Source organism: Paracoccus bogoriensis (genome assembly GCF_019431455.1).
Classification (GTDB): Bacteria; Pseudomonadota; Alphaproteobacteria; order Rhodobacterales; family Rhodobacteraceae; genus Paracoccus; species Paracoccus bogoriensis.
Window position 1 is genome coordinate 1 of record NZ_JAHYSR010000020.1, and the last position, 55768, is coordinate 55768.

Genomic DNA, 55768 nt, shown 5'->3' on the forward strand with positions numbered 1-55768 from the left:
GAGGCGCGCCGGACGCTTGAGCAATCTGACTGCTCCGCGCCCGGCGCGCTTGCCCAACCCGAAACCGGCCACTATCAAGCCCAAGGACTCTCGATATGAACGAGGAACGACCGGGGGCAGGTCACAGGCCGTAAAGGTTCTCCAGCTGGGCCTGTATATCGCGCACCGACAGACCGGCGGCGTAGAGACCCATGATCTTGTCGTCGACCCCATCATCCGGGTCTGCCCCTTCTTCACCAGATCAGGCTCGAAGCTGCCTTCCCGGTCTCGCGGCACCGAAAGCGGCGCCTCGCCGTCCGGGCCCTTCACCCGCTTTGTCGCGCTCCCGTGCCGGCGGTTGGTCTGATCGGCTGGTGGCTCAGGCCCGGCCTCACAACCCAGATGCGCGGTCAGTTCGGCACCAAGCATCCGCTCCATCAGCCGGATCTTCAGCTCCTTCATGAGCCCGGCGTCACCGGGCAGATCCTCAGGCCGCTTGCAGCCCTTCAGCAACTCGTCCAGCAGTTCGTTCGAAATCGTCATCGTCCTTGCTCCTCTCCGGAAGCATGGACCCAATCAACCATACACAGAAGACAGGACACTCTCCCCGATCCTGTCGGCCCGCTCGGGCTGACCGGCGGCGTTGTGGCCGACCGCGGCGACTTCGCGCGGGCCGTCATGGCCGCCATCGACGCCTACGGCGCAACCGCCCACATCCCGGCCAGAGCAACGTCAAGGTGGCCCAAACCCGTGGACCGGACGATCTATCGCGAGCGCAACCGGATCGATAGATTATTAAGTGATATCAAGCATTTCATCGGAATCGCCGCGCGCCACTTCAAGGCGGTCGCAAACGCCCTTGCCGCCCTCCACCTTGCCTGTTTCAGGCTCTGGATCAAGGCAAATAAGTCCACGACCTAGACAAGAAAGCTTGCCACCTGCCGTGACTGCGCTTCGACCAGATCCAGTGCAGCCTCATCCAGGTCGGTGCGGGTGGTGCGGCTGAGAAAGCAGAACATCCCGAAGACGCTGCCATCAGGTCGATGCACCGGAACACTGAGATGGCTGCCGATCGGGATCATCCGTGTGATCGGCAATTCGACCGCGATGGGATGCTGGCTCGTATCGCCCATTAGTCGCGGCAGGCCACCGTCGAGGATGTGCTTGCAATAGACCTCTCGCAGGTCCATCGACTGACTGGGTTGAATCATCGCCTCAAGCCCGGGTGCACTGACGGCACGGAAAACGGCACGTTCCTCGACGAATTCGGACAGATAGCCCACTTCCATCCCCAGTGTTTCACGGACGGTTTCCAGTGTCGTCTGGATCGCTTGCACCCGCGCATCATCCACGGCAATTCGGGGAAGGGTGGCATTATGATTCGTCATGGGGATCCTCTTGCCCTGGTCGTGGCCAGAGTAACCCGGAACCTCTCGATGACGAGGGCTTTAATCGTGACAGGTTTACCTATCAGACCAGGATGCCAGAGGCTGGAACAGCCCCGCGACCTGACGTTCCTGCGGGCGAGCGCGATGTTCGACCAGATAAATGCCCTGCCAGCGACCCAGCATCATGCGCCCGCCTTGCACCGGGATTTGCAGGCTGACCGGCAGGATCGCGGCTTTCAGATGGGCGGGCATGTCGTCCGGCCCCTCGTAACGATGCGTGATCCAGTCCATCGCAGGCTGATCCGCCCGCGGGGCCAACCGGCCCAGCCAGGCCAGCAGATCATCCTGGACTTCGGGATCGGCATTTTCCTGAATCAGCAATGAGGCCGAGGTATGCCGGATCATCAAGGTCAACAAGCCGTCGTCCTGACCGCTCAACCATGCGGCGACCTGATCCGTCATGTCGTGGCAACGCGCGCCCTGAGTGCGAACCGTGAAAGTGGTAATCATTTCGCGGCCTCGGATGCCGGCAGGGCGGGCGGTTCGTCCAGCGGGTCATGGTCCATGGTAATCTGCTTGCTGGCTCGTGCCCCAAGGCCACGCAACATCTCGACCTGGCGGATCACATTGCCCGCGCCACGCGACAAACGATCCAGCGCCTGACCCTGCGCCTTGCTTGCCTGATCCAGCGCACGGCTGACGCCCTCCATTGCGTCGATGACCCCGGCCAGCTTGTCGTAAAGCGCCCCGGCGCGGCGCGCAATCTCGGCTGCGTTGCTTTCGCGCCGCTCGACTGCCCAGATGTGTTCGACCGTGCGCAGCGTCAGCATCAGCGTCGTGGGCGTGGTCAGACCGACCCGGCGCTCCATCGCAAAGGCGGCCAGCGTCGGATCGGCCCGCAACGCCTCGGAGAAGGCGCCTTCGATGGGCACGAACATCAGGACGTAATCCACGGCGCCGTCATCCAGACGCTGATAGCCGCGATCCGATAGCTGCAGGACATGGGCACGCATCGCGGCCACATGGCGGCGTAGCGCCGCCTGCGCCTCGGCCGGGTCGTCATGGGTGACGGCAATCTCGTAATCGTTCAGAGAGACCTTGCTGTCGATCACCATGACCTTGCCGCGCGGCATCCTGACCACCACGTCGGGCCGCCACAGCTTGCCCTCGCCATCGCGCCAGCTGGATTGCATGTCGTAATGCGTTCCGGCCAGCAGGCCCGAATCTTCCAGGATACGTTCCAGCACCATCTCGCCCCAAGCGCCCTGCCGCTGCTTGTCGCCCTTCAGCGCGCGCGTGAGCGCCACGGCTTCGCGGCTGATCTGCTCGCTGCGCTGGTGAAGCGACAGGATATGCTCGCGCAAGCGAGCTGCCTCTTCGTCCAGGATGCGATTGCGGCTGTTGAGTTCGCTCTGAAAGCGGTGAACCTGTTCGCGGAAGGGTGTCAGCAGCGCGTTCAGCTGATCGTTCTGGCTTTTCTGCAGATCGGCCTGCTGGCTGCGCAACGTCTCGGCCGACAACAGCTTGAACTGGGTGGTCATCTCCTCGCGCAACGCGCGCAGCGTGGCGACCTCGCGGGCGCTGGCCTCGCGGTCCTTTTCGGCGGCCAGGCGCGTTTCGGCCAGGCGCGTCTCAAGCGCGGCATGGTCGCGGCGGGCCTGATGCAGCGCATCCGTCAGACTGTCGCGCTCTTCGGTCAGTTCCGACAGCCGCGCGGACTGCGCATCCAGTCGTGCCTCGATCTGGCTCAGCCGCATTTCAGCCTCATGGGCGCGGATGGCCGTCCGAGCGGCCTGATCCTCGGCCTGGGCGCGCAGGCGCTCGGCCGCAGCCAGCCGATCTTCGGCCAGCGCCGCGCGCTGCCCTGCCAGCGTCGCGCGGCGCCAGACCACCAAGACCGTCACCATCAGGACAAAAGCCAGGATCTGCCAGAGCAAGGCTGTGTCAGCGGCAGGTCCAAGCATGTCCGGCATGAGATTCCCCTTGAAAATGGGGATAGTGTTCACATTTTGTGCCGCAAGGCAAGGGCGCTATCCCGGCAACATCCGCAAAAAACTGACAACGCTGCGCACGTAATCCTGCGGATTCACGGTCGAACTGTCCGAGCCCGCGAACCAGTCCATAAGCGACATCTGATCGCGGTCGGAATAGCGCATTGTCCAATTCCGAAACAGCCTGTGCTCCAACGGGCCCGAGGACAATATGTTCAACGCGCTATGACGGCGGTCCCGCCTCAGCAACGCCAGCACCTCCTGCACGGCCGGAGCCGGGCCTTCCAGCCACTGGAAGAACAGGCCCGCTTCGTGATGCAGACAACCCGTCAGGGACAGGTCGCGGTTGCGATCCCGCGCCGAGGCAAGGATGGCGCGCATGTCGTCATTGGTCAGCCACGGCGCAGCATTGCTGCGGTAAAGCAGAAAAGACAGTCCGGTTGTTGCGTCAGGGCTATTGGTCAAGGAAGGACCGCAGCTTTCTGCTTCGCGAAGGATGTTTGAGCTTGCGCAGGGCCTTGGCCTCGATCTGGCGGATGCGCTCGCGGGTGACGCTGAACTGCTGGCCGACTTCTTCCAGCGTGTGATCGGTGTTCATGCCGATGCCGAAGCGCATCCGCAGCACGCGTTCCTCGCGTGGCGTCAGGCTGGCCAGAACGCGGGTCGTCGTCTCCTTGAGGTTTTCCTGAATCGCGCTGTCCAGCGGCAGGATCGCGTTCTTGTCCTCGATGAAATCGCCAAGCTGGCTGTCCTCCTCGTCCCCGATCGGGGTTTCGAGGCTGATCGGCTCCTTGGCGATCTTCATCACCTTGCGGACCTTTTCCAGCGGCATCTGGAGTTTCTCGGCCAGTTCCTCGGGGGTGGGTTCGCGGCCGATCTCGTGCAGCATCTGGCGGCCGGTGCGCACGAGCTTGTTGATCGTCTCGATCATGTGGACCGGAATGCGGATGGTCCGCGCCTGATCCGCGATGGAGCGGGTGATGGCCTGGCGGATCCACCAGGTCGCATAGGTCGAGAACTTGTAGCCGCGGCGATACTCGAACTTGTCCACGGCCTTCATCAAGCCAATGTTTCCTTCCTGGATCAGGTCCAGGAATTGCAGCCCGCGGTTCGTGTATTTCTTGGCAATCGAGATGACCAGGCGCAGGTTCGCCTCGACCATCTCCTTCTTGGCCTGGCGGGCCTCTTTCTCGCCGCGCTGGACCTGGGCCACGATGCGGCGGAATTCCTCGATATCGACGCCGACATATTGCCCGACCTCGGCCATATCGCCACGCAGCTTCTCGACCTGATCGCGCGAGCGCTCGAACAGGGCTTGCCAGCCACGACCGGACCTTGCCGACATACGCTCGATCCAGGTCGGGTCCAGTTCGCTGCCGCGATAGGCGTCGATGAACTCACGGCGGTTGATGCGGGCGGCATCCGCCAGCTTTACCATTGCGGAATCGATGGTCACGATGCGACGGTTGATGCCGTAAAGCTGATCGACCAGCGCCTCGATCCGGCTGTTGTTCAGATGCAGCGAATTGACCAGCGCCACGATCTCGGAGCGCAGAAGCTGATAATCGGTCTCGGCCGTGGCAGAAAAGCTGTTATCCTCGTTCAAGGTCGCGGACATGCGCTGATCCTGCATGTCGGCCAGACGCTCGTAATTCAGCGCGATGGCTTCCAGCGTCTCCAGAACCTTGGGCTTGAGGCTGGCCTCCATCGCTGCCAGCGACAGGTTCTGGCCTTCGTCATCCTCGTCCTCGTCGTCGCTGCGCAGGGGATTGCCGTCGGCGTCGAATTCCTCGCGCTTCTTGGCGGCTGTGCCGGGATCGGCCCCCGGGGTCAGCTCCTCTTCGTCGGCATCTTCGCCGTCCCCGTCGAGCGATTGGCCGAATGTGGCTTCCAGGTCGATCACGTCGCGCAGCAGGATCTCTTCGTCCAGAAGCTCTTCGCGCCACATGGTGATGGCCTTGAAGGTCAGCGGACTTTCGCACAGGCCCGCGATCATCGTGTTCCGACCGGCTTCGATGCGCTTGGCAATGGCGATCTCGCCCTCGCGCGAGAGCAGCTCCACGCTGCCCATCTCGCGCAGATACATGCGCACCGGGTCGTCGGTGCGGTCCAGCTTTTCGGTCTCGGTCGAGGCAAGGGCAACCTCGCGCGAGCCGGAACCGGTCACGGCAACCGCGCCGCCTTCGGCTTCGTCGATGCCGTCCTCGTCCTCGATGACATTGATGCCCATTTCGGACAGCATCGACATCACGTCCTCGATCTGCTCGGAACTGACCTGATCGGGCGGCAGGACGGTGTTCAGCTGATCATAGGTGATGTAGCCCCGCTCGCGCGCCTCGGCGATCATGCGCTTGACCGCCGCCTGGCTCATGTCCAGCGTATGGGCGTTGTCGTCGCGTTCGCTCTTGTCGTGATCGTCGTCCTTGGCGGCCATCAACGGCTCCCTTTCCAGCGGTCTGGCAGCGATTCGCGAGCAAACCGAATCGGCGCTTGAGACCAAGTTATCTAGCCTGCTTCGAGGGCGAATCAAAGACCGGCCCCAATTGATGATTCGCAAAGTTGCGCGAGCGGCAGGCGGCCCTCAGCGTCGCGGCGGCTTGCGCCAGATCTGCCCCGACAGCCATTCGGACAATTGTGCGGCTAGGGCATCGCGATCCTCGTTCAGGTCGCTCGCGGCCGCGATCTCGGGACGCTCGGCGCGGTGACGGGCGCGCGCGATCTGACTGATGCGCCAGGTCAGACCTTCGTCTGCCTCGCCCTGGATCTCGAACTCGGCGCGTGCCAGTTCGGATTGCGCGGCGCGGTCAGCCTCGATCCGGTCGAGAAGATTGGCCAGAATGGCGGATGCGGCCTCATCCTGTTGCTGTTCGATGATGGTCGGGGTCAGCCCCAGATGGGAATCGCGCCTGAGTCTGTCAAGGCAGCGCGCGCCTTGCGGGGTGCTGCCTTGCGTCAGCAGATCGTGCAGCAAGGCGGCGCGGTCGGGATCGCGCGGCGTCAGGCGTTCCAGTCGCGCCTCGACCGCAGGTATGCAGGCCGGACGCAGCGCGCAGATAAGAAGCGCCGCGCCCTCCAGCAGGTCGGTCCCACGCTCGGGCACGGCCACCGGGACGAAGGGGCTCGTCGCCCGCGGGGCCATCGAGGCCCCTTGGCGCCGGGCCGGGCTGCGCCCTGCCGCGCCCCGTCCGAAACCGGATGACCCAGAGCCCGACGGACGCCCGCCACCGAAGAGAGCCCATCGCTTGTCGCGGATTTCCCGCTGGTAATGTCTGCGCGTCATCTCGTCAGGGATGCGGGCGATGGCCTCGGCCAGGCGACGATCCAGCGCGGCCTTGCGTTCGGGACTGTCGAAAACCTGACCCTCGGTCTCGCGCGACCAGAGCAGATCCACAAGCGGACGCGCCTGATCCAGAAGCGCGCCCATGGCGCCCGGACCCGCAGCCTTGATGAGGTCATCGGGATCCTGCCCCGCAGGCAGCATGACAAAGCGCAAGGCCTGCCCCGGCCCGGTCAGCGGTAACGCCAGGTCGATCAGGCGCTGCGCCGCACGCTGCCCCGCCGCATCGCCATCAAGCGCGATCACGGGCTCGGGCGAGACGCGCCACATCAGGCGAAGCTGTTCTTCGGTGATGGCGGTGCCCAGGGGCGCCACGGCGCCCTGGAAACCGGCGCGTGAAAGCGCGATCACATCCATGTAGCCCTCGGCCACGATCAGGCGCTGCCCCTTGGCGACCGCCGAACGTGCCGGGCCAAGGTTGTAGAGGTTGCGGCCCTTGTCGAACAGGGGCGTTTCCGGGCTGTTGAGGTATTTTGCCCGCGCATTCGGATCCATCGCGCGGCCGCCAAAGCCGATGCAGCGCCCCTGCCCGTCGCGGATCGGAAAGATGATCCGCCCCCGGAACCGGTCATAGACTGCCCCGCCGCCATCGGGGCGAGCCGAGATTCCGGCCTCGACGATCTGGTCCTCGGTGAAGCCCTTGTCGCGCAGCGCATCAGTCAGGGCCGTGCGCTGGTCGGGAGCAAAGCCGATCTCGAACCGCTCGATCGCGGCATTGTCCAGACCGCGCCGGGCCAGGTAGTCGCGCGCTTCGGCGGCAGCGGCGGTCTGAAGTTGCAACCGGAACCAGCGGCAGGCGGCCTCGGTCACGTCCAGAAGCGTCTTGCGGCGGTCGGTCCTTTCGCGGGCGCGGGGGTCGGGTTCGGGCATCGACAGCCCCGCCTCGGCCGCCAGCAGCTTGACCGCATCCATGAAGTCCAGCCCGTCATGCTCGCGCAGGAAGCTGACCACGTCGCCCTTGGCGTGGCAGCCGAAGCAATAATAGAACCCCTTCTGGTCGTCGCAATGAAAGCTGGCGGATTTTTCCTGATGGAACGGACAGGGCGCCCACCAATCGCCGCGCGCCTGATTCGACTTGCGCAGATCCCACGTGACCTTGCGGCCGATCACGCGGCTGATCGGGACGCGGTTGCGAATCTCGTCGAGGAAGCCGGGAGGCAGGGACATGGAGCGATTATCCGGCATGAGGCGCGGCGCGGCAAGCGGGCGATCAACCCCTATGCAGCCCCCACGGCCCCGCGCGCAAGACCCCAGTAGATCTGCGCGATCCGGTCGCGGTCCAGCCGGCCGCCCTCGCGATACCAGTTCGTGACCCCGGTCAGCATGGCGATCAGCGCCAGCGCGGTCAGCTTGACATCCTCGATCCGCATCACGCCGGCCGCCACGCCGTCGCGCAGGATGCGTTCCAGTAGCCCCTCGTATTGCCCGCGCAGGGCCGCGATGCGGGCGAAATTCTCGGGCGTGAGGTTGCGAAGCTCCATATAGGACAGAAAGACCGCGTCCGTGTGATCGAGGCTGAAGCCGATATGGAAACGCACGAAGCGTTCCAGCCGCGACAACGGATCGGCCGCCGGATCGTCGGACCATGCGTCCAGCAGATCCTGCATGTGACTTTCGAGAAGATCACGCAGCAGCGCCTGCTTGTCGGGCGTATAGGCGTAAAGCGCGCCGGCCTGCACGCCCACCGCCGCCGCGATCTGGCGCATCGACACGGCCGCATAGCCCTGCCGCGCAAACAGGCGGCGGGCCTCGTCGCGAAGCAGGGGGCCGGTGATTTCGGCGCGGGAACCTTGTGTGCGGGCCATGTGCCGTTCATAGCGCCCGCCCGCCGCCGCGAAAAGCCGCCATTGCCCCGACTTTGGCACAGGATTAGGGTTGGGCCATGATCCTGCGCGCCCTGCCACTGTGCCTTGCCGTCCTGACCGCCGCCTGCGCGGACCGTGGGGCCTATCCCCGGCTTCTTCCCACCGCCGATGTGCTGGCCGAACCCGCCCTGCCCGCCCATGCTGTCCCCGCCGCCACGCCAGAGGGCGCAACCCGGATCGAGGCCGCCGCCCTGTCGCGCGCCGAGGCCCTGCGTCGCCGCGCGGCCAACCTGGGCGGGCCGGTGATAGAACCCGACTTGCGCGACCGGCTGCGGGGCAGGTGATTGCGCGGGTCGCTCCCCACTGGTAAGAAAAACTGACCAGATATCGGAGAGCCTCATGCCCACGATTACCTGCATCGGCGACCTCAAGGCGCTGCACCGCGCCCGTGTCCCGAAAATGTTCTATGATTACGCGGAATCGGGTAGCTACACCGAACAGACCTTTCGCGAGAACTGCACCGATTTTGCGCGACTTCGCCTGCGCCAGAAAGTGGCCGTGGACATGTCGAACCGCACTCTGGCGGGGCAGATGGTCGGGCTGCCGGTCTCGATGCCGGTGGGGCTGGCGCCGGTCGGGTTGACCGGGATGCAACATGCCGACGGCGAGATCCTGGCCGCCCGCGCCGCCGAGGAATTCGGGGTGCCCTTCTGCCTCTCGACCATGTCGATCTGTTCCATCGAGGATGTGGCGGAACATACCACCAAACCCTTCATGTTTCAGCTTTATGTGATGAAGGATCAGGACTTTCTGGCCGCGATCATCGAACGCGCCAAGGCCGCACGATGCAGCGCGCTGGTCCTGACGCTGGACCTTCAGATTCTGGGACAACGCCACAAGGATCTGAAGAACGGCCTGTCCGCCCCGCCCCGGATGACACTGCCGGTCATGCTGGATCTTGCGACCCGCTGGCGGTGGGGCCTGAAGATGCTTCAGACGAAACGGCGCGGATTTGGCAATATCGTGGGCCATGCCAAGGGCGTGGGCGACACGCGCAGCCTGATGAGCTGGACGGCCGAGCAATTCGACGAGCGGCTGGACTGGGACAAGATTGCCGCGATCCGCGACATGTGGGGCGGCAAGCTGATCCTCAAGGGCATTCTGGACCCCGAGGATGCCCGCATCGCCGCCGATTTCGGGGCAGATGCCATCGTGGTCAGCAATCACGGCGGGCGGCAGCTGGACGGGGCGCTGTCCTCGATCCGGATGCTGCCCCATATCGTGCGCGCCGTGGGCGACCGGGTCGAGATTCACATGGACAGCGGCATCCGGTCCGGCCAGGACGTGCTCAAGGCGCTGGCCATGGGGGCCGATGCGGCCTGGATCGGGCGGGCCTGGCTGCACGGTCTGGGCGCGATGGGCCAGGCTGGCGTGACCCGCGCGCTTGAGATCATCCGCAAGGAACTGGACGTGACGATGGCGCTTTGCGGCGAACGCGACGTGGCAGCCCTGGGCCGTCACAACCTGCTTGTGCCGCAGGGCTTCGAGACCGAATACGGCGCCTGATCCGCAGCCCGCTTCGGGCGCGAAAGGGGCTTCACATCCGCGCCATCCTGCGATAAGGGCCACGACTTGTCGCCATGCACCCTGGAGGATGGCGATACCAACAACGGACAAGGAATACGATCATGGCCAAAGAGATCCCGGATCTGGTGGCCGAGCCGCGCGCGGGGACAGGCAAGGGAGCCGCCCGCCAAGCTCGCCGCCAAGGCAAGGTGCCCGGCATCGTCTATGGGGACAACAAGGACCCCGTGGCGATTCAGTTCGACTTCAACAAGCTGCTGACCAAGCTGCGCGCTGGCCGCTTCATGTCCACCCTGTGGAACCTGAAGGTCGATGGCCAGGACGACGTGCGCGTCGTTTGCCGCGGCGTCCAGCGCGATGTCGTCAAGGATCTGCCCATCCATATCGACTTCATGCGCCTGCGCCGCACCTCGAAGGTGAACCTTTTCATCCCGGTCGAGTTCATCAACCATGACAAGTGCCCCGGCCTGAAGCGCGGCGGCACCCTTGTCACAGTCCGCCCCGAGGTGGAACTGGTCGTGACCGCCGGTGACATCCCCGACCACATCACCGTCGATCTGGAAGGCCTGGAGGTCGGCGCCACGATCCATATCGGTGACGTGACGCTGCCTGAAGGCGCCAAGCCCACCATCGACCGTAACTTCGTCATCGCGAATATCGCAGCCCCGTCGGCGCTGCGTTCGGAAGACGATGCAGAGGAAGAGGCGGAATAATCTCCGCGCGCTTCGGTCGCATCAGACAGGGGGCGGTGCCATCGGCGCCGCCCCTTTCCATTCAGCGCCACCTTTGCTAGCCCGCTTGCATGGAGACACGCATGGAACCCGTCCACATCATCGGCGCCGGACTTGCCGGTTCCGAAGCGGCCTGGCAGATCGCCCGCGCGGGCGTCCCGGTCATCCTGCACGAGATGCGCCCCGCCAAGAGCACCTTCGCGCACCGCACCGGCGACTGCGCCGAAATGGTCTGCTCGAACAGCTTCCGCTCGGACGATGACGTGATGAACGCCGTCGGCCAGCTTCATTGGGAGATGCGGGCGGCGGACGGCCTCATCATGCAGATGGCCGCGCGCCACCGCCTGCCTGCAGGCGGCGCGCTGGCCGTGGACCGCGACGCCTTCTCGGCCGCCGTGACCCAGGCACTGAGGGCCGAGCCGCTGGTCACGATCCGCCCCGGCGAGATCACCGAATTGCCCGAAGGCGGCAACTGGATCGTGGCGACGGGGCCGCTGACCTCGGACCCGCTGGCCGACGCGATCCGCAGGCTCACCGGCCGCGAGGCACTGGCCTTTTTCGACGCGATCGCGCCAATCGTCCATGCCGACACGATCGACATGTCCGTGGCTTGGGAACAATCACGCTATGACAAGGGCGAAACCCCGGCCGAGCGGAAAGCCTATATCAACTGCCCGATGACCAAGCCCGAATACGAGGCCTTCATCGACGCCCTCCTGGCCGCCGAGAAAACCGAGTTCCACGAGGGCGAGACGGCAGGCTATTTCGACGGCTGCCTGCCGATCGAGGTCATGGCCGAGCGCGGCCGCGAGACGCTGCGCCACGGCCCGATGAAGCCGGTCGGCCTGACCAACGCGCACCGCCCCGAAGACAAACCCTATGCGGTGGTGCAGCTTCGCCGCGACAACGCCCTGGGAACGCTCTACAATATCGTGGGCTTCCAGACCAAGATGAAATACGGCGCCCAGACCCGGGTGTTCCGGATGATCCCCGGCCTTCAGAACGCCAGCTTTGCCCGTCTCGGCGGCATCCACAGGAACAGCTTCCTCAATTCGCCCAGTCTGCTCGATGACCGGATGCGTCTGCGTGTGGCGCCGCATTTGCGTTTTGCCGGCCAGATCACGGGGGTCGAGGGCTACGTCGAAAGCGCCGCGATGGGCCTTCTGGCCGGACGCATGGCCGCAGCCCAGGCCCTCGGACGCGACCTGCCGCCGCCGCCCGCCACCACGGCGATGGGCGCGCTGGTCAACCACATCACCGGCGGCGCCGAGGCCAAGACCTTCCAGCCGATGAATGTGAATTTCGGCCTCTTTCCGCCTTTGCCCGAGGCGCGCAGCGGACGGCGCGGCCGCAAGGACCGCTATCCGGCCTATACGCAGCGCGCCAAGGACGATTTCGGCGCATGGCTGGCGGCCCAGTAGTCCCCGGCGCAGTCACGCGCTTTGCCCCCTCGCCCACGGGGTTTCTGCATCTGGGCCACGCCTTTTCGGCCCTGACGGCTGCGGAACACGGCCGCTTTCACCTCAGGATCGAGGATATCGACCGCGACCGCTGCCGCCCGGAATTCGAGACGGCGATCTTCGAGGATCTCGCCTGGCTGGGCCTCGACTGGCCGCAACCGGTCATGCGCCAGTCGGACCGCCTGCCGGTCTATCAGCAAGCGCTGGACCGGCTGTCACCCCTGACCTATCCCTGCCGCTGCCGCCGCGGCGATATTCGCGCCGCCCTCTCGGCCCCGCAAGAGGGCGCGCCGCCCGCAGGCCCCGACGGGCTGATCTATCCGGGCACCTGCCGCCAGCGTCGCCACGATCAGGCCGGGCCCGACGATGTTATCCGGCTCGACACCGCCCGCGCCTTTGCCATGCTGGGCCTTGATCGGCTCGCCTTCCGCGATCAGGCGATCGAACCCGACCGGGACCAGACCTTGACCGCAGCAGAATTCGCAGCCATGATCGGAGACGTGATCCTTTCCCGGCGCGGCATGGGCACGTCCTATCACTTGGCGGTCGTTCTCGACGACGCGGCGCAAGGCATCACCCTGGTGACACGTGGCCGTGACCTGTTGCAGGCAACCTTCATCCATATCCTGCTGCAACGCCTTCTGGATCTGCCCACCCCCCGCTATCTGCATCACCGCCTGATCCGCGACGAGGCGGGCAAACGCCTTGCCAAACGCGACGATGCCCGCGCGCTGCGCCATTACCGCGAAGCGGGCGCCACACCCGATGACATCCGCCGCATGATCGGCCTCTGACCTTTGCCTTGGCCCAAATATCCCTGGGGGAGCCCGCAGGGCGGGGGGGGGCAGCGCCCCCCTTATACCATCGGTGTCATGATCTCGACCTCGTCGCCCTCGCGGATCGCCGTGTAGAAGCACGACCGCCGGTTCGTGTGACAGGCCGGCCCGGACTGCCGAACCAGAACCAGCAGACAGTCGCGATCGCAATCCACGCGCATTTCGACCAGCTCCTGCACATGGCCCGAGCTTTCGCCCTTGACCCAGAATCCTCGCCGCGATCGCGACCAATAGGTCACGCGCCCGGTCTCCAGCGTCCGGGCAACGGCCTCGGCATTCATCCAGGCCATCATCAGAACCTCGCCCGATGCAGCATCCTGCGCGATGGCGGGAACCAGACCCGCCGCATCATATTTGAGGCTGAGAGGATCGAACATCCTGTTTCCTTTCACGGGCTGGCCTCCTATCTAAAGCATGTATCCGGCTTGCGGAAGAACCGAAGGGAAGACCATGTCCGACAGCGACCTCATGCAGCTCTATTCGCGCCGGATCCTGGCCCTGACGACAGCCATTCCGCATCTGGGCCGCCTGTCCGACCCGCAGGCCATGGCAACACGCCGGGCGCCGCATTGCGGCTCGTCGGTCAGCGTGCAGCTGCGCCTTGCCGAAGGCCGGATCGCCGAATTCGCCCAGGAGGTGCGCGCCTGCGCGCTTGGGCAGGCCTCGGCCTCGGTTCTGGGTCAGGCGGTGATCGGCCGCGACCGCGCCGAAATCGCTGCGGCACGCGACGCCCTGCGAGCCATGCTCACGCAAGAGGCTCCGCCCCCGCGCGCCCCCTTCGACGCGCTCGAAGCCCTGATCCCGGCGCGCGCCTATCCCAACCGCCATGCCTCGATCCTGCTGGCATGGGAGGCGACGCTCGATGCGATGGACGCCGCGACCAGGGCTGCCTGACCACGAACAAACCAGGAAAAAACCGGCCCGAGCGACCGGGCCGGCCAAGTTGCGCGTGCTTTAGGGGCAGATAGACCGCACAGGCAAGCGGCCATGAGCAACGCGGGGCAGAAACGGCAGGCGAAATCTCAGGGTTGCAGGATGGCGGGCAACCACAGAATGACGGTGGTGATCACGGCCAGGGCGGTTACACCGATGATATCGGACAGAAATTCAGGGGTCATGGCGGCAACTCCTCTATGTTGCTTTTTTGTTCCCATATTCATCCGATTCGGTAAAGAACTTTTTAAGAACAATCTCGGATTTCGGGCTTGTCCGCCTTGATCCAGAGATTTGCACTGAACCGCGCCGGGTTTCCCGGAGGCTGATCGATCCTGGTTACGCGGCCGCAGGTTCAGCTTCCAGAGCGGCGTAGAAGTCGGCCTCGGCTTCGGCTGGCGGGCTGTTCCCGGTGGGCTCCAGCAGGCGGCGGCTGTTGAACCAGTCGCGACCCCTTTGAGCGTGGCGTAGTCCACAGCCTCGACGCCAGGCCATGGGCCGCGGCGATGGATGACCTCGGCCTTGAACAAACCGTTGCGCCCGGTGTCCCAAGAACCGATGGCGGGGCTGCTCGATCAGGATTGCCTGCCCCTTCACCTCGGTCACAAGCCGCGCGGCGAGGACCGCAGCGAGCGGCTGGCTTTTGGTCGGTCGGTCCGTCCCTGGTAAGGCCCGCTATTGCGCATCACCCCTGCGCGCCATCAGGTCACCCTCAAAAAACGCCCCCGACATGCCTGCCCCAAGGGGCGCATGGGCTTGGCGCAAGCCATGGCGCCCGCGCATCTGTTGAAGGACAGTTAGCCTACCAAGGCGCTTTTGGCGCAGATTGCCGTCTCCGGGCATTCCGAACCTATGCCACTCAACCGGCGGGCCGTGGTGATGGTGGTGCACGGGTTTCCGATCCACCGCCCGGTGCTGGCCGGCGGGATGGGTTGGAACGGTGCCATGATCGCCCCGGTTGTTGACCACAGGGCCAAGCGCCTGCTGGCCGGCAGCCCCGGCTTCATGTCGCCGAAACCACCGCCCTGATTCCGGTTCTGGGCAAGGGAAGACCGGGACGGGCAATCTCTGGGCCGTCTTGCGCGATGACCACGGTTGGAACGGCCCCGCGCCGTTCGACGCGGCGCTGAATCAGCGACCAGGGCGAAACGGCGAATACGCCGCCGACATCCCTGATGGCTCCGCCGGCACGATCCGGGCCGATGCCCATAGGGCCTAGCCAACCGAGATGAGGCGAAAGGCCTGATCCTGCTGCATCAACCACATCAGCATCCGCACGGCCTGCCCACGAGGGCTGCTCAGGTCCGGGTCGCGTTCCAGCAAGGCGCGGGCATCGCTTTGAGCGACGGCCATCAGCCCGGCTTGATGTTCCAGATCGCCGATCCGGAAGCGCGGCAGGCCCGATTGCGCCGTCCCGATCACGTCGCCCGCGCCGCGCATCTCCAGATCGACCTGGGCAATGCGGAACCCGTCTTCGGTGTCGCGCAGCGTGGTCAGGCGGCGCGCCCCGCTCTCGTTCAGCGGCGCGTGATACATCAGCAGGCAGGTCGAGGCCCCCTGCCCCCGGCCGACCCGGCCTCGTAGCTGATGCAGTTGCGCCAGGCCGAAACTTTCGGCGCGCTCGATCACCATGATCGTGGCCTCGGGCACGTCCACACCCACCTCGATGACCGTCGTGGCGACCAGAAGCTGCGCCCGACCCGAGGCAAAATCAGCCATCGCCGCATCGCGTTGATCGGCAGGCATCTGCCCGTGCACAAGCCGAACACGATCTCCGAACCGGGCGCGCAAGGCTGTGAACCGCGCCTCGGCAGCGGTCAGATCGCTTACTTCGCTTTCATCGACGAGGGGGCAGACCCAATAGGCGCGTGCGCCCTTTTCCATTGCCGCCGCCAGACGCGCAACGACCTCGTCCAGCCGGTGGTCGCCGATCATGACGGTGGTGATCGGCTGCCGCCCCGGAGGTTTTTCGTCCAGCACAGACAGGTCGAGATCGCCGTATTGCGACAGCGCCAGCGATCGCGGGATCGGTGTCGCGGTCATGATCAGCATATCGGGCGGTTGGTGGCCCTTGGCCGACAACTCAAGCCGCTGCGCCACGCCGAAGCGATGCTGTTCGTCGATGATCGCCAGCCGCAGATCGGCGAAGGCCACATCCTTCTGAAAGACCGCATGGGTGCCCACCAGAATGTCGATCCGCCCTTCGGCCAGATCGGTCAGGATCATGGTCCGGGCCTCGCCCTTGTCGCGGCCGGTCAGCGCGGTCAGCCGAACGCCTGCCAGCCGGGCCAGAGGCTCCAGTGCACGGGCATGTTGACGGGCCAGGATCTCGGTCGGAGCCATCAGCACGGCCTGCCCCCCGGCCTCGACCGCGATCAGCGCCGCCAGCAGCGCGACCAGCGTCTTGCCCGCGCCGACATCCCCCTGAAGCAGCCGGTTCATGCGTCGATCGCTGGCCATGTCGGCCGCGATCTCGTCAACGGCGCGCGACTGGGCAGCAGTCAGAGGCCAGGGCAGTCCCGCCAGAACCCGTGCGCGCAGTCGCCCGTCGCCCGGGCTGGGCCGGCCGCGCAGCCGCCTTTTCTCGCGCCGCACCAGCGCCAGCGTCATCTGATGGGCCAGAAACTCGTCATAGGCCAGCCGCGCACGACAAGGCGCATCGGGCGACAGGTCGCGGGCCGAGGCCGGGTGATGCGCCTGATCCAGCGCCGCGCCGATGCCGGGCCAGCCGCGCGCCGCGACAAGCTGCGGATCAATCCATTCCTCAAAGGCGGGCAGCCGGGTCAGCGCCGCCTCGACCGCGCGGGTCATCATCTTCTGGGTCAGCCCCGCGGACAGAGGATAGACGGGCTCGAAACCCGCCGGAGGACGCTGGCTCTCGGACAGGATATGGTCAGGATGGATCATCTGGGCGAGGCCATCGAACAGTTCGATCCTGCCGCTGACCAGCCGCCGCAGACCGACCGGCAATTGCGAGGCGATCCAGTCGCCCCGCGCGCGAAAGAAGACCAGAGTCACCTCGCCGCCTTCTTCATCGCGGCAATGCACCCGCCAAGGGCGATTACGCGCGATGGGCGCCTGGTGGCGCGCGACGGTCAGGGTCAGGGTCACGATCTCGGGCGGGCGGGCGTCGGCGATGCGCGCAATACGCCTGCGGGCGATCCCGCCGGTCGGGAGCGTCATCACCAGATCGCGCGGGCGGGTAATACCCATCTGCTCCAGCGCGGCGCGCGCCTTGGGGCCGATCCTCGGCAGCGTCTCGATCCCGGCAAAAAGCGGGAAGAGGGCGGGCGGGCGCCCCTTGGTTTCGGTCATCCGGCCCCCGCGATGCGAAGCCATTCGTCCTCGTCGATCACCGTGACCCCCAGTTCAGAGGCCTTGGCAGCCTTCGCGCCCGCTCCCGAGCCCGCGATCAGCAGATCCGTGCGCGCACTGACCGAGCCCGCGACCTTGGCACCCATCGCCTCGGCCCGGGCCTTGGCCTCGGCGCGGGTCATGCGTTCCAGTGTGCCGGTGAAGACCAGCGTCTTGCCGGTGATTTCGGTTTGCGTCTCGGGCGCGGAATCGGCATCCAGCGGGCTAATCTGCGCCAGCAGCCGGTCGATGCCTGCGCGTTCGGCTTTTTGCGCGAAGGCAGTCACCAGCGAAACCGCAAGCACCTCGCCGATCCCGTCGATGCCGACCAGATCGGCCCAGGCGGCGCGGGCTTCGGCGCCAGGATCGGGAGCCTCGGACCAGATCCGGTCGCGGACCTCCTTGACACGCGCGCGGCGGCCCTCGGCGGCTGCAGCGGCACGTTCGCGGGCAACCGCGTCTTCGGCGGCGACGTGACGTTCAGCAGCGGGCGCGGCGCGCTCCAACGCCTCGACCAGCGCGGACCAGCTGCCGTAATGACGTGCAAGCGTGGCAGAGGCCACTTCGCCGACATGCCGGATGCCAAGCGCAAAGATCAGGCGCGCCAACGGGATGCGCCGCCTTTTCTCGATTGCGGCGAAAAGTTTTTCGACCGAACGCTCGCCGAACCCTTCCCGGTTCTTCAGGCGTGTCAGCCCGGCCGCGTCCCGCTTGGCAAGGGTGAAGATATCCGCGGGCTCGCGAATCGGCAGGACGGGATCGGCAAAGAACATCTCGATCTGCTTCGCACCGAGGCCGTCGATGTCGAAAGCGGCGCGACTGACGAAATGCTTGAGCTTTTCGACGGCCTGAGCCGGGCAGGTCATTCCTCCGGTGCAGCGTCGCACGGAATCACCCGGCTCGCGGATGGCCTCGGCCCCGCATTCAGGGCAATGAGTCGGAAAGGCAAAGGGCCGGGCGTCATTCGCCCGCCGCGACAGATCGACATCGGCGATCTTGGGGATCACGTCTCCCGCGCGATAGACCTGCACCCAATCGCCCTCGCGAATGTCGCGGCCCTCGCGGATCGCGGCCCCCGTGCTGTCGCGACCGGCGATGTAATCCTCGTTGTGAAGCGTCGCATTCGAGACGACCACCCCGCCCACCGTAACGGGTGCCAGCCGCGCCACTGGAGACAGCGCGCCTGTCCGGCCCACCTGGATCTCGATCCGCTCAAGGCGCGTCCAGGCGGTCTCGGCCGGGAACTTGTGGGCCAGCGCCCAACGCGGCGTGGTCGCGCGAAAACCCAGCCGCGCCTGATAGGACAGGTCATCGACCTTGTAAACCGCGCCGTCGATGTCATAGCCAAGACTGGCGCGCTGTTTCTCGATCGCGGCCCAGGTCTCGATCAGGCATTCGACGTCGTGGCAAAGCCGCATCAACGGGTTGGTCTGAAAGCCCAGCTCGGCCAGCCGCCGCACTGCATCGAATTGCGTCAGGGCGAGTGGCTCGGACAGTGCGCCCCAGCCATAGGCGAAGTAACGTAAAGGCCGGCGCGCCGTCACCGCAGGGTCGATCTGACGCAGCGACCCCGCCGCCGCGTTGCGCGGATTGGCAAAGACCTTGCCCTCGCCCGAAAGGTTGAGGGCTGCAAAATCCTCGTGCGTCATATAGACTTCGCCCCGGACTTCGAGGATCTCGGGCGCGCCGATCAACCGATGCGGAATGTCCGGGATGGTCATGGCGTTGGCGGTGACGTTCTCGCCTACCACCCCATCGCCCCGCGTCGCCGCCTGGACCAGAACGCCGCTTTCGTAGCGCAGCGACAATGACAGGCCGTCGATCTTCGGCTCGGCCGTCAGGGCAAGGGGCTGGTCCGGACCGAGGTTCAGGAAATTGCGCACGCGCGCGATAAAGTCCTCGACATCCTCGCGCGCGAAGCCGTTGGCCAGTGACATCATGCGCTGCGCATGTGTGACCTTGCCGAATCCGTCGGCGGGAGGGGCGCCGACGCGGCGCGTAGGGCTGTCGGCGCGAGCCAGGTCCGGGTGCAAATGCTCAAGCTCCTGAAGCCGCCGCTTGAGCGCGTCATATTCCGCATCCGAGATAAAGGGCGCATCCTCGCCGTGATAGGCGCGATCCGCAGCAGAAACGCGCGCCACAAGATCAGCGATCTCGGCCATCGCCGCTTTCCGACCCGACTCTGCCTTGCCGTCATTCTGCGTCATGCCATCCCTCGCCGCGTCTGTCGCGGCCCGGCAGAGCCGCGCGATACGCCTTGGGTATCGCCGAAGCTGCGGACAAGTTCCAGCCCGGCCCGGCGTGGCCGGTCGCCGCGATCAGCCGTCAGGCGCCAAGTGCCAGCCGCTCCTCCTGGGCGGGGCCGGGATCACGCAGGACATAGCCGCGGCCCCATACGGTCTCGATGTAATTCTCGCCACCAAGAGCCTCGCTCAGCTTCTTGCGAAGCTTGCAGATGAAAACGTCGATGATCTTCAGCTCGGGCTCGTCCATGCCGCCGTAAAGATGGTTGAGGAACATCTCCTTGGTCAGGGTGGTGCCCTTGCGCAGGCTCAGAAGCTCGAGGATCTGGTATTCCTTGCCGGTCAGGTTCACCGGCCGCCCCGCCACCTCGACCGAGCGCGCGTCGAGATTCACGGTGATTTCGCCGGTGCGGATCAGAGCCTGGCTATGCCCCTTGGACCGGCGGATGATCGCCTGGATGCGGGCCTGCAACTCATCGCGATTGAAGGGCTTGGTCATGTAGTCGTCCGCACCGAAGCCGAACCCCCGCAGCTTGCTTTCGGTGTCGTCCGAGCCGGTCAGAATCAGGATCGGCGTGTCGATCCGCGCCAGTCGCAGGTGACGCAGAACCTCCATCCCATGCATGTCGGGAAGGTCCAGATCCAGCAGGATCAGATCGTAATCATAGAGCTTTGCAAGGTCGATACCCTCCTCGCCCATATCGGTGCGGAACACATTGTAGCTGGCAGCCGTCAGCATCAATTCGATCGCGCGTGCGGTGCTGGGATCGTCCTCCACCAGAAGAATACGCATGGCCGATACATCCTTCGATTCGCCGTGGTCCTTGCCCGACCATCGCGCCAACAGGTTAATATGGCGTTACCATGCAACCGGACAGCCGCATTAATCAACCCTCGGTTGTCTAAACCTCTGCAGAGAAGTGATCTTCAGCGCAGTGCGGCCATGTTTTTCAATGGCACTGGCCCAGGCGTCGAGTTCCTCGTCCGACAGGCCGTAGCGGCGCAGAGCCTCGTCCCGCGCGATCAGACCGTGGCGGATGGCCAGCACGACCACTTCCTTGCGGCTGGCGACCCAGCGGGTATCGCCGGGCGGCAGGTCGGCCATCGTCAGAATACGTCCATCCGGCAAGGTCACGGTTCTTGGCCCAGAGCTCTTTTTCACGAACATTCAACCTGTCCTTCGTTGCACGGACAGACCATCGCATCGCCCCATTGCCCGCCGGTTAACCGGCCCGACGTTTCAGCCGGCCGATCCCTTGAGATTGTCGGGCATTTGCTTATATTTCGATCCAATCCGCCGCCCCAAGGGCCAGCACGCCCGCCCCCGGAGATCGCCATGACCGCAACCGCTCTGACCGACGCCCCTTCGGGGGTTGCGGAAATCAACAGTCTCGGCTTTGCCAAACCGCCCGCTCAGACGCGCGTGGTCGTGGCGATGTCGGGCGGTGTGGACAGTTCGGTCGTCGCCGCCAAGCTGAAGGCCGAGGGCTATGACGTGATCGGCGTGACATTGCAGCTTTACGACCATGGGGCGGCGCTGGCCAAGAAAGGCGCCTGCTGCGCGGGTCAGGACATCCACGACGCCCGCCGCGTGGCCGAGCGGATGGGCTTTCCGCATTATGTGCTGGATTACGAGAACAAATTCCGCGAATCGGTGATCGACGAATTCGCCGACGCCTATCTGGCCGGTGCGACACCGGTGCCCTGCATCCGCTGCAACGAGCGGGTGAAGTTCCGCGACCTGCTGAACACGGCGCGCGATCTGGATGCCGATTGCATGGCGACCGGCCACTACATCCAGCGCAAGCAGGGCGCCAAGGCTGAATTGCACATGGCCGCCGACCCGGCCCGCGACCAGAGCTATTTCCTGTTCTCGACCACACAGGAACAACTTGATTTCCTGCGTTTTCCGCTCGGCCATCTGCCCAGCAAGGCCGAGACGCGCGCCCTGGCCGCCGAATACGGCCTGAACGTGGCCGACAAGCCCGACAGCCAGGACATCTGCTTCGTGCCGAACGGCGACTATGCTTGGGTGATCGAGAAGCTGCGTCCCGGCGCGGCCGATCCGGGCGAGATCGTGGACATGGAAGGCCGCGTCTTGGGCCAGCATCGCGGCGTGATCCATTACACGATCGGGCAGCGGCGAGGCCTGGGGATCGGGGGCTTGGGCGATCCGCTTTATGTGGTGCGTCTGGAACCCGACAACCGCCGCGTCGTCGTGGGGCCGAAATCGGCGCTGGCCACCACCATGGTCAACGTGACCGAGGTGAACTGGCTAGGCGACCAGCCCTTCGATGGAGAAATCGCCTGCTCGGTCCGCATCCGCTCGACCCGGCCGCCCCGGCCCGCCATCCTGCGCGCCCTGCCTGGCAATCGCGCCGAGGTCGAACTGCTGGATCCCGAGGAAGGGGTCAGCCCCGGCCAGGCCTGCGTGTTCTACGAGACCGGCGGAACCCGTGTTCTGGGCGGCGGCTGGATCAGCCTGCGTCGGCGGCCAGCTGCCTGATCCGTGCGATCATCGCACGAACGCCGTTAGACCGCTGCGCTGAAAGGTGTTCGTCCAGACCCAGTCGGGCCAATTGCGCCTGCGCGTCCACCTCTGCCACCTGCTCGACGGGCAGGCCCGAATACAATGCGTGCAGCACCGCAATCAGCCCGCGCACGATCAGCGCATCGCTGTCGCCCTGAAAGTCAAAGCGGCCATTCTCGATCCGGGGCATGATCCAGACCTGGCTGGCGCAGCCATCGACCTTGGTGGCGGGCACCTGAAAGGCCGGATCCATCGGGGGCATGGCGCGCCCCAGTTCGATCACGTGACGGTAGCGATCCTCCCAATCGTCGAGGAAATCGAAGGTGGCGGCAATGTCTTCAAAGGCGGGGGTAGCCATGGGGTTCTCCTGTCTCGGGAAACGGGGTAGCCTGCGCGTGCCCCAAGGTCAAAGAGGCTTTTCGGCGCGCCCCCTTTGGCCTAACACTCTGGCCAGTGCCGCCTCTGCACGGCGGGACCGCAGAAGGGATGCCGCGATGATCAGACTGACCCTGCCGCTGTTGATTGCCGCGCTGGCGCTGTCGGGCTGTGCGCGGCTTGGCGAAAGCAGGCTGAACCCGTTTCGCGGTGGCCCGACCACCCCGGCCACGCTGACGCCCGAGGGCGGCTATGCGCTGCGCGACGCGCGCCCGGCCGTTCCGATGCTGATCGGGGCGGAATGGCACCCCCTGCCCGAGGGGAGGCTGTTGGTCGTGCGCGGCTTGGCGCCGGTCAAGGGCTATCATTCGGCAGACCTGATCACCGAACGGGTGCAGCCCGGCGGCAGGCTGGCACCTGATGCCGACGGTGTGTTGCGGTTGCGCTTTGTCGCCGCGCCGCCGGCGGCGGGCGATCCGGCGGCGGCCCTGCGCGCGGATGCGGCGACCGACACGATCACGGTGGCCCGCCCGATCAGCTTTGCCCAGCTTCGCCGCATCGCGGCCATCGAGATCACCGGCGGCGACAGGGTCATCCGCCTGTCGCGCTGATCCGGTTGCCGCCCACCGGCGCGGGGGCTAAGGTGGCGGCTTCAAGACAGGTGCCCGATGACCCAGACACAAGAGGCCGCATACAAGGTTCTGGCGCGGAAATACCGGCCCGAGACCTTTGCCGACCTGGTGGGCCAGGATGCGATGGTCCGCACGCTGAAGAACGCCTTTGCCGCGGACCGGATCGCGCAGGCCTTCGTGATGACCGGCATCCGCGGCACCGGCAAGACGACGACCGCGCGCATCATCGCCAAGGGCATGAACTGTATCGGCCCCGACGGTCAGGGCGGCCCCACGACCGAGCCTTGCGGCGTCTGCGAACACTGCGTCGCCATCGCCGAGGGACGCCACGTCGATGTGCTGGAGATGGACGCGGCTTCGCGCACGGGCGTGGGCGATATTCGCGAGATCATCGAATCGGTGCATTACCGGGCGGCCAGCGCGCGCTACAAGATCTACATCATCGACGAGGTGCACATGCTGTCCACCAGCGCGTTCAACGCGCTGCTCAAGACGCTGGAAGAGCCGCCTCCGCATGTGAAGTTCATCTTTGCCACGACCGAGATCCGCAAGGTGCCCGTTACGGTTCTGTCGCGCTGCCAGCGTTTTGATCTGCGCCGGATCGAGCCCGAGGTGATGATGGCGTTGCTGCGCCGCATCGCGGATGCCGAGGGCGCCTCGATCACCGATGACGCGCTGGCGCTGATCACCCGTGCGGCCGAGGGTTCGGCCCGGGACGCGACCTCGCTTCTGGATCAGGCGATCAGCCATGGCGCGGGCGAGACGACCGCCGATCAGGTCCGCGCGATGCTGGGTCTGGCCGACAGGGGCCGGGTGATCGACCTGTTCGAGATGATCCTGCGCGGCGACGCCGCCGCCGCCCTGACCGAGTTGCAGGGCCAGTATGCCGATGGTGCCGACCCGGTGGCGGTGCTGCGCGATCTGGCGGATGTAACGCACTGGATCTCGGTCGCCAAGATCACGCCGGACGCGCTGGACGATCCGACCATCGCCCCCGACGAACGCCTGCGCGGTCGCGACCTGTGCACGCGGCTACCGATGCGCATCCTGTCGCGGATGTGGCAGATGCTGCTCAAGGCGCTGGACGAGGTCTCGGCCGCGCCGAACGCGATGATGGCCGCCGAGATGGCCGTGATCCGCCTGACCCATGTGGCCGACCTGCCCGACCCCGAAGCGCTGATCCGCCGCGTCCAGCAGGCCCAGAATGCCGGCGAATTCGCGCGCGGAGCCACCATGTCCGGGACCGGTTCGGGGGCGGGCGCGCAGGCGTCAGAAGCCCCTCACGCGATGCGCCGCGCCCGCCCGGCACCGGCGGTCCAGTCGCGCGGTTCCGCGGCGCAGGCGCTGGCCGTGGCGCCGGAACTGGCCGAGAGCTTTCCCGACTTCGCCTCGGTCGTCGATCTGATCGCGCGGATGCGGGACATGACGCTCTTGGTGATGGTCGAGCGCCATGTCTCGCTGGTGCGCTACAGCCCCGGCCGGATCGAGTTCCAGCCGCGCGGCGATGCGCCTGCGGAACTGGCGCAGCGTCTGGCCGAACGCCTGCGCGGCTGGACGGGCGGGCAGCGTTGGGCGGTCACCGTCACGAACGAGGACGGCGCCCCCACCATCGCCGAAATGCGCGAGGCCGAAGAGCGCGCAGCCCAGGAACGCGCCTTGGCCCTGCCCATCGTGCAACAGGTGCTGGCGGCCTTTCCGGGCGCGACCCTGACCCGCGTCACACGCGCCGCGCCCGCGCCCGAGATCACGGACCAGGCCGAGGGGACAGGCAATCCCCATGACGAAACCCGGGGTCCGGTGGCCGAGGTTGAGGAATGGGACCCCTTTGAAGATGAGGATTAGACAATGATCAAGGGATTGGGCGGTCTTGGCGACATGGCCAAGATGATGAAGGCCGCCAAGGACATGCAGGACAGGATGGAGCAGATCCAGCAGGATATGGCGCGCATCACCGTGACCGGCGAAGCCGGCGCGGGGCTGGTGCGCGCGACCTGCACCGTGAAAGGCGAGCTGACCGCGCTGGAAATCGACCCCTCGATCTTCGTGCCATCGGAAAAAGAGGTCGTCGAGGATCTGATCCTTGCCGCCATCAAGGAGGCGCAGCGCCTTGCCGAGGAACGGATGAAATCCGAGATGGCGAAGATGACCGAAGGGCTGGGCCTGCCGCCCGGCATCAAGCTGCCCTTCTGAGCCATGCGCCACCCGCAGGCCGAAGGCAGCGACGACATTCAGGCGCTGATCGCTCTGATGGCGCGTCTGCCGGGGCTTGGGCCGCGATCGGCCCGGCGGATCGTGCTGCATCTGATCCGCAGGCGGGGCGACCAGATGGCGCAGATTGCCGCGCTGATGGAGAAGGTCGCGCAGAATTCCCGCGAATGTCTCTGCTGCGGCAACATCACCGACCGCGATCTGTGCGCAATCTGCACCGATCCCAACCGCGCCACGGGCGAGATCTGCGTGGTCGAGGATGTTGCCGATCTCTGGGCATTGGAACGGGGGGGGGCCTTTCGCGGCCGATATCACGTCCTTGGCGGCACGCTCTCGGCCCTGGACGAGATCGGACCCGAGGATCTGGGCATCCCCCGGCTTCTGGATCGCATCGCCGGCGAAGCTGTGTCCGAGGTGATCCTGGCGCTGAACGCCACCGTCGATGGGCAGACCACCGCCCATTACATCGCCGATGCACTGGAGGGGCAGTCCGTCACCGTCACAGGCCTGGCCCAGGGCGTGCCCATTGGCGGAGAGCTAGATTATCTGGACGACGGAACGATCAGCGCGGCGCTGAGGGCGCGGCGGCGTCTGTGACCGCCTTGGCCTCGTGCCTGCCCGAGGCCGCGCAGACCCGCCCTTGCCCGGTCGTGATGGGCGGGATCGCAGGCGCAGACCGTCGGGCTGCGCGCGGTCTCGGGCAGGCGCTTGTCTCGTGCCAGCGCGCCGCTGGCAAAGTTGCTGCCGGTGATGGCCGCGTATCCGCACGCCACGGACAAGGTGCAGGACGTATCCTCAGCCTGGTCGGATCGCCCCGGATCCGCAGCCCCTGGAACTGCCGCTGCGCAAGGCGATCCTGCCTCGGGCGGTCCGAATATGCCCAAGCCGAAGACGCGCATGGGATCGGACCCCGGGCCGGAACTGCGAATGAGTCGCCCGCTCAAAGGCAGCAGAGATTGCCGCGCCGCCATGCCCCTGACGGCCGCAGCAGCGAAGCTCCGCAGCCGTTGGCCGACAAGGGGATTCGCTGTGCCCTGATGGTGCTGATGGTAAACCGTCTCGACCGCACTGCCGGTCGTTTGCCGGGCTGTTCGGACCCTGACGAAAAAGCCCGCCCCTTGGTCAGGGGCGGGCCTTGTGCAAGATGTCGAGGCCGCTATCAGGCGGCGGCTTTCGCCTTTTCGACGATCGTGGCAAAGGCTTCGGGTTCGTTCACGGCCAGATCGGCCAGAACCTTGCGGTCAACCTCGATCCCGGCTTTCGCCAGCAGGTTGATGAACCGCGAATAGGTCATCTCGGCATCGGCCAGGCGGACGGCGGCATTGATCCGCTGGATCCACAAGGCGCGGAAGTTGCGCTTGCGGGTCTTGCGGTCGCGGGTGGCATACTGGTTCGCCTTGTCCACGGCCTGGGTCGCGGTGCGGAAGTTGCGCGACCGCGCGCCGTAATAGCCCTTGGCCTTGTCCAGGACTTTCTTGTGGCGGGCGTGGGTGACCTTGCCGGATTTAACTCGTGCCATTGTTCGGTCCTCGGATCAGCGGTTGTAGGGCATGTATTTCTTGACGATCCTGGCATCGGCGTCCGACAGGACGGTGGTGCCGCGCGCGTCACGAATGAACTTCGGGGTGCGCTTGATCATGCCGTGGCGCTTGCCGGCCTGGGCCGACTTTACCTTGCCCGAGGCCGTGAACGAGAACCGCTTCTTGGCAGCGGATTTGGTTTTCATCTTCGGCATTTTCATCTCCTTCATCAGAGTGAACGCGCGACTCGGCAATGCCAAACTGGCCGGCCGCACGGGAACGGAAGCGTGCCTGATAAGCGCGCTTGCGTGATTTGGCAAGAGGGGTCAGGGCAGGACGCGCTGCGTCAGCCGGTCCAACGCAGAGGCCAGCCCTTCGGGGCTGAACGGCTGGGGCTGCATGGCGAAGGCCCAGAAAATCAGCAATATGCCCGCGACGAAGGCCAGAGCCGCCGCACGCGGCGGCTGAGTCCGCAGAAGCTGGACCACCGCCAGAACGACCGATAGCAGGCACAGGATCAAACCGGCCGCCAGAAGAATGTCCGTCATCGCAGTCCCCCGTTGATGCGAGGCCCGATTACTCGGGATCGCTGGCGTAGATCAAGCGTTCGTCGCAGGGCGCGATGCGCAGGATGTTGGTCGAACCGGCGACGTTGAAGGGCACGCCCGCCATGACCACGACCTTGCGGCTTTCATCGGCGAAACCGAACTTGCGTGCGGCGCGGGTGGCGTTCACCACGGCCTCCTTGAAGCGCGACAGACGCGCCGTCGCCACGGCATGAGTGCCCCAGGTCAGGCAGAGACGGCGCAGCACGCGCTCTTCGGGCGACAGTGCCAGGATCGGCACGCGCGGACGCTCACGTCCCACCAGGCTGACGGTCTGGCCCGACTGGGTAAAGACGCAGATCGCCGCCACATCGGTGGTCTCGGCGATCTCGCGCGCTGCCGTCACGATCGCATCAGGAACCGAGGACAGCGAGGCCTTGCGCGACGCCTCGATGATCGAGCGATAGTTCGGGTCCGCCTCGACCGAGCGGGCGACGCTGTCCATCGTGGTCACGGCCTCGACCGGATAGCTGCCCGCGGCGCTTTCGGCCGACAGCATGACGGCATCGGCGCCCTCGTAGATGGCATTGGCCACATCGCTGACCTCGGCGCGTGTCGGCATCGGGCTTTCGATCATCGATTCCAGCATCTGGGTCGCCACGATCACCGGCTTGGCGGCGCTGCGGCACAGGCGGACCAGACGCTTCTGGATCGGAGGCACCGAATGGACCGGCAGTTCCACGCCCAGATCTCCCCGCGCTACCATGATCCCATCCGAGACCTTGAGGATTTCGTCAAAGGCGCGAACGGCGGCGGGTTTTTCGATCTTGGACAGGACCGCGGCACGGCCGCGCGCCAGTGCCTTGGCCTCTTCGACATCTTCGGGGCGCTGCACGAAGGACAGGGCAAGCCAATCGACACCCAGTTCGCAGGCGAATTCCAGGTCGGCGCGGTCCTTGTCGGACAGCGCGGCCAGCGGCAGAACCACGTCAGGAACGTTCACGCCCTTGCGGTCGCTGATCTGCCCGCCCACGGTCACGATGCAATCGGCATGGTCGGGGCCGCAGGACACGACCTTGAGGCGGATCTTGCCGTCATTGACCAGAAGTTCCGCGCCCTCGACCAGAGCCGCGAAGATTTCGGGATGCGGCAATTGCACGCGGCTGGCGGTGCCAGGCTCGGGGCTGAGGTCGAAGCGGAACGGCGCGCCCTCGGGCAGGTCGTGCGGGCCGGCCGCGAACTGACCCACGCGCAGCTTGGGGCCCTGCAGATCGGCCAGGACGGCGATGGGGCGGCCGGTTTCGGCCTCGATGGCGCGGATCGCCTCATAGCGGGCGCGGTGATCCTCGTGGCTGCCATGGCTCATGTTCAGGCGGAACACGTCGGCCCCTGCTTCGAACAGCGCCCGGATCATCTGGCTGCTGGACGAGGCCGGCCCAAGCGTGGCCACGATCTTCACGTTGCGATGTCGTCTCATTCTTCCCGCCCTCTGACGTTTAGCGCTATCTATGCCGCAATTGCTGCGTGGCGGCAACTGGCGTCCGGCGCGCTTTCGTCGTAAGCAGGCGCGCAGCATGAATGATGATGCGACCATGACGGAACCCGCCTACTGGATCGAGGGTCGGAGGCGCCCCTCGCGCTGGCTGATCACCTGTGATCATGCCACGAACCGCGTGCCCGAATGGGTTGGGGGCGGCGATCTGGGCATTTCGCCGGCCGACATGGCCCGCCACATCGCCTATGACGTGGGCGCGGCGGGCCTGGCCTCGGCCCTGGCCGAGCGGATGGGCGCGCCGGCGATCTTTTCCGATTTCTCGCGGCTGGTGATCGACCCGAACAGGGGCGAGGACGATCCCACCTTGCTGATGCGGCTTTATGACGGCACCGTGATCCCCGCAAACCGCGACGCGGATGCGGCAGAGCGCGAAAGGCGGCTGGAGCGGCTGCACCGGCCCTATCACCGGGCGCTGGCGGCACTGGCCGACGGCCATCCCGCGCGCTGCATCTGCGCGATCCACAGCTTCACGCCGCAGCTTCGCGGCCGCCCGCCCCGGCCCTGGCAGGTGGGCATCCTCTACTCCCACCGCGACGCGCGACTCGGTCCGCCGATGGTCGCGGCTTGTCGCGAAGAAGGCTGGATCACCGGCGAGAACCAGCCCTATGACGGGCACCTGGAGGGGGATTCCATCGACCGGCACGCTTTGGCCCATGGGCGCCCGAACATGCTGATCGAGCTTCGCAACGACCTGATCGCCACACCGGAGGGCCAGGCGCAGTGGGCCGCGCGTCTGGCCCCGGTCATCGCGCGGGTGCTGGCGCAGACAGGGCTATAGCGAATGGGGGTGGCAAGGGGGGCGCTGCCCCCGATCGCCTGCGGCAATCCCCCCCTAGGATATTAGGACCAAGGCAAAGGCGGACGCTGCCGGAAGGGTTTTCCGGCAGCGCCCTTTTCGTCAGATCGCGGCCTTGCGGCTTTCTTCCAGGTAGATCTCGCGCAGGCGGGTTACGACAGGACCAACCTTGCCCGAGCCCACGGCGGCGCCGTCGATGCGGACGACGGGCATCACGAAGGCCGAGGCCGAGGTGATGAAGGCTTCGTCCGCAGCCTGAGCCTCGGCGATGGTGAAGGGACGTTCCTCGACCTGCATCTGCGCCTCGGCAGCGAAGCGCAGGACGGCGGCGCGAGTGATGCCGTGCAGGATGTCATGGCTGAGCTGGCGCGTGACGATCGTGTTGCCCTTGACGATATAGGCATTGTTCGAGGTGCCTTCGGTCACATGCCCGTCCTGCACCATCCAGGCATCATCGGCGCCGCGGGCCTTGGCCTCCATCTTGGCCATCGAGGGGTAGAGAAGCTGCACCGTCTTGATGTCGCGCCGGCCCCAGCGCAGATCCTCGACGCTGACCACGCTCCAGCCGGTTTTCGCAGCGGGGGCATCTGCCAGGCCCGGTTTCGACTGGGTGAACATCACCACCGTCGGGGCCGTGCCCTCGGGCGGATAGGCAAAGTCGCGGTCGCCGGGATTGCCGCGTGTCACCTGCAAATAGACAAGACCGTCGGTGATGCCGTTGCGCGCCACCAGGTCGCGATGGGCGGCAAGGTATTCGTCGTCGGACAGGGGGTTGGCGATGGCCAGTTCCGACAGCGAACGCTTGAGGCGGATCATGTGGCCCTCGAAGTCGATCAGCTTGCCGCCGAGCACACTGACCACCTCATAGACGCCGTCGGCCATCAGGAAACCGCGGTCGAAGACCGAGACGCGCGCCTCGGATTCGGGCAGGTAATCGCCGTTCACATAGACTGTCCGCGTCATCGAGATCCTCCTTGCGCGTGGCTTGCGCGCCGGTCCTGCGCCCAAAGCGGTCGCAGGTCAAGAACCTGGCATCACGCGCGGCGCAGCTTGCGGAAGGCGGCCGAGGCGCCCCAACCCGCCAGCACCGCCACGGCCAGCGACATCAGCCCATAGAGCAGCGGCTGGTCGAAGGCCAGGCGGTAGAGCCAGCGTTCCAGCCCGATCTTGCGGACCATGATCGGGGCGCGGTGAACGTCGATCACCTGACCCTCTCGCACCAGAAAGATGCGGGTCTTGTATTCGCCTTCGACCAGGGTGGCGGGCAGGGCAATATCGGCGCGGAACAGCGTCTCTTCGGCCAGGTGGACGCCGCTCTCGTCCAGAAGGAATCGGCCCTCGGCCTCGCGCAGGCGCAAAAGCGCCTCGGTGAAGGGCACGGTATCGCGAACCTCCAGCGCCCCTTCAAAGGCGCGCATCGCCTGCGGCAGCGAGATGCGGTAGCGCGCATCCCAGGCCGGATCGAGGATCTGGTCCAGCGGGCCGGTCGAGGCGACGGCATAGTAGCTGGGGACCGCGCCCACATCGACGCGCTCGGTGTTGACCCAGATGCCCGCGCGGCGCGCCTTGCGCCAGATGGTCAGCGCCTGCGACGGCGCCTCGACCGTGACGATCACGTGCAGCGGCGTGTCGGGGATCGGCGTTTCGCGTCGGATCGCGCCGTAGATGAGGATTTCCGAACCGTCGAAGCTGGCCGTGATCGCGACCGAGTCGCTGGACAGGCCCACGACAACCTGTTCGGCGGGCTGTTCGGCCTCGGGGGGGGTGACATTCTCGGGGGCGGGCGCGCGCGGCAGACCCGGATCGGGATAGAGAGGGAACGCCTCGTCCTGCGCCAGCGCGGCCGGGGCCAGGGCAAGGGCCAGGATCAGGGCCAGCCGCCGCATCACCGCGCCCTCACCACGATCGTATAGAGATCCTCGGGCGGCAGGAACAGGTCCAGCGCCAGCTTGCCGCAGACCGCCAGCACCAGCAGCGCAAGCAGGATGCGCAGCTGCTCGGCCCTCAGCCTTGCGCCAAGCGAGGTGCCGATCTGCGCGCCCACGACCCCGCCGACGATCAGCAGCACTGCCAGCATCACATCGACCGTATTGTAGCTGACCGCATGCATCAGCGTGGTGAAGGCCGTGACGAAGGTGATCTGAAAGAGCGAGGTGCCGACAACGACCTTGGTCGGCATACCCAGCAGATAGATCATCGCCGGCACCATGATGAAGCCGCCGCCCACACCCATGATCGCGGCCAGAACCCCCACCGCCAGCCCGACCAGCAGGGGCGGGATGACGCTGATATAAAGCCCCGAGGCGCGGAACTTGACCTTGAGCGGCAGGCGATGCACCCACATGTGGTCATGCAGCTTGCGCCTCGGCGCGGCGGGATTGCGGGCGCGGCGCAGCGCGCGGATGCTTTCCTGCAGCATCATCGTGCCGATCAGGCCCAGAAAGACGACATAGCAGAGCTGCACGACCAGTTCGACCTGGCCCAACTGCTGCAGAAGGTTGAACACCAGCACCCCAAGCGCCGATCCGACAAGCCCCCCCGCCAGCAGCACGCCCCCCATGCGGAAATCGACGCTGCGGCGTTTCATATGAGCCAGCACGCCGGAAACCGACGAAGCCACGACCTGGTTCGCACCGGTCGCCACGGCAATGGCGGGCGGGATGCCGATGAAGAACAGAAGCGGCGTGATCAGGAAGCCGCCACCCACGCCGAACAGGCCGCTCATCAGCCCGACCAGCCCCCCCAGGCCGATCAGGATGAAGGCGTTGACCGAAACCTCGGCGATGGGAAGGAAGATCTGCATGGTGCCGCGCCGGTTGCCCGGATCAAGGATGCAACAGCCCCCGGCACAGGTCAAACCGCTTTCGGCCGCCTCGCTACGGGTTGAAGCAGGCGCAAGCGGCGGCTAATCAGGACCGGTCACGATGGCGTGCGCGCGACCGCGCGGGCTGCGTTCAGCGGGGGATTTTCGGTATGCGCATCCTGATTACCAACGATGACGGCATCAACGCCCCCGGCCTTGAGGTGCTGCACCAGATCGCAACCGAACTGGCCGGCCCGCATGGTGAGGTCTGGACCGTCGCTCCTGCCTTTGAACAATCGGGCGTGGCCCATTGCATCAGCTACACCCACCCGACCATGATCGCCCGCCTCTCCGAGCGCCGTTATGCCGCCGAGGGCAGCCCCGCCGACTGCGTTCTGGCCGCCGTCGGCGACCTGATGGCCGACGCCCTGCCGGATCTGGTCCTGTCGGGTGTCAATCGCGGCAACAATGCGGGCGAGAACGCCATGTATTCCGGTACGATCGGCGGCGCGATGGAGGCTGCCCTGCAAGGCCTTCCTGCCATCGCCCTGTCGCAATATCTGGGACCGGAAACCGACGATCTGGCCGATCCGTTCGAGGCCGCGCGCCGGCACGGCGCCTCGTTGATCCGGCAGCTTCTGGATCACGGGGACTGGGATTCCGACGAGGATTTCCGCCTGTTCTACAACGTGAACTTTCCGCCCCTGCCCGCCTCGAAAGTGCGCGGCATCCGCGTGGCGCCCCAGGGCAAGCGGCGCGGCAGCCGGTTCGGCGCCGTGCCCTATACCGCGCCGAACGGCCGGCGCTTCATGTGGGTCGCGGGCGGCTCGCAACAGGCCGAGGCGCGGCCGGGCAGCGACGTGGCCGTGAACCTTGACGGTTACGTCTCGGTCACGCCGATGCGGGCGGACCTGACCTGCCATGCCTCGCTGTCGCGCCTGGCCGCGGCGCTGGACGGCAAGCCCCTGGCCTTCGGGGACTAGACCATGACCGAGGACGACGCCGAGGGCATCCCCGATCAAGACCCCGCCGAACGCAAGATGCGGTTCCTGTTCGCGCTGCGCTCGCGGGGCGTGACCGACCCACGTGTGCTTCAGGCGATGGAGCGGATCGACCGGGGCCTCTTCGTGCGCGGCCAGTTCGCCGACCGTGCCTATGAGGACACGCCCCTGCCCATTCCCTGTGGCCAGACGATCAGCCAACCCTCGGTCGTGGGACTGATGACGCAGGCTCTGGCGGCGGGCCCGCGCGATACGGTGCTGGAGGTCGGCACCGGCTCGGGCTATCAGGCGGCGATCCTGTCTGGGCTGTGCCGTCGTGTCTATACGGTGGACCGTCACCGTCGCCTGGTGCAAGAGGCCGAGGCGATCTTTCGCGACCTGGGCCTTTACAACATCACCGCGCAGGTGGCCGACGGATCGCGCGGGCTACCCGATCAGGCCCCCTTTGATCGCATCCTCGTGACGGCCGCAGCCGAAGATCCGCCAGGGCCGCTGTTGGCACAGTTGAAGATCGGCGGTATCATGGTGGTTCCGGTCGGGCAATCGGACGCGGTCCAGACCCTGATCCGCGTCAGGCGATCCGAAACCGGTTTCGACTACGACGAATTGCGGCAGGTTCGTTTCGTGCCGCTGGTCGAGGGGTTGGGCCAGACATGACCCCCGCCGACGGATGGGCAGGCAGGCTGAGGGCATAAGAACATGAGCAGGAATTTCAGGCTTGTCGCGGCGGGCTTCGTGCTGGGCCTGCTTGCCTCTTGCGGGCCGGATGGCAGGTTCGACCCGGATCTGCGCGGCTGGATGCCGGGCAACCTGGCCACCGACGAGGCAGCCGCCACAGCCCCCCCGCGCCCCGAACCCGACCAGCGCGGTGTGATCACATTCGCCAACGGGCAGGTGGTCGTGGCGCGCGCAGGCGAAACACCCGCCGCCATCGCGGCAAGGCTGGGGCTGGGTGCGGCGGAACTGGCGCGCCACAACGCGCTGATGCCCGACACCGTGCTGGAAGCCGGTGCCGTGCTGGTTCTGCCCTCGCCCGTGGCGGGTGCGCCGCAGGGCGGCGCGGCGGGTGCAAGCGGGACGACGGTGGTGACGGATCCCTTCGCCGACCAGCCCTCGCGCAGCACCGCGCCGACCGGCACGCCGCCTGGGGCCACCCCTGCCGCGCCCCACGCCGCCACCCCGGCCGCCGCACCGCGCGAACATGTTGTGGCAGCGGGCGAGACCGCCTGGTCGGTCGCGCGGCGATACAATGTAAGCGTGCAGGATCTGGCCTCGTGGAACGGGCTGCCTGCCGACATGGCGCTGCGCACAGGTCAGCGCCTGCTGATCCCGCAGCCGGGCCAGCAGCGCCCTGCGACCGCGGCCACGACGCGCCCCGGTCAGGGCAGCCAGACGCCGCCCCCGCCCTCGGCCTCGGCGCCCCTGCCCGACGAGGCGACCACCCCTGCCGCCACCCCCGCCGCCCCTGTGGCACCGGCGGCTGATCTGGGCGCGACCCGCACAGCGGCCACGGCCAGCCGCTTCCAGATGCCGGTTTCAGGTTCGATCGTGCGGCTTTACGAAAAGGGCCGCAATGACGGCATCGGCATCGCCGCGCCTGCGGGCGCCCCGGTCAGCGCGGCGGGCGCGGGAACGGTCGCGGCCATCACCCGCGACACGTCCGGCACGCCGATCGTCGTGGTCCGTCACGATGGCGACCTGATGACCGTCTATGCGGGCCTTGGCGATGTCACAGTCGCGCGCGGGGACAGCCTGGCGGCAGGTCAGGCGCTTGGCACGGCCGGCCAGAGCGGCGTCGTTCATTTCGAGGTGCGGCGCGGCTTCGAAAGCCTGGACCCGGAAAGTTTCCTGAACTGAGCCACCTGAAGCCAGGGCCGCATCGACGCACAATCCCTGTGCGGCCCGGCTTATCCCATCCCGGGGGCAGACAGGTTAGACAAGGGTGGCACAACAAGGGTCTGGCCATGTATCGCAACACCCCTCGCAGCTATGGCGCGGTCGCCCGCGCGTTCCACTGGGCCACGGCGCTGGTGGTCCTGGGCAATATCGGGCTGGGCCTCGTCGCGCACCGTCTGCCGATGGACCAGCTTGCGCTGAAGTTCGCGCTGTTCTCGCTGCACAAGACGCTTGGCGTGGCTGCTTTCGCGCTTGGGGCGGCGCGCATCCTCTGGGCGCTGAGCCAGCCGCGCCCCGTGCCCCTGCACCCCGAACGCCGGGTCGAGACCGCAATGGCCGAGACCGTGCACTGGGTGCTTTACGCTTCGCTGATGCTGGTCCCCCTGACCGGCTGGATCGAACATGCCGCGACCGAGGGCTATGCGCCGATCCTCTGGCCCTTTGGTCAGGGCCTGCCGATGGTGCCCAAGTCCCCCGAACTGGCGCTGACCATGGCCGCGCTGCACAAGATGCTGGCCTGGGTGCTGATGGCTGCGGTTGCACTGCATGTGGCGGGGGCGCTGAAACACGCGATAATCGACCGCGACCAGGTTCTGGCACGGATGCTGACCGGTCGCGCGGCGGGCGGGACAACGTCCGGTGGACGCCACGCCACGCCCGCGCTGGTCGCGCTGGCCTTGCTTGGCGCCGCAGCCGGTTGGGCGCTGAACGCGCCGCAGCCGCAGGCGCCGGTTGCCAGCCTCGCGGCGCAGGTTTCGGAATGGCAGGTGCTGGACGGAGAACTGGCCTTTTCCGTGCGCCAGATGGGTGCGCCGGTCCGAGGGGAGTTCGGCGACTGGACGGCCTCGATCAGCTTTGATCCCGACAGCGGCACGGGCGCGGTCAGCGTCTCGATCAACCTGCAGAGCGCGACGCTCGGCACCGTCACCGATCAGCTTCGCGGCCCCGATTTCCTGGACGCCGAAACCGCGCCGCTGGCCCTGTTTCAGGCCGAAATCCGCCCCGAAGATGAAGGCTACCTCGCCGAAGGCCACCTGAATCTGCGCGGCGAAACCCTGCCCGTCACCCTGCCCTTCGACCTGGACATCGCAGACGGCATCGCCCGGATGCAGGGCGCAACCGCGCTGGATCGCCGCGACTGGGGAATCGGCGCGGCCTATCCCGACGACGCGACGCTAGGCTTCGAGGTCGTGATCCAGGTCAGCCTGACCGCCAGCCGTGACCCCGGCGCGGTTGTGCGCTGAGGGACAGCCATTGTTCGCCCATCATGAATTGCGCACAGAACGCCGGCGGGCGATGGTGCATCATCAGATCAAGGAGACTGCCATGCTGAAGATCAATGCCATGACCGCCGGCTTCATCCTTGCAGCCACGGCTGCGATGGCCGAGCCGCAGACCTATCAACTGGACACCAGTCACAGCCAGATCATGTTCAGCTACGATCACCTGGGCTTCTCGACCACGATGGGCATGTTCAGCGACATTACCGGCACCATCGTCTTCGACCCCGAAGACCCCGCCGCCTCGTCGGTCGAGGCCAGCTTTCCGATCGCCTCGCTGATGACGGGCTATGCGGACCGCGACGCGCATTTCCTGTCGGCCGATTTCTTCGGCAGCGAGGCCGCCGCGCCAGAAGTCACCTTCAAATCGACCTCGATCGAGGTCACGGGCGAGGACACCGCGCTGATCTCGGGCGATCTGACGCTGAACGGCGTCACCCGCGAAGTCGTGCTGGACACCGTGCTGAACGGCCGGGGCGACCACCCGATGATGAACCGCCCCTGGATCGGCTTCGACGCGACCACGACCGTCCTGCGCAGCGACTTCAATCTGGGCATGTTCGCACCGGCCGTGTCGGACGAGGTCGAGATCCGTATCTCGGTCGAGGCGATGCAACCCGAATGACCGACACGCGCGACCGGCCGGGCGCGCCCTGACCTGACTGCACGAAAAACAGGGGCGGGTGAAGACCCGCCCCTGTCTCGTGATGACTGCAACAAAAGGTAATTGGTCAAAAACCTCTTGCCGGCGCAGCGATCACTTCGCGGCGGCAGCGGTAGCCGTGGTGGTGGCTTTCTTCACCGCGGCTTGCGTTTCGCGGGTGGCCTTTTCGGCGACCTTCTGAGCGTCGGCGGCCATGTCCTTGCCGGCGGTCAGCATCAGATCGACCGTGTCCATCTGGACCTTCTTGGCCAGTTCGGCATAGGCGGCCATGTGTTCGGCGGCCATCTCGGCCGAGGCCGAGGCGAAGTCGCTCATGGCCTTGGCGTATTCCGACGGCTCGTCGCGGACGGCGGCCAGTTCGCCGGCGCGGGCGATGGCGTCCTTGGCCCAGCGGGCCGAAATCTCGGTCGAGCGCTCGGCAGCGCTCAGGACCACCTTCGCCATTTTCTCGCCCAGCACAGCTTGCGACTTCATCGCCTCGTGCATCGAACTGGTGTCGATCGGGAAGTTCGCCATCATGTCCTGCATGGTCTTGGCGAAATCTGGGGTCTTGGCCATGTTTCTTGCTCCTGTGTTGCAGCGCCGGGGTCTCGGGCCTCGCGGCGCTGCTGGTCATGTCGGTGCGATCAATATGAATGCTGCATCGCAGCATTTCAAGTTCTTTTTCTGCGTCGCAGCAGAAATATGCTGCGGCGCATGTGAAGCGCGTCAGTTTGCGCGTTCGTGAACATAACGGCCCGGCGCGGGTTCGATCCCCTCGCCGGGGTCGCGGGCATCGACCATCTTTCCCGCGCGTTCGGACAGCCAGTCGCCCCAATGCGGCCACCAGCTGCCCTGATGGAAGATCGCATCCCTGCGCCAGGTCTCGTGATCGCCGCTGAAGTCACTCGGGCCGCGGTAATGGCCGTATTTCTTCTTGCTGGGCGGATTCACGATGCCCGCGATGTGACCCGACTCCGACAAGATGAACGTCCTGTCCGTCGAGCCCATCTGCGCCACGCCGCGCCAGCAATCCTTCCAGGGCGCGATATGGTCCGTCTCGCAGGCGATGGCGCAAAGCGGCACCGACACGTCGGACAGGTGCAACCGGTGGCCCATCAGATCGAAGCCTTCCCCCGCAAAGGCATTCTGCTGGCAGAGACCGCGCAGATATTGCATCGCCATCCTGCCCGGCAGGTTGGTGCTGTCGCCATTCCAGAACAGCAGGTCGAAGGCAGGCGGCGCCTCGCCCATCATATAGCTGCGGATCGCCGGGCCCCAGACAAGGTCATTGGCGCGCAGAAAGCTCATCGTGCGCGACATCAGACGTGCCCGCATCAGCCCGTGGCGCGCGATCTCTTCGGCGATGCCATCGACGAAATCCTGTTGCAGGAAGGTCGTGAACTCGCCCTGATCCGAAAAATCCGTCAGCGTCGTGAAGAACGTCGCCGAATTCACCCGGTCGTCGCCCCGCGCCCTGAGCAGCGCCAAGGTCAGCGACAGCGTGGTTCCGGCGATGCAATAGCCGACCACGTTCAGCTTTTTCTGGTCGGTGAGGTCGCGGACCTTGTCCATCGCCTCCAGATACGCGGCGACGTAATCCTCGATTCCGGTCTCGGCCATGCTGGCATCGGGGTTTTTCCAGCTGACGACGAACAGGGTATGGCCCTGATCGACCAGCCAGCGGATCAGGCTGTTCTCGGGCTTGAGATCGAGGATATAGAACTTGTTGATCCAGGGCGGAAAGATCAGCAGGGGCGTCGCGTGGACCTGGTCCGTCGTGGGCGCATACTGGATCAGCTCGAACAGGGGCGTGCGGTGAACGACGGCGCCAGGAGCGGTGCCGATGTTCTGGCCCACGCTGAAGGCGGTGCTGTCGGCCAGCGACACGATCACCTCGCCGCCATGGGTCTCGACATCGCGGACCAGATTTTCCAGCCCGCGCACAAGGCTTTCGCCCTCGGTTTCGATGGCCTTTTCCAGCGCGTCGGGATTGGTCGCCAGAAAGTTCGTGGGCGCCATCATGTCGATGATCTGCGCGGTCAGCCAGTCCAGCCTGCGCCGGGCGATCTGGTCGGGCAGTTCAAGCGCCGCAGCGGCCGAGCGCAACGCCTCGGCATTGGTCTGATACTGGCGCATCACCAGGTTGAAATAGGGATGCGTCTGCCATAGCGGGTTCGCGAAGCGGCGGTCCCTGGGGCCTTCCTCGCCAGAGGCGGTCAGCTTGCCCTTGACCAGCGCCTCTTGGGCACGGGCGTAATTCTTGAGCGTCTCGGCCCAGTAATTCACCTGATGTTCGATCATCCGCGAGGGCTGTTCGGCCATGGTCTTCAGCATCGCCCCCGCGGCGGTGAGATAAAGGTCGGGGCCCGGCCCCTCGACACCGGGATTGGGCGGCTGGCGGTTGGCCAGAGCCGCCATCAAACGGTGGCTGAGCAACTCGATCCGCTCGATGTTCTCGGCCAGCTTATGGGCAGTGGGCGCAGATCCGGCCTGCCTCAGCCCGCGCGGCATCTTGCGCGCGCTGTCCTGGGCCGTGGTGGCAGCGGGCACTTCCGGCGTCTCGGGGCGGTCCTGGGGCGCGGCTTGGCCGGCGGCGACGGGCTTTCTGGCTGCGGCCGTCCTGCTGCGCGTGCGGGGCGCAGCCTTTGCCGAAGGCGCGGCAGCCTTGGCCTCGGCTGCGGTCCCGACCTTGGCGGCCTTGGCCGTCGCGCTGCGTGGCTTGCGGGCTTTTGCCTTCCTGTCGGCAGGATCGGACGGATCTTTCCGCGAACGGGTCGATTTGCTTGCCATGAGCCGGTTCCCCCCCTAGAAATCGACCCATCATAGGCGCAGGGCGCGGACAGCGTAAACCCGGCATTTCCCGGACCCATACAGCCCCTGCGAAGGCATCTGAGGATGAGAGACATGCCGACAAAGGGTCTGAGGGGAATCGTTTCATACGACCTGATGGAAACGATTCGGAACACGAACGAGTGGCTGGGCGCCTCGGCCCGGGCACTAGCCTCCTATCCCGCCTTCGCGCTGATTCCGCATCCCGGCATCAAGCTGATGGGGGCCTGGGGCCGCGTGACGGAACGCAGTTTTGCCCGCATGGTCATCAAGCCGGGCTGGCAGATCCCCGCCATACCGGGCGAAGACGGGCAGGATCACAACGTCTATCCCGAGCCGGTCATCCGGCGTCCCTTCGGCGATCTGGTGCATTTCCGCGTGGCACGGCGGGAAGCGCGCCCCCGCAAGGTGCTGTTGATCGCGCCCATGTCGGGCCATTACGCGACGCTGTTGCGCTCGACCGTTACCTCTCTGCTGCCCGATTGCGAAGTCTATGTCACCGACTGGCATAATGCGCGCGACATCCCGGTTTCCCAGGGCAAGTTCGACATCGAGGATTACACCCGCTATCTGGTCGATTTCATCCGCCATCTGGGGCCAGAGACCAATGTCATCGCGGTCTGCCAGCCCGCGCCGCTGGCCTTGGCCGCAACCGCGATCCTGGCCGAAGAGGATCCCGCTGCGCAACCGCGCACGCTGACGCTGATCGGCGGGCCTGTCGATCCGGACGCCGCCGCGACCGAAGTGACCGATTTCGGCAACCGCGTCACCATGGGCGAGCTGGAACATCTGGTCATCCAGTCGGTCGGCTTCAAATACCGCGGCGCGGGCCGGATGGTCTATCCGGGCCTGGCGCAATTGTCATCGTTCATCGCGATGAACGCCGAAACGCATTTCAATGCCTTCGTCAACCAGATCTTCGCCGAGGCGCGGGGCGAGGCCTGCGAGGGCGACAAGCACAACAAGTTCTACGACGAATATCTGGCTGTCATGGACATGACCGCGGAATTCTACCTGTCAACCGTCGAGCGAATCTTCAAGGGTCTGGAAATCGCGCAGAACCGCTTCAGCGTGGATGGCAAGCCAGTGGATATCGGCAAGATCACCAATGTTGCGGTGATGACCGTCGAGGGGGCGAATGACGACATCTCGGCGCCGGGTCAATGCGTCGCCGCGCTGAAGCTGTGCACAGGGCTGCCGGACAGCAAGAAGGCGCAGCATCTTGAGGAAGGGGCCGGGCATTACGGCATCTTCGCGGGCAAGTCCTGGCGGCTGAACATCCGTCCGCTGGTGCTGGATTTCATCGACGAGCATTCGATCCTGCCCGATTCGGTCAAGCCGCGCCGCCGCCGCAAGGTCGCGGCCGAGCCCGGCAAGGACAGCAACGCCCATATGCCGGTCTGAACGACAGGGCCCCGGTCGCGCGGGGCCCTTCGCGTCTGGCCTGTCCGTCAGTCTATCTCGTCGATCTGCTCGATCTGCCTCTCGATGGCGCGCAGGCATTCCGGCGTGGAAAAGCGGTGATCCGCGCCCTTGACCAGCAGCAGCCGGATATCCCGGCCTTCGGCATGGTCCAGCAAGTCCAGCGCCCAGGTCATCGGCACATCCGCATCTGCCGTGCCCTGCAGCATCCGGACGGGCATGTCCAGACGTAGCGGCTGATTCAGGATCAGATGATCGCGGCCATCCTCGATCAGGCGGCGCGTGATGACATAGGGCGTATCGGCGTATTCGCTTGGCAGTTCGATCCGGCCGTCGCGCAGGACCGTCTGGCGCTGATCCTCGGAAAACTTCGCCCAGAACCCCCGTTCCGTGAAATCGGGCGCGGCGGCAATCGTCACAATCCCCGCCACGCGATGCGGCATCGCCCGCGCCAGAAGCAGCGCAATCCAGCCGCCCATGGACGAGCCGACAAGAATCTGCGGCCCCTCGGTCAGCGCCTCGATGACGTGGCGGGCATCCTCGGCCCAATCGCCGATCGCGCCTTGCTCGAACAGGCCGCTGCTGGCGCCATGACCCGAATAGTCGAAGCGCAGGAAGCCCCGCCCCCGCCGCGTGGCCCAATCCTGCAGATAGAGCGCCTTGGTGCCTGTCATGTCGGATTTGAACCCGCCCAGAAAGACGACGCCCGGGCCGCTGCCCGGCTGGCGGGCATAGGCGATGCGCCGCCCGGCCGGGGTGTCAAGATAAGTGCTCATCCGCAAACTCCTGCCTTGTCCGCGCCAACCCTGTTATCCGAACCGTCGGCAGAAATGAACCGCCACAGGAACCGACGGCGGCGACTTGACACCGCGACGGCCCACGTCCATGCCTGCCCGACCATACCCGCAACCGGGCGTTCCGTGGGCGCCAGACCGACGAGGAGGACGCGATGTCCCAGATTACCCTCACCTTTCCCGATGGCAATGCGCGCGCCTATCCCTCGGGCGTGACCGCAGCCGAGGTCGCGGCCAGCATCGCGCCCAGCCTTGCCAAGCGCGCGATCTCGGCCAGTCTTGACGGACGCCATATCGACCTGGCCTGGCCGATCACCGAAAGCGGTGCCATTGCCATCCACACGATGAAGGACGAGGCGCAGGCGCTGGAGCTGATCCGCCATGACTTCGCCCATGTCATGGCGCGCGCCGTGCAAGAGATCTGGCCCGATGTGAAGGTCACGATCGGCCCGGTCCGCGATCATGGCTGGTTCTACGATTTCGACCGTGCCGAACCGTTCGTCCCCGAGGATCTGGCCCGGATCGAGGCGAAAATGCGCGAGATCATCAATGCGCGCGAGCCGATCCGCACCGAAGTCTGGGATCGCGACCGCGCCCGCGCCCATTACGAGGCCGCGAACGAACCCTTCAAGCTGGAGCTTCTGGATCGCATCCCCGAGGGTCAGGACATCCGCATGTATTGGCATGGCGAGTGGCAGGATCTGTGCCGGGGTCCGCATTTGCAATCCATGGCGCAACTGCCCGCCGACGCCTTCAAGCTGACCCATATCGCGGGCGCCTACTGGCTGGGCGATGCCTCGCGCCCCATGCTTCAGCGCATCTACGGTGTGGCCTTCCGCACGCGCGACGAGCTGAAGGCCCACCTGACCATGCTGGAAGAGGCCGCAAAGCGCGACCACCGCAAGCTGGGCCGCGAGATGGACCTGTTCCACATGCAGGAAGAGGCACCGGGCCAGATCTTCTGGCATCCGAACGGCTGGAACATCTATGTCACGCTGCAGGATTACATGCGCCGCCGCCAGCGCGCCGACGGCTATGTCGAGGTGAACACGCCCCAGGTCGTCAGCCGCAAGCTGTGGGAAGAATCGGGCCACTGGGAGAATTACCAGGAGAACATGTTCATCGTCGAGGTGGACGAGGACCATGCTCGCACCAAGACCGTCAATGCGCTGAAGCCGATGAACTGCCCCTGCCATGTGCAGGTGTTCAATCACGGTCTGAAATCCTATCGCGACCTGCCGCTGCGCATGGCCGAGTTCGGATCGTGCAACCGCTACGAACCTTCGGGCGCGCTGCATGGCATCATGCGCGTGCGCGGCTTCACCCAGGACGACGCGCATATCTTCTGCACCGAGGATCAGATCGAGGCCGAGACGAAGAAGTTCATCGAGCTTCTTTCCTCGGTCTATGCCGATCTTGGCTTCGAGAAGTGGCGCATCAAACTGTCCACCCGCCCCGAAAAACGCATCGGATCCGAGGAAAGCTGGGACCGGGCCGAAGCCGCGCTTGGCAATGCCTGCAAGGCGGCGGGCCATGACTTCACGATCTTTCCCGGCGAAGGCGCGTTCTACGGACCCAAGCTGGAATTCGTGCTGACCGACGCGATCGGTCGCGACTGGCAATGCGGCACGCTTCAGGTGGACCCCAACCTGCCCGAACGGCTGGGTGCGGAATATGTCGGCGCCGACGGCCACAAGCACCGCCCCATCATGCTGCACCGCGCCGTGCTGGGCAGCTTCGAGCGATTTATCGGCATCCTGATCGAGAACAGCGCCGGCAAGCTGCCCTTTTGGCTGGCCCCCCGGCAGGTCGTCGTCGCCTCGATCGTCTCGGATGCCGATGATTTCGTGCACGAGGTCGTGGGCGAATTGCGCGCAGCGGGCATCCGCGTCGAGGCTGATACCCGTAACGAAAAGATCAACTACAAGGTCCGCGAACATTCAGTCGCCAAGGTGCCCGCCATAATGGCCATCGGCATGAAAGAGGTCGAGACGCGCAGCGTGTCGCTGCGTCGGCTGGACGCGCAGGGCAGCCGCAGCCTGCCTCTGGCCGACGCCGTCGAGATGCTGAAAGCCGAGGCGACCCCGCCCGATCTGCGATAAGCGAGGCTGCTGTCATACGACCGTCACCGACCAGCGGCATGATTCCGTTATTCCCGCTTGCCTTTCGCTGCGATTCGGGCATCCTGATGTCTGCGTGAGCAAGGACTTTCTACCGCCTCCCTTACGGGCAGCCGGATTTCCGAAAGCGGGCTGCACGGCCTGGCGCAATCCTGCGCCGGGATGACTTGAAGGAGAGACGGTTATGGCGACCGGAACGGTAAAGTGGTTCAACGCCACCAAAGGCTACGGCTTCATTGCGCCCGATGACGGCGGCAAGGACGTATTCGTCCATATCTCGGCGGTGGAGCGTGCGGGGCTTACCGGCCTGCAGGACAACCAGAAAATCGGCTACGAACTGCAATCGGGCCGTGATGGCAGGGCCTCGGCCGCCGAGCTCAAGCTGCTCTGACCGCACGCCCCGGCGTGTTGCGACGGCCCGTTCGCGCGGGCCGTTTTCCTTTTTTCCGCGACAGGTTTGCGATGGTCACGCTTGATATCTTTGCCGATCCCGTCTGCCCGTGGTGCCTGATCGGCAAGCTGCAGCTGGACCGGGCGCTGGAAAGCCGCCCCGGCCATCCCTTTGCAATCGCCTGGCATCCGTTCCGCCTGAATCCCGATCTGCCGCCCGAAGGCGCTGACCGCATCGCCCATTTGCAAGCCAGGCTGGGCGTCCGCGCGACCGAGGCGGGCGAGCAGATGGTGCGCGAGGCGGCAGCCCTGGGGCTGGCCCTGAACCCGGCACCACGCGAGCCGAACACGCTGGACGCCCATCGCCTGCTGCATTGGGCAGGGCTGGAAGGCGTGCAGAGCCTTGTGATGGCGGGCCTCTTGCGCACCCATTGGCAAGAGGCGGGCGACATCGCCGATCACGCCACCCTGTCCCGGATCGCGGCAGCGGCGGGAATGGATCGGGATGTGACCACCCGGCTTCTGGCCTCGGATGCCGACCGGGACGAGGTTCTGCTCCGCGAGGCCCATGCCCGGCAGCGCGGCGTCCGGTCGGTCCCGACCTTCATCGTCGCCAATACCCATGTCGTGCCGGGCGCGCAGCCCGCCGCCCTGTGGCAGCAGGTGATCGACGAGATCGGCGCCGCCTGACGGGCAAGACTTGCAGATCGTGCAAATCCTGCCTATCTGCAGGTCAGAACCGACAGGTATTCCCATGACCGACATCGCCCACCCGGCCGGGCACCCGACGCGCCGCCTGCCCTTGCCCGAATTCATTGCGATGCTGGCGTTTCTCTTTGCCACCATCGCCTTTTCCATCGACGCGATGCTGCCCGCCCTGCCCGAAATCGGGGCCGCATTGACGCCTGACAACATCAACCGCGCGCAGTTGATCCTGACCAGCTTCGTCGCGGGCATGGGGCTGGGCACGCTATTCGCGGGGCCTATCTCGGACGCGATCGGGCGCAAGCTGACGATCACGCTTGGCTTCGGCCTTTATGCCGCAGCCGCGCTGGCGGCCATCGCCGCGCAGTCGCTGGAGATGCTGTTGCTGGCGCGCTTCATCCAGGGCATTGGCGCAGCTGCGCCCCGGATCGTCGGGCTGGCGCTGGTCCGCGACCTCTATGAGGGGCGCGAAATGGCGCGGATCACCAGCTTCGTGATGATGATCTTCATCATCATTCCGGCTCTGGCGCCGTCGATCGGAGCAGGAATCATTGCGGTCAGCGCCTGGCAAGGGGTCTTTCTGGCCTTTGCCGCCTTTGCAATCATCGGCGCGCTGTGGCTGAATATCCGCCAGCCCGAAACCCTGCCCGCCGCCAGCAGACGCCCGCTGAAACTGTCCGTGCTGGCCGCCTCGGCGCGCGAGGTGCTGTCGGACCGGCAGGTGATGCTGGCGACCTTGGTCCTGACGCTTGGCTTCGGGCAGATGTTTGCGCTGCTGTCCTCGGCGCAGCAGCTTTTCGGCGAAACCTACGGGCGCGGCGAGGATTTCCCGCTCTGGTTTGCGGCGATGGCGCTGCTGTCGGGAACCGCCACGATCCTGAACGCGCGCTTCGTCATGCGTTTCGGGATGCGCCGCATCGCAGGCTGGGCCTATCAGATGCAGACCGTCGTTTCGGCCATCATGTTGGTCTTGCTGTTGACCGAGGCGCTGCCCGGACCGCTGCAATTTCCGGCCTTCTTCATCTGGGCGACCAGCGTCTTTTTCATGGCAGGCGTGACCTTCGGCAACCTGAACGCGCTGGCGCTGCAAAGGATGGGGCATATCGCGGGCATGGCGGCCTCGGTCGTGGCAGCGGTCTCGACGCTGGCGGCCGTGCTGATCGCCGCGCCGGTGGGGCTGCTTTATGACGGAACGGCGCTGCCGGTGGTCGTGGCGACGCTGACCTGCTCGGGTGCGGCAGTCCTGCTGATGCGGCGCCTTCGGGGATGAAAGAGCCGCCGCGAGGGCAAGCCGCGGCGGCCACGTTGCCGATGGCGCCTGCTCAGGCCGCGATACCCTCGGGGATCCTGGCCCCCGTCATGTAGGCCACTGCATCCGACATCGAATGTTCCCTGGGGTTGATGACGCAGAGCCGCTTGCCCAGCCGGTGGATATGGATCCGGTCGGCCACCTCGAAGACATGGGGCATGTTGTGGCTGATCAGCACGATGGGGATGCCGCGCGAGCGCACGTCCTGGATCAGGTCCAGCACGCGGCGGCTTTCCTTGACACCAAGCGCCGCCGTGGGTTCGTCCAGGATGATGACCCGACTGCCGAAGGCCGCCGCGCGCGCCACCGCAACCCCCTGGCGCTGGCCGCCGGACAGGGTCTCGACCGGCTGGCCGATGTTCTGGATTGTCATCAGGCCCAGTTCGGACAGCTTCTCGCGTGCGAAGGCGTGCATGGCAGGCGTATCCAACATGCCGAACCAGCGACCCAACACATCCTTGCGGCGCAGTTCGCGCCCCATGAACATGTTGTCCGCGATCGACAAGGCGGGCGACAGCGCCAGCGTCTGATAGACGGTCTCGATCCCGGCCTTGCGCGCGTCCAGCGGGCTGGCAAAGCTGACGGGCTGGCCTGCCAACCTGATCTCGCCCTCGTCGGGCTGGATGGCGCCCGAAAGCGCCTTGATCAGACTGGACTTGCCCGCGCCGTTATCGCCGATCACGGCCAGGATCTCGCCCGGGTAGAGGTCGAAATCGGCGCCGTCCATCGCCGTTACACGGCCATAGCGCTTGACCAGGTTGCGGGCAGACAGAATAGGCTCGGTCATGACGACACCTTTCGGATCCATTGGTCGATGGCGACAGCCAGGATGATCAGCCAGCCGGTCGCGAAAAGCTGCCACAGCACGTCCACCCCGGCCAGCCGCAGCCCCGAGTTGAAGACGCCCACGATCAGCGCCCCGATCAGCGGCCCGAGGATCGAGCCGCGCCCGCCAAAGAGCGAGATGCCGCCGATCACCACGGCGGTGATGGATTCGAGATTCGCCTCGAAGAACGAGGTCGGGCTGACAGAGCCGACGCGCCCGATCGAGGACCAGGCCGCCAGCGCGCAGATCACGCCCGCCACGACATAGACCGACATCAGCACGCGCCTGGTCTGGATGCCAGCCAGCGCCGCCGCCTCGGGGTCGTCGCCCACCGCATAGACCCGACGGCCCCAGGCGGTCTTGTAGAGCGCGTAATAGAGCACCGCAAAGACCAACAGCATCAGCACGACGCCGTAGGTCAGGACCGCGCCGCCGATCTCGAACCGTGTGCCGAAGAATTTCAGCAGCGGCGCCTCGGCATCTATGGTCTGGCTGCGGATCGTCTCGCGCCCCGACAGGTAATAATTCAACGCAAGGAAAATATTCCACGTGCCAAGCGTCGTGATGAAGGGCGGCAGCTTCAGGCGCGTGACCAGAAAGCCGTTCAGCGCGCCGGTCGCAGCCCCGCAGGCCAGGCCGATCAGGATGGCGATGGGCGCCGGGATGCCCATATTGACGGCCAGATGGCCCATCACGACCGAGATCAGCACCATCACGGCCCCGACCGACAGGTCGATCCCCGCGGTCAGGATCACCAATGATTGTGCCGCCGCCAGCGTTCCGACCACGGCGACCTGTTGCAGGATCAACGACAGGTTGAAGGCCGAAAGGAAGTTGGGCGAGACCAGCCCGAAAACGATCACCGACAGCACCAGCACGATGACCGGAACCATGGTGGGATATTGATGCAGGAAATGCTGTATCCGGTCCAACGCGCTGCGCGAACGGGTATCGAATTGGGCGACCGTTTCGCGAGTATTGCGTTCGACCACGGGATCGGGGGTGTCAGACATCGCGCACTCCGTGGAACAGGCGGCAAGCCCGACGGCCTTCGTGGCCGCCGGAGGTTTTCATATCGGGATCAGCCCCAGCAGCGGGCCAGGCCCTCTTCGATGTCTATGGACTCCACGCCCTCGACAGGGTCGCCGGTCACGAGATTCACGCCGGTATTGGTGAAATCAAGACCTTCGCTGGTCGTGGGCCTGGTGCCATCGGCGGCAAAGGCGGCAATCGCCTCGATGCCCATGGACGCCATCAACAGCGGGTATTGCTGGGCCGTCGCGCCGATCACGCCGTCGCGAATGTTCTGGACACCCGGGCAGCCGCCATCGACCGAAACGATGATGACGTCGTTTTCCTTGCCAAAGGATTTCAACGCCTCATAGGCGCCGGCGGCGGCGGGTTCGTTGATCGTATAGACGAGGTTGATGGTGGGATCGCGCTGCAACAGCGCCTCCATCGCCTGACGGCCGCCTTCCTCATTGCCCGAGGTCACTTCATTGCCGACGATGCGCGGATCGTTCTCGTCGCCGATCACGTCGGGGTTGTTCACGTCGATGCCGAAGCCTTCCAGAAAGCCCTGATTGCGCAGCACATCGACCGAAGGCGCACTGGCCGACAGGTCCAGCAGCGCGATGCGGGCATCAGCTGCGGCATCGCCCATCGTTGCAGCAGCCCAGGCGCCGATCAGGCGGCCAGCCTCGCGGTTGTCGGTGGCAAAGGTCGCATCGGCGGCGTCGATCGGATCAAGAGGCGTATCCAGTGCGATGACCAGGATCCCCGCCTCGCGGGCCTGCGCCAGCGGGTCCACGATGGCCTTGGTATCCGAAGCGGTGATCAGGATGCCCTTGACCCCCGCCGCGATGCAGCTTTCGACGGCCTGCTGCTGGGTTTCGTGATCGCCATCGACCTTGCCCGCAAAGGTCAGCAACTCGATCCCCAGTTCCTGAGCCTTGGCGGTCGCGCCCTCGCGCATCTTCACGAAGAAGGGGTTGATGTCCGTCTTGGTGATCAGGCAGGCGCGGGTCGTGTCCTGCGCGGCAGCGCCGCCCACCGACAGGGCAAGCGCGGACAGGGCCGCGAACGCGGCCAGAATCGTTTTCTTCGTCATTCCGATAACTCCTCCAGAACGGCGGGCCCTCATCCCGCCTTGCCCTCAAAAAGCATCACAACAAGCCGCTTGTCAATAAATCAATTATGTTTATTTAATTGGTGCAAGGGAGGACCGCATGATGCCAAACGACCTGAGCGCCGGCCCCGGTCTCAGCCGGAACGAGCGGCTGATCCTGTCACTGATCCGCCGCCACGGCCCCCTGTCCCGCGCGGCTCTGGCGCTGCGCACGGGCCTGTCGGCGCAGGCCGTTACCAATCTGACGCGCAAGCTGATGACCGCGGGGCTGCTGGATGCGGGGGAGGTCGTGCGGGGCAAGGTCGGCCAGCCTTCGACGCCCTTGTCACTGGCGCCGGAGGGGGCGCTCTTTCTGGGGCTGAAGATCGGACGCAGACTGGCCGAACTGGCGCTGGTGGATTTTACCGGCCAGATCCGGCTGCACCGGCAGGAAATGCACGCCTTTCCCGAACCGCGACGCATCCTCGGTTTTGCCCGCCATGGGGTCGCAACCTTCATGGACGCGCTGCCCGGCCCTTTGCGCGAGCGCGTCGCGGGGCTTGGAATCGCCACGCCCTATCGGCTGTGGGACTGGGGCGCCGAGATGGCCGCGTGGGAGGGGCTGGACCTGGCCGCCGAACTGGCGCCCAACATGCCCTGCCCCATCTTTCTGGAGAACGACGCGACGAGCGCCTGTGGGGCCGAGCTGATCTTTGGCACACAGGAATTGCCACGCGACTTCATCCATATCTATGTCGCGCATTTCGCAGGGGGCGGGATCGTGCTGGACGGCGTGCTGCGGCATGGCCCGACACGGAACGCGGGGGCGCTTGGTTCGATGCCGGTGCCGGGAGGCGAGCAGTTGCTGGACCGCGCTTCGGTCTCGACGCTGGAACGTCAGATCGGCCGCGCCCTGCCGCCCGATGATTCGGCCTGGGACGTGCCCGAGGAGGACGAAGCTGCCTGGGCGGCGCAGGCAGGCGAAGCCCTGGCCTTCGTCACGCTGTCGGCGGTGGCGCTGGTCGATCTGTCGCTGGTCGTAATCGACGGCGCGGTGCCCCCCGCGACCCGCGCCCGGCTGGCCGACGCGACCCGCGAAGCCCTCGCCCGGATGCCCGCCGCCGGGATCGACCGTCCAAGCGTCGTGCAGGGCGGCCTGGGCCGGACAGCCCGCATCCTGGGCGCGGCAGGGCTGCCCCTGGCGCATTTCTTTCAGCCCGGCGGGGCAGCGCTGAGACCGGGGATTGCCGCTTGACTTGGCGGCGCACAACCCTATAAGCGCGAACTTCATTGGTGTTGGTGGACCCCGCAAGGGGAAACCTGTCGGGCCGGGGATTTCAGGATCGCGGCCAAAGGACAACGCCCTTCGACAATACAAGAAGGAGATCAGCCGTGACCAAACGCACGTCTGCCAAGTACAAGATCGACCGCCGCATGGGCGAGAACATCTGGGGCCGCGCCAAGTCGCCGGTCAACCGCCGCGAATACGGCCCCGGCCAGCACGGCCAGCGTCGCAAGAGCAAGCTGTCGGATTTCGGCACCCAGCTGCGCGCCAAGCAGAAGCTCAAGGGCTACTATGGCGACCTGACCGAAAAGCAGTTCCGCCGCATCTATGCCGAGGCCGAGCGTCTGCGCGGCGATACCGGCGAGATGCTGGTCGGCCTGCTGGAGCGTCGCCTGGACGCGGTCGTCTATCGCGCCAAGTTCGTTCCGACGATCTTCGCTGCGCGCCAGTTCGTCAATCACGGCCATGTCGAAGTGAACGGCAAGCGCGTCAACATCCCCTCTTACCGCGTGAAGGAAGGCGATGTCATCTCGGTGCGTGAGCGTTCGCGCCAACTGGCCATCGTGCTGGAATCGGTCGCCCTGACCGAACGTGACGTGCCCGACTACCTGGACGTGGACCACAACAAGATGACCGCGACCTTCGTGCGCACCCCGGCTCTGAGCGACATTCCCTATCCCGTGCAGATGGAACCGAACCTGGTGGTCGAGTTCTACGCGAAGAACTGACCTTCGCCACACCGCGATGCTTCGGGGGCCGCATCTGACGATGCGGCCCTTTTGCGTCCCGCGACAGGCGGGGGGCTGCCGCCCCCCGCACCCCCCGCCGGCCAAGCCACCGGTAATGCCGATCCCGATGGGGGCTTTCCTAAAGCCCCGGCGCGGCATAAACGGAAGCCGGACAAAGGATAAGGCCATGACCCAGACACCAGTGCAGCCCGGCATCATGGACATCGCGCTTTATGTCAGCGGCGAAAGCGTGCTGGCGGGGCGCAGGGACGTGCTGAAACTGTCCTCGAACGAGAACCCCTTGGGATGCAGCCCTGCCGCAACGCAGGCCTTCCGGGCGGCCTCGGGCGATCTGCACCGCTATCCCTGCACCGACCACGCCAGCCTGCGCCGCGCCATCGGCGAGGTGCACGGGCTGGACCCCGATCGCATCATCTGCGGCGTGGGCTCGGACGAGGTTCTGCAATTCGTGGTGCAGGCCTATGCCGGACCGGGTGACGAGGTCATCACGACCGAACATGGCTTTTCCATGTATCCGATCCTCGCGCGGATGGTGGGCGCCACGCCTGTCACCGTGCCGGAAGTCGCGCGCCGCGTTGATGTGGATGCGATCCTTGCCGCTGTCACGGACCGCACGCGGGTCGTGTTTGTGGCGAACCCCGCCAATCCGACCGGCACGATGTTGACCCAGGCCGAATTGCTGCGTCTGGCCGAGGGGTTACCGCCCTCGGTCCTGTTCGTGCATGACGGCGCCTATACGGAATTTGCCGAAGGCTTCGATGGCGGCGCCTCGCTGGTGGACCGCTTCCCGAATGTGGTGATGACGCGCACCTTCTCGAAGATCCATGGGCTGGGCGGGCTGCGGATTGGCTGGGGTTATGCGGCGCGATCGGTGATCGACGTGCTGAACCGCGTCCGCCAGCCCTTCAACCTGTCCAATGCCCAGATGGCTGCCGCCGAGGCCGCGATCCGCGATCATGACTTTACCCGCCGCTGCGCGGAACTGAACGCTCGCCTGCGCGCCGAGATGCGCGAGGCGCTGACCGGCATGGGGATCGCCTGCGACGAGAGCTTCGCGAATTTCGTGCTGGCGCGCTTCGACAGCCCCGCCACTGCGGAAGCCGCCGACCGGGCGCTGCGCGAGGATGGCATTCTGGTCCGCCGCGTCGCGGGCTATGGCCTGCCTGAGGCGCTGCGCATCACGGTGGGCGACCAGGCGGGGGTCGCGCGCGTGCTGGACTGCCTGCGGCGCTTCATGGCAGGGCGGGTAGCGGCATGATCTACCGGAAGGTTGCGCTGATCGGGCTGGGCCTGATCGCAGGTTCGATGGCCCATGCGATGCGCGAAGCCGGTCTGGCAGGCCGCATCACCGGCTATGCCCGCAGCCGGGAAACCCGCGATGTCGCACGCGAGATCGGACTGTGCGAGGTCTGCGACAGCATGGCCGAAGCAGTGTCGGACGCCGACCTGATCGTGCTGGCGGTGCCGGTCGGCGCCATGGGGCCGGTCATGGCCGAGATTGCGTCGCATCTGGCGCCCGGCGCCACGGTCACGGATGTCGGTTCGGTCAAGCAATCGGTGATCGACGCCGTCGCGCCCCACATCCCCAAGGGTGTGCATTTCATCCCTGGCCATCCGCTGGCCGGGACCGAACATTCCGGACCGCGTGCGGGCTTTGCCAGTCTCTTTCGCAACCGCTGGTGGTTGCTGACTCCCCTGCCCGACACCGATCCGGCGGCGCTTGATCGCCTGGAACGCCTGATCGCGGGCTTGGGCGCAAAGACCGATATGATGGAGGCCGCCCATCACGATCTGGTTCTGGCCGTCACCAGCCACGCGCCGCACCTGATCGCCTACACGATGGTCGGCGTGGCGGATCACCTGCGCCGCGTCTCGGGCGAAGAGGTGATCCAGTATTCGGCAGCGGGCTTTCGTGACTTCACCCGCATCGCGGCCAGCGATCCGACGATGTGGCGCGACGTTTTTCTGCACAACAAGGAAGCAACCCTGGATATTCTCGGCCGCTTCACCGAGGAACTTTTCGTCCTGCAACGCGCCATCCGGATGGGCGACGGCCAGCATCTGCACGACTACTTCACCCGCACCCGCGCCATTCGCCGCGGCATCATCGAGGCCGGTCAGGACACCGAAGCCCCCGATTTCGGCCGGATCGCAGGCGCGGCGGCACCCCCTCCGGGCTGATCAGGGGTTGGGCCCTGCGGCTGAGCTTGTGACCGTGCCCGTAACGGCCCCCGTAACGGACCCCGTGACCGGCAGGACTGCGGCGGGCGCTGGCGGGGCTGTCAGGAGGGGCGCCGGACCGATCGGAACGGGGCCGATCGACATGCGGCCATCTGCCATCGTCAGCAGCAGGCGCAGCTCGCCCTCGGCGGGCGGGGGCATGGCGGGGCCGTGATCGAAAGGGGGCGCGATCTCGGCGCGGGCCAGTTGCGACAGACCGGCCTCGACCAGCAGGCGCGCGGTGTCGGGCAGAAGCCCCGCCGCCGCCAGCACATCAAGCACCGCCCCCGCATCCCGTGCGTAAACCGCCACCTGCCCCTCGGCCAGACCTGCGGCGTCGGGAGTGATCCGGCCGATAACGCGCAGCGCCTGGCCACCAAGCCATAGGTCCATCCCCGCACTCTGGCCGCCAACCAGGCGAGGCATTTGCGGGTCATCGGGCTGAAAGGGAGCGTCCAGCCACAAGGTCGCCTCGCCCTCGATCGAGATTGCGGTGCCCAGCGTCGCCAGAGCAGGCACCAGAGGCGAAAGGGCCTGCGGCGACAGATCGTCAAGCCGGACCATCACGCGATAGGCTGCACGCGCGGCGCGCGGCGAACCGAAGCCCAGCCGGTTCAGATCGAGTTGCAAATCCGCCGCACGCGCCAGCGGCTGGCCGTCCAGCGCCAGATTGCTGCCTTGCATCCGGGCGCGTTTCACGCTGCGGCCATGCAGGGGCGAAAAGCCGATCTCTGCGTCCAGATCCTGCCCGGTCAGGCCCAGGTCGCGCCCGTCAAGCGTCAGCGTCAGGCGGTCGGGCAGCACCAGCCGCAGCGTCAGCGGCGCCAGCGGATCGACCAGAAGCCGCACCTGATCGGCCCTGATGGCAGGACTGCCCGGGCCGATGCGCGGCGCCTCGATCATGACGCCAAGCGATGGCGGCGCGCGCAGGGGCGCGACCGAGGCTGCGGCAAGATCCGGCCTTTTTTCGATTTCGGCCTTCAGGCGGTTCGCGGCCAGGATCTCGCCCCCGAACCAGATGCCGCCCGCCAGAAGAGCCAGCAAGATCGTCAAGACGATGATGGCACGACGCATCGCAAATCGGTCCTTCCCTTGGCGGGCCCGCCGGATCGGCCGCAGGGCCTTTCGCCGACCCCTCGGGCCTCTTATAGAATGAGGCAATGGCGGCAATGCACAAGATAGATTGGATTTTCGGTTACGGATCGTTGATCTGGGATCCCGGATTTCGCCCGGTCGAGATCATCCGGGCCAGCCTTGACGGCTATCGGCGCAGCTTCTGCCTGCGCTCGATCCAGCATCGCGGCACCAGCGCCCGCCCCGGTCTGGTCCTTGGCCTGGACCACGATCCGGGCGCAAGCTGCACGGGCCTTGCCATGCGAATCGCTGCCGCCGATCACGATGAGGTTCTGGCCTATCTGCGCGCCCGCGAACTGGTCACCGACGCCTATTGCGAAGCCGTGCTGCCCCTGACTCTGGAGGATGGGCGGCGGGTCGAGGCCCTGACCTATGTAATGCGGCGCGACCATTGGCAATATGCCGGAAACCTGCCGCCCGAGGAACAGGCGCTGGCCATTGCTGCTGCGG

At 66.0% G+C, this 55768-nt stretch carries 55 protein-coding genes and 3 pseudogenes (1 of these 58 cut by a window edge); 29 read left to right on the plus strand and 29 right to left on the minus strand.

What is annotated here, in order from left to right:
* Positions 1 to 124: 124 nt before the first annotated feature.
* Positions 125 to 522 (minus strand): annotated as a pseudogene (locus KY389_RS15850) (transposase); the annotation flags it as partial.
* 102 nt (positions 523 to 624) lie between these two features.
* Between KY389_RS15850 and KY389_RS10620 the strand changes: the two are divergent.
* Positions 625 to 900, plus strand: coding sequence for a transposase (locus KY389_RS10620; RefSeq protein WP_219830913.1), 276 nt, complete (start codon positions 625 to 627; stop codon positions 898 to 900).
* Here KY389_RS10620 and KY389_RS10625 read toward each other — a convergent pair.
* The 7 genes from KY389_RS10625 to KY389_RS10655 form a co-directional block, all read right to left on the minus strand.
* On the minus strand, positions 897 to 1367 hold the full coding sequence (locus KY389_RS10625) for a GAF domain-containing protein (RefSeq protein WP_219830914.1): 471 nt from the start codon (positions 1365 to 1367) through the stop codon (positions 897 to 899). The genes KY389_RS10620 and KY389_RS10625 overlap by 4 nt on opposite strands.
* A 75-nt stretch (positions 1368 to 1442) precedes the next feature.
* A complete protein-coding gene (locus KY389_RS10630; RefSeq protein WP_219830915.1) occupies positions 1443 to 1877 on the minus strand; it encodes a secondary thiamine-phosphate synthase enzyme YjbQ in 435 nt (144 codons plus the stop codon).
* Positions 1874 to 3340, minus strand: coding sequence for a DNA recombination protein RmuC (locus tag KY389_RS10635; protein WP_219830916.1), 1467 nt, complete (start codon positions 3338 to 3340; stop codon positions 1874 to 1876). The genes KY389_RS10630 and KY389_RS10635 overlap by 4 nt, the downstream gene beginning before the upstream one ends.
* A 57-nt stretch (positions 3341 to 3397) precedes the next feature.
* Complete coding sequence (locus tag KY389_RS10640) at positions 3398 to 3823, minus strand: BLUF domain-containing protein (protein WP_219830917.1); 426 nt, start codon at positions 3821 to 3823, stop codon at positions 3398 to 3400.
* Positions 3813 to 5792: an RNA polymerase sigma factor RpoD gene (rpoD, locus tag KY389_RS10645; protein WP_219830918.1), complete on the minus strand. Its 1980-nt coding sequence runs from the start codon at positions 5790 to 5792 to the stop codon at positions 3813 to 3815. The genes KY389_RS10640 and rpoD overlap by 11 nt, the downstream gene beginning before the upstream one ends.
* A 147-nt stretch (positions 5793 to 5939) precedes the next feature.
* A complete protein-coding gene (gene dnaG, locus KY389_RS10650; RefSeq protein ID WP_219830919.1) occupies positions 5940 to 7862 on the minus strand; it encodes a DNA primase in 1923 nt (640 codons plus the stop codon).
* A gap of 50 nt (positions 7863 to 7912) precedes the next feature.
* Entirely contained in the window at positions 7913 to 8500 is a 588-nt protein-coding gene (locus KY389_RS10655; protein WP_219830921.1) for a TetR/AcrR family transcriptional regulator, read from the minus strand.
* Between the two features lie 77 nt (positions 8501 to 8577).
* Here KY389_RS10655 and KY389_RS10660 point away from each other — a divergent pair, with 77 nt between their 5' ends.
* The 5 genes from KY389_RS10660 (at position 8578) to gluQRS (ending at position 13069) form a co-directional block, all read left to right on the plus strand.
* The gene (locus tag KY389_RS10660) at positions 8578 to 8844 is read left to right on the plus strand and encodes a hypothetical protein (RefSeq protein ID WP_219830923.1); all 267 of its coding nucleotides are present in this window, start codon (positions 8578 to 8580) and stop codon (positions 8842 to 8844) included.
* A gap of 55 nt (positions 8845 to 8899) precedes the next feature.
* Positions 8900 to 10066, plus strand: a complete 1167-nt coding sequence (locus tag KY389_RS10665) for an alpha-hydroxy acid oxidase (protein ID WP_219830924.1) — start codon at positions 8900 to 8902, stop codon at positions 10064 to 10066.
* Positions 10067 to 10188: 122 nt separating this feature from the next.
* Positions 10189 to 10797 carry a 50S ribosomal protein L25/general stress protein Ctc gene (locus tag KY389_RS10670; RefSeq protein WP_219830926.1) on the plus strand — a complete coding sequence of 203 codons (609 nt, stop codon included), beginning with the start codon at positions 10189 to 10191 and terminating at the stop codon, positions 10795 to 10797.
* Between the two features lie 101 nt (positions 10798 to 10898).
* Positions 10899 to 12236, plus strand: coding sequence for a methylenetetrahydrofolate--tRNA-(uracil(54)-C(5))-methyltransferase (FADH(2)-oxidizing) TrmFO (gene trmFO / locus KY389_RS10675; RefSeq protein WP_219830927.1), 1338 nt, complete (start codon positions 10899 to 10901; stop codon positions 12234 to 12236).
* A complete protein-coding gene (gene gluQRS, locus KY389_RS10680; RefSeq protein WP_219830929.1) occupies positions 12218 to 13069 on the plus strand; it encodes a tRNA glutamyl-Q(34) synthetase GluQRS in 852 nt (283 codons plus the stop codon). Before trmFO ends, gluQRS begins: the two co-directional genes overlap by 19 nt.
* A gap of 62 nt (positions 13070 to 13131) precedes the next feature.
* Here the strand turns inward: gluQRS and hisI are convergent, their stop codons facing one another.
* Positions 13132 to 13488: a phosphoribosyl-AMP cyclohydrolase gene (gene hisI / locus KY389_RS10685; RefSeq protein ID WP_219830930.1), complete on the minus strand. Its 357-nt coding sequence runs from the start codon at positions 13486 to 13488 to the stop codon at positions 13132 to 13134.
* Positions 13489 to 13561: 73 nt separating this feature from the next.
* Between hisI and KY389_RS10690 the strand changes: the two genes are divergently transcribed.
* Entirely contained in the window at positions 13562 to 14005 is a 444-nt protein-coding gene (locus KY389_RS10690) for an iron-sulfur cluster assembly scaffold protein (RefSeq protein WP_219830931.1), read from the plus strand.
* A gap of 378 nt (positions 14006 to 14383) precedes the next feature.
* Here KY389_RS10690 and KY389_RS10695 read toward each other — a convergent pair.
* Positions 14384 to 14580, minus strand: a pseudogene (locus KY389_RS10695) (IS3 family transposase); the annotation flags it as partial.
* A gap of 154 nt (positions 14581 to 14734) precedes the next feature.
* Here KY389_RS10695 and KY389_RS15405 point away from each other — a divergent pair.
* Positions 14735 to 15260: pseudogene (locus tag KY389_RS15405) on the plus strand (IS66 family transposase); the annotation flags it as partial.
* Here the strand turns inward: KY389_RS15405 and recG are convergent.
* From recG to sciP, 4 genes are all read right to left on the minus strand, one after another.
* Positions 15260 to 17359, minus strand: a complete 2100-nt coding sequence (gene recG / locus KY389_RS10705; RefSeq protein ID WP_219830933.1) for an ATP-dependent DNA helicase RecG — start codon at positions 17357 to 17359, stop codon at positions 15260 to 15262. The pseudogene KY389_RS15405 and the gene recG sit on opposite strands and share 1 nt — an antisense overlap.
* A complete protein-coding gene (gene ligA / locus KY389_RS10710) occupies positions 17356 to 19605 on the minus strand; it encodes an NAD-dependent DNA ligase LigA (protein ID WP_219830934.1) in 2250 nt (749 codons plus the stop codon). The genes recG and ligA overlap by 4 nt, the downstream gene beginning before the upstream one ends.
* A gap of 118 nt (positions 19606 to 19723) precedes the next feature.
* Complete coding sequence (gene ctrA / locus KY389_RS10715; protein WP_219830935.1) at positions 19724 to 20434, minus strand: response regulator transcription factor CtrA; 711 nt, start codon at positions 20432 to 20434, stop codon at positions 19724 to 19726.
* 90 nt (positions 20435 to 20524) lie between these two features.
* Complete coding sequence (sciP, locus tag KY389_RS10720; RefSeq protein ID WP_219830936.1) at positions 20525 to 20809, minus strand: CtrA inhibitor SciP; 285 nt, start codon at positions 20807 to 20809, stop codon at positions 20525 to 20527.
* A 168-nt stretch (positions 20810 to 20977) separates the two neighbouring features.
* Here sciP and mnmA point away from each other — a divergent pair, with 168 nt between their 5' ends.
* Entirely contained in the window at positions 20978 to 22147 is a 1170-nt protein-coding gene (gene mnmA, locus KY389_RS10725) for a tRNA 2-thiouridine(34) synthase MnmA (protein ID WP_219830937.1), read from the plus strand.
* Here the strand turns inward: mnmA and KY389_RS10730 are convergent.
* Positions 22119 to 22529 carry a SufE family protein gene (locus KY389_RS10730; RefSeq protein WP_219830938.1) on the minus strand — a complete coding sequence of 137 codons (411 nt, stop codon included), beginning with the start codon at positions 22527 to 22529 and terminating at the stop codon, positions 22119 to 22121. The two genes, mnmA and KY389_RS10730, sit on opposite strands and share 29 nt — an antisense overlap.
* 136 nt (positions 22530 to 22665) lie before the next feature.
* On the opposite strand from KY389_RS10730, the gene KY389_RS10735 reads away from it, so the two are divergent.
* From KY389_RS10735 to recR, 4 genes are read left to right on the plus strand one after another with little or no spacing between them, the layout of a single operon-like run.
* The gene (locus KY389_RS10735) at positions 22666 to 23157 is read left to right on the plus strand and encodes a hypothetical protein (protein WP_219830939.1); all 492 of its coding nucleotides are present in this window, start codon (positions 22666 to 22668) and stop codon (positions 23155 to 23157) included.
* 57 nt (positions 23158 to 23214) lie between these two features.
* On the plus strand, positions 23215 to 25020 hold the full coding sequence (locus KY389_RS10740; RefSeq protein WP_219830940.1) for a DNA polymerase III subunit gamma/tau: 1806 nt from the start codon (positions 23215 to 23217) through the stop codon (positions 25018 to 25020).
* A 3-nt stretch (positions 25021 to 25023) separates the two neighbouring features.
* On the plus strand, positions 25024 to 25368 hold the full coding sequence (locus KY389_RS10745) for a YbaB/EbfC family nucleoid-associated protein (protein ID WP_219830941.1): 345 nt from the start codon (positions 25024 to 25026) through the stop codon (positions 25366 to 25368).
* Between the two features lie 3 nt (positions 25369 to 25371).
* The gene (gene recR / locus KY389_RS10750; protein WP_219830943.1) at positions 25372 to 25983 is read left to right on the plus strand and encodes a recombination mediator RecR; all 612 of its coding nucleotides are present in this window, start codon (positions 25372 to 25374) and stop codon (positions 25981 to 25983) included.
* A gap of 562 nt (positions 25984 to 26545) precedes the next feature.
* Here recR and rplT read toward each other — a convergent pair.
* From rplT to pyk, 4 genes are all read right to left on the minus strand, one after another.
* Positions 26546 to 26905 (minus strand): 50S ribosomal protein L20, encoded by a 360-nt coding sequence (gene rplT / locus KY389_RS10755; protein WP_219830945.1) that lies wholly within the window; start codon positions 26903 to 26905, stop codon positions 26546 to 26548.
* 15 nt (positions 26906 to 26920) lie between these two features.
* The gene (gene rpmI / locus KY389_RS10760; protein ID WP_219830947.1) at positions 26921 to 27121 is read right to left on the minus strand and encodes a 50S ribosomal protein L35; all 201 of its coding nucleotides are present in this window, start codon (positions 27119 to 27121) and stop codon (positions 26921 to 26923) included.
* A 111-nt stretch (positions 27122 to 27232) separates the two neighbouring features.
* A complete protein-coding gene (locus KY389_RS10765; RefSeq protein ID WP_219830949.1) occupies positions 27233 to 27454 on the minus strand; it encodes a hypothetical protein in 222 nt (73 codons plus the stop codon).
* Between the two features lie 28 nt (positions 27455 to 27482).
* Positions 27483 to 28928 (minus strand): pyruvate kinase, encoded by a 1446-nt coding sequence (gene pyk / locus KY389_RS10770; RefSeq protein WP_219830951.1) that lies wholly within the window; start codon positions 28926 to 28928, stop codon positions 27483 to 27485.
* Positions 28929 to 29043: 115 nt separating this feature from the next.
* Here pyk and KY389_RS10775 point away from each other — a divergent pair, with 115 nt between their 5' ends.
* Positions 29044 to 29784, plus strand: coding sequence for an N-formylglutamate amidohydrolase (locus tag KY389_RS10775; RefSeq protein WP_219830953.1), 741 nt, complete (start codon positions 29044 to 29046; stop codon positions 29782 to 29784).
* Positions 29785 to 29904: 120 nt separating this feature from the next.
* Here KY389_RS10775 and KY389_RS10780 read toward each other — a convergent pair whose 3' ends face one another.
* The 3 genes from KY389_RS10780 to KY389_RS10790 all read right to left on the minus strand — a co-directional run bounded on the left by KY389_RS10780 (position 29905) and on the right by KY389_RS10790 (position 32605).
* Positions 29905 to 30765, minus strand: a complete 861-nt coding sequence (locus KY389_RS10780) for a D-amino-acid transaminase (RefSeq protein ID WP_219830954.1) — start codon at positions 30763 to 30765, stop codon at positions 29905 to 29907.
* Positions 30766 to 30836: 71 nt separating this feature from the next.
* Positions 30837 to 31691: a TIGR02186 family protein gene (locus KY389_RS10785; protein WP_425517180.1), complete on the minus strand. Its 855-nt coding sequence runs from the start codon at positions 31689 to 31691 to the stop codon at positions 30837 to 30839.
* The gene (locus tag KY389_RS10790) at positions 31688 to 32605 is read right to left on the minus strand and encodes a sulfite exporter TauE/SafE family protein (RefSeq protein WP_219830958.1); all 918 of its coding nucleotides are present in this window, start codon (positions 32603 to 32605) and stop codon (positions 31688 to 31690) included. The genes KY389_RS10785 and KY389_RS10790 overlap by 4 nt, the downstream gene beginning before the upstream one ends.
* 170 nt (positions 32606 to 32775) lie before the next feature.
* Here KY389_RS10790 and surE point away from each other — a divergent pair, with 170 nt between their 5' ends.
* From surE to KY389_RS10815, 5 genes are all read left to right on the plus strand, one after another.
* Positions 32776 to 33588, plus strand: a complete 813-nt coding sequence (gene surE / locus KY389_RS10795; protein ID WP_219830960.1) for a 5'/3'-nucleotidase SurE — start codon at positions 32776 to 32778, stop codon at positions 33586 to 33588.
* Positions 33589 to 33591: 3 nt separating this feature from the next.
* Positions 33592 to 34263, plus strand: coding sequence for a protein-L-isoaspartate(D-aspartate) O-methyltransferase (locus KY389_RS10800; RefSeq protein WP_219830962.1), 672 nt, complete (start codon positions 33592 to 33594; stop codon positions 34261 to 34263).
* A gap of 42 nt (positions 34264 to 34305) precedes the next feature.
* Complete coding sequence (locus tag KY389_RS10805; RefSeq protein WP_219830964.1) at positions 34306 to 35463, plus strand: LysM peptidoglycan-binding domain-containing protein; 1158 nt, start codon at positions 34306 to 34308, stop codon at positions 35461 to 35463.
* Positions 35464 to 35570: 107 nt separating this feature from the next.
* On the plus strand, positions 35571 to 36746 hold the full coding sequence (locus KY389_RS10810; protein WP_219830966.1) for a cytochrome b/b6 domain-containing protein: 1176 nt from the start codon (positions 35571 to 35573) through the stop codon (positions 36744 to 36746).
* A gap of 82 nt (positions 36747 to 36828) precedes the next feature.
* Complete coding sequence (locus KY389_RS10815) at positions 36829 to 37407, plus strand: YceI family protein (protein ID WP_246588073.1); 579 nt, start codon at positions 36829 to 36831, stop codon at positions 37405 to 37407.
* A gap of 132 nt (positions 37408 to 37539) precedes the next feature.
* Here KY389_RS10815 and KY389_RS10820 read toward each other — a convergent pair whose 3' ends face one another.
* Positions 37540 to 38004 (minus strand): Phasin, encoded by a 465-nt coding sequence (locus KY389_RS10820; RefSeq protein ID WP_219830968.1) that lies wholly within the window; start codon positions 38002 to 38004, stop codon positions 37540 to 37542.
* 150 nt (positions 38005 to 38154) lie between these two features.
* The gene (phaC, locus tag KY389_RS10825) at positions 38155 to 39939 is read right to left on the minus strand and encodes a class I poly(R)-hydroxyalkanoic acid synthase (protein ID WP_246588075.1); all 1785 of its coding nucleotides are present in this window, start codon (positions 39937 to 39939) and stop codon (positions 38155 to 38157) included.
* A gap of 393 nt (positions 39940 to 40332) precedes the next feature.
* On the opposite strand from phaC, the gene phaZ reads away from it, so the two are divergent.
* Entirely contained in the window at positions 40333 to 41661 is a 1329-nt protein-coding gene (phaZ, locus tag KY389_RS10830) for a polyhydroxyalkanoate depolymerase (RefSeq protein ID WP_425517181.1), read from the plus strand.
* 47 nt (positions 41662 to 41708) lie between these two features.
* Here the strand turns inward: phaZ and KY389_RS10835 are convergent, their stop codons facing one another.
* Positions 41709 to 42455, minus strand: coding sequence for an alpha/beta hydrolase (locus tag KY389_RS10835; protein WP_219830972.1), 747 nt, complete (start codon positions 42453 to 42455; stop codon positions 41709 to 41711).
* A gap of 173 nt (positions 42456 to 42628) precedes the next feature.
* Here KY389_RS10835 and thrS point away from each other — a divergent pair, with 173 nt between their 5' ends.
* From thrS to KY389_RS10855, 4 genes are all read left to right on the plus strand, one after another.
* A complete protein-coding gene (gene thrS / locus KY389_RS10840) occupies positions 42629 to 44575 on the plus strand; it encodes a threonine--tRNA ligase (RefSeq protein ID WP_219830974.1) in 1947 nt (648 codons plus the stop codon).
* A gap of 202 nt (positions 44576 to 44777) precedes the next feature.
* Positions 44778 to 44984 carry a cold-shock protein gene (locus tag KY389_RS10845; protein WP_219830975.1) on the plus strand — a complete coding sequence of 69 codons (207 nt, stop codon included), beginning with the start codon at positions 44778 to 44780 and terminating at the stop codon, positions 44982 to 44984.
* 71 nt (positions 44985 to 45055) lie between these two features.
* On the plus strand, positions 45056 to 45673 hold the full coding sequence (locus tag KY389_RS10850) for a DsbA family oxidoreductase (protein WP_219830977.1): 618 nt from the start codon (positions 45056 to 45058) through the stop codon (positions 45671 to 45673).
* A 64-nt stretch (positions 45674 to 45737) separates the two neighbouring features.
* Positions 45738 to 46958 (plus strand): multidrug effflux MFS transporter, encoded by a 1221-nt coding sequence (locus tag KY389_RS10855; protein WP_219830979.1) that lies wholly within the window; start codon positions 45738 to 45740, stop codon positions 46956 to 46958.
* Positions 46959 to 47010: 52 nt separating this feature from the next.
* Here the strand turns inward: KY389_RS10855 and KY389_RS10860 are convergent, their stop codons facing one another.
* The 3 genes from KY389_RS10860 to KY389_RS10870 all read right to left on the minus strand — a co-directional run bounded on the left by KY389_RS10860 (position 47011) and on the right by KY389_RS10870 (position 49933).
* Positions 47011 to 47784: an ATP-binding cassette domain-containing protein gene (locus tag KY389_RS10860; protein WP_246588074.1), complete on the minus strand. Its 774-nt coding sequence runs from the start codon at positions 47782 to 47784 to the stop codon at positions 47011 to 47013.
* On the minus strand, positions 47781 to 48836 hold the full coding sequence (locus KY389_RS10865) for an ABC transporter permease (protein WP_219830982.1): 1056 nt from the start codon (positions 48834 to 48836) through the stop codon (positions 47781 to 47783). Before KY389_RS10865 ends, KY389_RS10860 begins: the two co-directional genes overlap by 4 nt.
* A 68-nt stretch (positions 48837 to 48904) precedes the next feature.
* Positions 48905 to 49933 (minus strand): sugar ABC transporter substrate-binding protein, encoded by a 1029-nt coding sequence (locus tag KY389_RS10870; RefSeq protein ID WP_219830983.1) that lies wholly within the window; start codon positions 49931 to 49933, stop codon positions 48905 to 48907.
* A 121-nt stretch (positions 49934 to 50054) separates the two neighbouring features.
* On the opposite strand from KY389_RS10870, the gene KY389_RS10875 reads away from it, so the two are divergent.
* The 4 genes from KY389_RS10875 to KY389_RS10890 all read left to right on the plus strand — a co-directional run bounded on the left by KY389_RS10875 (position 50055) and on the right by KY389_RS10890 (position 54145).
* Positions 50055 to 51185 carry an ROK family transcriptional regulator gene (locus KY389_RS10875; protein WP_219830984.1) on the plus strand — a complete coding sequence of 377 codons (1131 nt, stop codon included), beginning with the start codon at positions 50055 to 50057 and terminating at the stop codon, positions 51183 to 51185.
* A gap of 137 nt (positions 51186 to 51322) precedes the next feature.
* Entirely contained in the window at positions 51323 to 51943 is a 621-nt protein-coding gene (gene rpsD, locus KY389_RS10880) for a 30S ribosomal protein S4 (RefSeq protein ID WP_219830985.1), read from the plus strand.
* Positions 51944 to 52130: 187 nt separating this feature from the next.
* Positions 52131 to 53222 (plus strand): histidinol-phosphate transaminase, encoded by a 1092-nt coding sequence (gene hisC, locus KY389_RS10885; RefSeq protein ID WP_219830986.1) that lies wholly within the window; start codon positions 52131 to 52133, stop codon positions 53220 to 53222.
* Positions 53219 to 54145 carry a prephenate/arogenate dehydrogenase family protein gene (locus KY389_RS10890; protein ID WP_219830987.1) on the plus strand — a complete coding sequence of 309 codons (927 nt, stop codon included), beginning with the start codon at positions 53219 to 53221 and terminating at the stop codon, positions 54143 to 54145. Before hisC ends, KY389_RS10890 begins: the two co-directional genes overlap by 4 nt.
* On the opposite strand, the gene KY389_RS10895 is transcribed toward KY389_RS10890, so the two are convergent.
* Positions 54146 to 55258, minus strand: coding sequence for a DUF2125 domain-containing protein (locus tag KY389_RS10895; RefSeq protein ID WP_219830988.1), 1113 nt, complete (start codon positions 55256 to 55258; stop codon positions 54146 to 54148).
* 95 nt (positions 55259 to 55353) lie between these two features.
* Between KY389_RS10895 and KY389_RS10900 the strand changes: the two genes are divergently transcribed.
* Positions 55354 to 55768, plus strand: the 5' portion of a protein-coding gene (locus KY389_RS10900) for a gamma-glutamylcyclotransferase (RefSeq protein ID WP_219830989.1). The gene runs 140 nt beyond the window's last position; the window shows 415 of its 555 coding nt (coding positions 1–415); the start codon lies at positions 55354 to 55356; its stop codon lies off the right edge, out of view.

Bases quoted from the DNA above. Each gene is read 5' to 3' on its own strand.
- KY389_RS10625 (WP_219830914.1), bottom strand. From the start codon at position 1,367: ATGACGAATCATAATGCCACCCTTCCCCGAATTGCCGTGGATGATGCG.
- KY389_RS10630 (WP_219830915.1), bottom strand. From the start codon at position 1,877: ATGATTACCACTTTCACGGTTCGCACTCAGGGCGCGCGTTGCCACGAC.
- KY389_RS10635 (WP_219830916.1), bottom strand. From the start codon at position 3,340: ATGCCGGACATGCTTGGACCTGCCGCTGACACAGCCTTGCTCTGGCAG.
- rpoD (WP_219830918.1), bottom strand. From the start codon at position 5,792: ATGGCCGCCAAGGACGACGATCACGACAAGAGCGAACGCGACGACAAC.
- dnaG (WP_219830919.1), bottom strand. From the start codon at position 7,862: ATGTCCCTGCCTCCCGGCTTCCTCGACGAGATTCGCAACCGCGTCCCG.
- KY389_RS10655 (WP_219830921.1), bottom strand. From the start codon at position 8,500: ATGGCCCGCACACAAGGTTCCCGCGCCGAAATCACCGGCCCCCTGCTT.
- KY389_RS10660 (WP_219830923.1), top strand. From the start codon at position 8,578: ATGATCCTGCGCGCCCTGCCACTGTGCCTTGCCGTCCTGACCGCCGCC.
- KY389_RS10665 (WP_219830924.1), top strand. From the start codon at position 8,900: ATGCCCACGATTACCTGCATCGGCGACCTCAAGGCGCTGCACCGCGCC.
- KY389_RS10670 (WP_219830926.1), top strand. From the start codon at position 10,189: ATGGCCAAAGAGATCCCGGATCTGGTGGCCGAGCCGCGCGCGGGGACA.
- trmFO (WP_219830927.1), top strand. From the start codon at position 10,899: ATGGAACCCGTCCACATCATCGGCGCCGGACTTGCCGGTTCCGAAGCG.
- gluQRS (WP_219830929.1), top strand. From the start codon at position 12,218: ATGGCTGGCGGCCCAGTAGTCCCCGGCGCAGTCACGCGCTTTGCCCCC.
- hisI (WP_219830930.1), bottom strand. From the start codon at position 13,488: ATGTTCGATCCTCTCAGCCTCAAATATGATGCGGCGGGTCTGGTTCCC.
- KY389_RS10690 (WP_219830931.1), top strand. From the start codon at position 13,562: ATGTCCGACAGCGACCTCATGCAGCTCTATTCGCGCCGGATCCTGGCC.
- recG (WP_219830933.1), bottom strand. From the start codon at position 17,359: ATGACCGAAACCAAGGGGCGCCCGCCCGCCCTCTTCCCGCTTTTTGCC.
- ligA (WP_219830934.1), bottom strand. From the start codon at position 19,605: ATGACGCAGAATGACGGCAAGGCAGAGTCGGGTCGGAAAGCGGCGATG.
- ctrA (WP_219830935.1), bottom strand. From the start codon at position 20,434: ATGCGTATTCTTCTGGTGGAGGACGATCCCAGCACCGCACGCGCGATC.
- sciP (WP_219830936.1), bottom strand. From the start codon at position 20,809: ATGTTCGTGAAAAAGAGCTCTGGGCCAAGAACCGTGACCTTGCCGGAT.
- mnmA (WP_219830937.1), top strand. From the start codon at position 20,978: ATGACCGCAACCGCTCTGACCGACGCCCCTTCGGGGGTTGCGGAAATC.
- KY389_RS10730 (WP_219830938.1), bottom strand. From the start codon at position 22,529: ATGGCTACCCCCGCCTTTGAAGACATTGCCGCCACCTTCGATTTCCTC.
- KY389_RS10735 (WP_219830939.1), top strand. From the start codon at position 22,666: ATGATCAGACTGACCCTGCCGCTGTTGATTGCCGCGCTGGCGCTGTCG.
- KY389_RS10740 (WP_219830940.1), top strand. From the start codon at position 23,215: ATGACCCAGACACAAGAGGCCGCATACAAGGTTCTGGCGCGGAAATAC.
- KY389_RS10745 (WP_219830941.1), top strand. From the start codon at position 25,024: ATGATCAAGGGATTGGGCGGTCTTGGCGACATGGCCAAGATGATGAAG.
- recR (WP_219830943.1), top strand. From the start codon at position 25,372: ATGCGCCACCCGCAGGCCGAAGGCAGCGACGACATTCAGGCGCTGATC.
- rplT (WP_219830945.1), bottom strand. From the start codon at position 26,905: ATGGCACGAGTTAAATCCGGCAAGGTCACCCACGCCCGCCACAAGAAA.
- rpmI (WP_219830947.1), bottom strand. From the start codon at position 27,121: ATGCCGAAGATGAAAACCAAATCCGCTGCCAAGAAGCGGTTCTCGTTC.
- KY389_RS10765 (WP_219830949.1), bottom strand. From the start codon at position 27,454: ATGACGGACATTCTTCTGGCGGCCGGTTTGATCCTGTGCCTGCTATCG.
- pyk (WP_219830951.1), bottom strand. From the start codon at position 28,928: ATGAGACGACATCGCAACGTGAAGATCGTGGCCACGCTTGGGCCGGCC.
- KY389_RS10775 (WP_219830953.1), top strand. From the start codon at position 29,044: ATGACGGAACCCGCCTACTGGATCGAGGGTCGGAGGCGCCCCTCGCGC.
- KY389_RS10780 (WP_219830954.1), bottom strand. From the start codon at position 30,765: ATGACGCGGACAGTCTATGTGAACGGCGATTACCTGCCCGAATCCGAG.
- KY389_RS10790 (WP_219830958.1), bottom strand. From the start codon at position 32,605: ATGCAGATCTTCCTTCCCATCGCCGAGGTTTCGGTCAACGCCTTCATC.
- surE (WP_219830960.1), top strand. From the start codon at position 32,776: ATGCGCATCCTGATTACCAACGATGACGGCATCAACGCCCCCGGCCTT.
- KY389_RS10800 (WP_219830962.1), top strand. From the start codon at position 33,592: ATGACCGAGGACGACGCCGAGGGCATCCCCGATCAAGACCCCGCCGAA.
- KY389_RS10805 (WP_219830964.1), top strand. From the start codon at position 34,306: ATGAGCAGGAATTTCAGGCTTGTCGCGGCGGGCTTCGTGCTGGGCCTG.
- KY389_RS10810 (WP_219830966.1), top strand. From the start codon at position 35,571: ATGTATCGCAACACCCCTCGCAGCTATGGCGCGGTCGCCCGCGCGTTC.
- KY389_RS10815 (WP_246588073.1), top strand. From the start codon at position 36,829: ATGCTGAAGATCAATGCCATGACCGCCGGCTTCATCCTTGCAGCCACG.
- KY389_RS10820 (WP_219830968.1), bottom strand. From the start codon at position 38,004: ATGGCCAAGACCCCAGATTTCGCCAAGACCATGCAGGACATGATGGCG.
- phaC (WP_246588075.1), bottom strand. From the start codon at position 39,939: ATGCCGCGCGGGCTGAGGCAGGCCGGATCTGCGCCCACTGCCCATAAG.
- phaZ (WP_425517181.1), top strand. From the start codon at position 40,333: ATGCCGACAAAGGGTCTGAGGGGAATCGTTTCATACGACCTGATGGAA.
- KY389_RS10835 (WP_219830972.1), bottom strand. From the start codon at position 42,455: ATGAGCACTTATCTTGACACCCCGGCCGGGCGGCGCATCGCCTATGCC.
- thrS (WP_219830974.1), top strand. From the start codon at position 42,629: ATGTCCCAGATTACCCTCACCTTTCCCGATGGCAATGCGCGCGCCTAT.
- KY389_RS10845 (WP_219830975.1), top strand. From the start codon at position 44,778: ATGGCGACCGGAACGGTAAAGTGGTTCAACGCCACCAAAGGCTACGGC.
- KY389_RS10850 (WP_219830977.1), top strand. From the start codon at position 45,056: ATGGTCACGCTTGATATCTTTGCCGATCCCGTCTGCCCGTGGTGCCTG.
- KY389_RS10855 (WP_219830979.1), top strand. From the start codon at position 45,738: ATGACCGACATCGCCCACCCGGCCGGGCACCCGACGCGCCGCCTGCCC.
- KY389_RS10860 (WP_246588074.1), bottom strand. From the start codon at position 47,784: ATGACCGAGCCTATTCTGTCTGCCCGCAACCTGGTCAAGCGCTATGGC.
- KY389_RS10865 (WP_219830982.1), bottom strand. From the start codon at position 48,836: ATGTCTGACACCCCCGATCCCGTGGTCGAACGCAATACTCGCGAAACG.
- KY389_RS10870 (WP_219830983.1), bottom strand. From the start codon at position 49,933: ATGACGAAGAAAACGATTCTGGCCGCGTTCGCGGCCCTGTCCGCGCTT.
- KY389_RS10875 (WP_219830984.1), top strand. From the start codon at position 50,055: ATGCCAAACGACCTGAGCGCCGGCCCCGGTCTCAGCCGGAACGAGCGG.
- hisC (WP_219830986.1), top strand. From the start codon at position 52,131: ATGACCCAGACACCAGTGCAGCCCGGCATCATGGACATCGCGCTTTAT.
- KY389_RS10890 (WP_219830987.1), top strand. From the start codon at position 53,219: ATGATCTACCGGAAGGTTGCGCTGATCGGGCTGGGCCTGATCGCAGGT.
- KY389_RS10895 (WP_219830988.1), bottom strand. From the start codon at position 55,258: ATGCGTCGTGCCATCATCGTCTTGACGATCTTGCTGGCTCTTCTGGCG.